The following is a 40,829-nucleotide window of genomic DNA, read 5'->3' as shown; positions in this document are numbered from 1 at the left end:
TCCGGCGGCGCAGGCTGTGGCTATGCGTCGGCCTTTCCTCACCCGATCAGCCCGGAACCGCAGTGCCGGCAGTGTCGCCGGTGCCATCGGCGCGGGCGCGGGCGGCGGCCAGCGTGTCGCGCAGCTCGGCCTCCATCTTCTTGAGCTCTTCCTCGGCGGCCGCGCGCTTGGCCTTGCCCTCGTCTGCGATCTGAAGGCTTTCCTGGATGGTTCCGATCAGGTCGGCATTGGCCTTTTTCACCGCTTCGATGTCGAACACTCCGCGCTCCATCTCTTGCCGGATCAGCTTGTTGCTTTCGCGCAGGTTGGCGGCGTTCGAGGTCAGAAGCTCGTTGGTCAGGTCGTTGGCGTCGCGCACGGCGGCGGCGGCCTCGGCGCTGCGCTGGATGGTGACCGCTTGCGCCAACTGAGTTTCCCAGAGCGGCACGGTATTGACCAGGGTCGAGTTGATCTTGGTCACCAGCGATTTGTCGTTTTCCTGCACCAGTCGGATCGAGGGCAGCGATTGCATCGTCACCTGGCGGGTCAGTTTCAGGTCATGCACCCGGCGTTCCAGATCGTCGCGGGCGGCGCGCAGGTCGCGCAGCTCCTGCGCCTTCATCACCTGTTCGCCTTCGGGGGCGGCATCGACAGCGGCGGCCAGTGCCGGGATGTCCTGGCTGTCCAATTCGGTCAGCTTTTCCTCGCCCGCCGCGATGTAAAGCGCCAGTTCGTCGTAGAACCGCAGCGTCTTTTCATAGAGCAGGTCGAGCGACTTGATATCCTTCAGCAGTGTGTGTTCGTGGCCCAGCAGGTTGTCGGTGATCTTGTCGATCTGGGCCTGCACCTCTTCGAACCGGGCGGTGAACTTGGCAAAGGGCGCGGCGCGGCCGATCAGCCTTTCCCACCAGCTGCGTTCGCGGCGCACGTCCAACTCGCTGACGGAAAAGCCGCGAATAGTGGTGACGATGCCGCGCAGGCTGTCGCCCGCCGGTCCCACATCCTTGTTGCGGACATCGGCCAGCATGGCCTGGCTGATCTCCTGCAACTCGGCCTGTGCGCCGGAGCCGAAACGCACGATCGAGTTTGTATCGCCCATGTCGATCTCGCCCATGCGGCGGCGGATCTCGGTGCCGACCGGTTCGTCGGCCTCGGCCAGCGGCACCACCTCGGCGCGGGGTTCGGGCAGGGTGACGGCGGTCACTTCCTCGACCAGGCCAACCGCCTCGGCCGCTTTCTTCTGTATGCTGTCGGACATCGGGGTTCCTTTCGGGTTGGGCCGGTCAGTCGAGCCGGACGCCTTCGCGCTGCAAGCGGTCGCGCAGCACGTCGATTTCAACGGTCAGATCGCTGCGGTCATCCAGCAGCATCTTGCGGGTGCGGGCGGTAAAGTTCTGCTCCAGATCGTCGAGCAGGGCCAGATAGTCGGCGCGCGCGCCGGCATCGCGGGTGCGGGCGTGGATATCGGCGAATTTCACCGTCGCATCGCGGGCACCGCGCAGGTAGACGGTGAGGTATTTGCGGGCGCCGGTCAGATCGCGTGGGTCCTCTTCTACGGTGCGAAAAAGTTCGCGCGCGGTGGCCTGAAACCTCTCGACCCGTGCGTCCAGTTGCCGATCACCGGCGCGACGGATCGCGTCGGACATCTCGCTCAGCATCCGCTCGGCCTCGCCCACGGCACGCGCGACCCGGTCCTGTTGAAAGGTGTCGACCCCCTCCATCCCCTTGTCGCGCATCGGATCGGCGCCAAAGGCCAGAAGATGCAACGCCGAGGCCGCGACCCCGAACAGCACACCTGCCAGGATCGACGCTTCGCCAGCCATCATCCCGGATTTGTAGACTGCAAGCGCGGTGCCGAGACCGGTCAGCGCGGTGGCGAACAGCTTGCGCGGGATCGCCGGGCGGCGTGCGACCCGGCGCGCGTGATAGGCGGCCTCGGCCCTCAGCCCCTCGCGCAAGAGCAGCGCCGCCCCGGTCCACAGACCGGCTGCGCCGAGCCCCAGAACCAGCCCGATGGCGCCATCGTTGAGCGAGGTAAAGACCAGCGGGATCGCGGGCACGAACAGCGCGTTGGCGCGGGCACCCGCCGGATCGACGCGGGCGCCGTCGAACTGGCCGCGCGGGGCCGGTTCGCTCGGTTGCTCTGCCTCGGGGCTGAATTTGCCGCCATAACGCTGCGCCATCGAGTCAGAGCCCTCCCAGCCAGCCGGTGCTCACACCAAAGAGCAGCACGAGAAGCGCGGCAAAGGCCAGTTTCTGGACACCGGTCTGTGACATTGTCTTCCCCTCTGAACTGCGGTTGCGGCGAATCTAGGCGATGCGGCGCGGGCTTGCTAGGGGGAAGGTTGCCTTCTGCGGCTCAGGAACGCGGTTTGCCGCCGCCGGGGCGCCTGGGCGGTTTGCCGCCGGGTTTTGCGGCAGGCCGGGCGTCGGGGCCCGCGTTGCGCCGTCCTGTGCCGGGTTTGGCCGCCCCGGTCGCGCGCGGTTTGCCTGTCCCGTCGCCGCGGGGCTTTGGGAGGCCACTCGCGCGACCCTTTGCCGAAGAGCCTCCGCGAGAAGGCGCTTGTGTTGACGCCCCCGGCTTGCGCTGGCGTTGAGGCCGGGCGGGGCGTTCGTCGGTCGGCTTGTCCTCGGCATCCAGCCCCAACTGGTCACGCAGCACGCGACGGCGCACCTCCTCGACCTTGCCGGGTGCAAGGGTGCCCAGCTGGAACGGACCATAGGAGACCCGGATCAGCCGGTTCACCACCAGCCCGATATCCTCCATCGCGCGGCGGATCTCGCGGTTCTTGCCTTCGCGCAGGCCAACGGTCAGCCAGGCATTTGCGCCCTGCTGACGGTCGAGCGTCACGATCATCGGCTGGAACCGCTCGCCCTCAATCACCAGGCCCTGGCGCAGCGGCGCGAAATCCTCGTCCTTGGGCGTACCCTTGATCCGCACCCGGTATTTGCGCAGCCATCCGGTCGAGGGCAGTTCGAGCTGCCGCTTGATGGCGCCGTCATTGGTCAGCAGCAACAGCCCCTCGGAATTGAGGTCGAGACGGCCTACGCTCATCACCCGCGGCATCTCCTCGGGCAGGTCGTCGAAAATGGTTTTGCGTCCCTTTTCGTCACGCGCCGTGGTCACCAGCCCTGTGGGCTTGTGATAGAGCCACAGTCGCGCCGGTTCGGCGGCGGCCAGCGGCGCGCCATCGACCGTCACGCGGTCGCGCTCGGTCACGTTCAGCGCCGGGCTGGCGATCACCTTGCCGTTGACCGCGACGCGGCCGGCCTCGATCATGCGTTCGGCCTCGCGGCGCGAGGCGACGCCCGCGCGCGACAGGATCTTGGCGATGCGCTCGCCGGGGGGAGGGGTGTTGCTCATCCCCGCGCAATAGACCATTTGCCGCGCTTGCGGAAGATGGATGATCGGGGCAGGGTCGGGCATGGTTTTCAGATCGCATATGGATCAGGCGCTGGCAGAGGCGCGCGCGGCCGCCGCGCGTGGCGAGGTGCCGGTGGGCGCGGTGATCGTGGCCCCCGACGGGCGCGTGGTGGCCGCAGCCGGCAATCGCACGCGCGAGACCTGCGATCCCACCGCGCATGCCGAGATCGTGGCCCTGCGCGCGGCCTGCGCCGCCGCCGGGTCCGAGCGGTTGGTGGGGCATGACCTCTATGTGACGCTGGAGCCGTGTGCCATGTGCGCGGCGGCGCTGGCTGCGGCGCGCATCCGGCGGGTGTATTATGGCGCGGCGGATCCGAAATCGGGCGGGGTGGCGCATGGGGCGCGGGTGTTTTCGCACCCCCAGGCCCATCACGCGCCCGAGGTCTATGACGGTATCGGCGGAGAGGAAGCGGCGGAGCTGTTGCGCGGGTTTTTCGCCGAACGGCGGGACAAGGGAGCGGAGTGAGATGGAATTCAGGTTTCGCGAGGGCGAAGAGGTAACGGAACTGCCCGAGGCCACCGATGCGGGCGTCTATTTCATCGGCCGCATCCGTACCCCCTGGACCGACCGCAAGGACTGTCCCCGGCAAGGGCGCGAGGACGGGCCGGAATGCCGGATCGAGCTGGATGCGCGCTGGGCGCCCGCGCTGCGCGGGATCGACGTGTATGAACGCCTCGACGTGCTCTACTGGCTAGACAAGAGCCGCCGCGACCTGGTCACCCAGAACCCCAAGAGCGATGGCAAGCTGTTTGGCACATTCGCCCTGCGCTCGCCGCAGCGGCCCAACCCGATCGGCCTGTCGCGGGTGCGGCTGGAACGGGTGGAGGGCACCACGCTGGTGGTGCGCGGCCTCGATTGCCTGGACGGCACGCCGCTGATCGACATCAAGCCCAACCGCTGTGAGTTCACGCCCAAGGCGGCGCCGAAAGAAACCGTACAGGGCTGAGCGCGCCGTCGTCAGCACATCTGTGGGCATCAAAGCTTGGTGAAATCCACATCTGACGCTAATCAAGATCAGGGCATGCGAAAGGCGACACGATGCACAGAAGAGATATCCTGCGGGCAGGGGGCGCGTTTGGGCTGATGGGGATGGCGGGACAGGCAGGGGCGGCGGGGGCCGGGTTTCATGTGCCCCCCGAAGAGGCGCGTCATGACCGCACCTTCATGCAGTGGCCGGTCAATCGCCGGGTGCATCCCGATCCGGTCTTTCTGGACATGGCGCAGCAGACCATTGCCGATATCGCCAATGCGATTGTGGCGTTCGAACCGGTCGTGATGCTGGCCGCCGCCGAGGATCACGCGGGCGCCCGCAGAAAGCTGTCGGACAAGGTCGCGCTCTGGGACATCCCGACCGAGGATCTGTGGTGCCGCGATGCCGGGCCGCTCTTTGCGCTGGACGGGCGGGGCGGGCTGGCGGTCAGTCATATCCAGTTCAACGGCTGGGGCCGCAAGCAGGTGCATCGCCGCGACGCGCGCATCGCCGAGCAGGTGGCGCAACGCCTGGGCCTGCCGCTGCTGCCCGCCGGATTGCGGGGCGAGGCGGGCGGGGTCGAGCAGGACGGCCATGGCCTTCTCCTGGCGCATGAAAGCTCGTGGGTGAACGACAACCGCAATCCCGGCCTGTCGCGGGCCGAGATCGAGGCGCGGCTGTTGCGCGCCTATGGGGCGCAGCGGATGATCTGGGCGCCGGGCGTCTTGGGCGAGGATATCACCGATTACCATATCGACAGCCTGGCCCGGTTCACCGGGCCGGGGCGGGTGCTGATCAACCTGCCCGACGATCCTGACATGGACGACCCGTTCCACCGGGCGGCGCTCGATACCCATGACGCGCTGGTGGCGGCAGGCCTGAAGGTCGAGGTCATTCCCGAACCGCACCGGCGGCGGGTCAAGAGCATCGACTTTGTCGCCTCTTACGCCAACTACTACGTCTGCAACGGCGCCGTGATCGCGGCCGAGTTCGGCGATGCCGAGACCGACCGCATCGCCGCACGGGCGCTGGCGCGGCACTATCCCGGGCGCGAGGTCGTCACGCTGAACGTCGATCCGCTGGGCGAGATGGGCGGCGGCATCCATTGCGCCACCCAGCAGATGCCCGCCACATGAGCTGGCTTTCGCGACATGCGGCCTCGATCGAGGCATTGGCGGCCATGGCCACCGCCGCACTGGCGTTGGCGGCGCTGATCGGGGTCAAGATCCAGCTTGACGAGGCCGACCGCCTGCAACGCCAGCAATCCGCGCGCGAGGCGTTTCGTGCCCATCTGGCACTGGCTGCGACGCTGCCCGATTTTGCTGCGCCCGCAGACGAGTGCGCGTTGCTCCACTCGGACCGGGGTGGCGCCTATTCCGCCTTTGTCGACCATCTTCTTTACTCTGCCGAACAGATGCTGGGTGTCAGCGAGGGATGGGAAACGTCGTTCATGGCCCTCTTCGAACCACACCGGACCTATCTCTGCTCTGACGAGTCGCAGGGGGGCGAAACCGAGGAAACCGCCGCCCTGCTGGCACGATTCCGGGCCTCGACCTGCGCCGAAATACCTGCCTGCGACTGAGCCGGGTCAGCCCCTGACCACGATCCCGCGCGGGATATCGGCCAGGCATTTGCCGCCCTCGGGCGTGATGACAAAGCTTTCCGTGATCGCTACGCCCCAGTCCGGGGTCCAGAGGCCGGGCATCAGGTGAAAGGTCATGTTCTCGGCCAGCGGCGTGGAATCGCCGGGCCGCAGGCTCATGGTGCGCTCGCCCCAGTCGGGCGGATAGGAAAGGCCGATGGGATAGCCGGTGCGGTTGCCTTTGACGTATCCAGCCCGCGCAAAGCTGTCGTAGACGCAGGCCGCCACCTCCTCGCAGGTCACGCCGGGGCGCGCACGGGTCATGGTGTCGTCGATGGCGGTCAGGATCGCCTCTTCTGCACGGCGGATATCGGCGGGCACCTCGCCCAGATAAAGCGTGCGGCTGGCCGGGCAGTGATAGCGGTGATAACAGCCCGAGATCTCGAAATAGGTGGCCTCACCCCGGGTCAGAGGACGGTCGTTCCAGGTGATGTGCGAGGCCGAGGCCTCCAGCCCCGAAGGGGCAATGGGGGCAATCGCGGGATAGTCGCCTGCCAGCCCATCGGGGCCTGCGACGCCCGCCGCCTGCACCTCGGCCACCAGCTCGTGTTTCGGGCGGCCCTCGCGGAACCCGTCGCGCAGGACCGAATGCATATGCGCGGTCAGCACACCTGCCTTGCGCATCAGGACCAGTTCGGCGGAGCTCTTGACCGCACGTTGCCAGTTCACCAGCCCGGTCGCATCCGCCAGCGCATCGCGGCCAAAGGCGGCTTCGAGCACCGCGTGGGACTTGGCCGAGTAATAGTAATTGTCCATCTCGACCCCCAGCGCCCGGGTCCAGCCGCGCTCGCGCAGCAGGGTCACCAAGGCATCGACGGGATGGTGGTCGGGATGCTGGACGTGTTCCTCGGGCCAGTCGAACAGGTCTTCGGGTCCGAGCCAGGTGGTCTGCGCCGCCCCCGGCTTGTCCTGCGTCCGCCCCCACCAGAGAGGGTTGCCGCTGGCATGCAGGATGACCAGCTGCGGCACGTAAAAGCTCCAGCCGTCATACCCGGTAAGCCAGGCCATGTTCGACGGGTCGGCGACCAGAAGGGTCTCGACCCCAGCCGCCGCCATTGCGGCGCGGGTGCGGGACAGGCGGTCGGCGTATTCAGTGGTGGAGAAATCGCTGGCTGGCATTGGCAGGGTCCTTCTTACAGAGGTTCCGGGCGCCCGGTCAGGTGATAGAGGACATGATCGCCCTCGAGCCCCTTGAGCGGGGTAGCGATGGAATCGGAATAGTCGAAATCATGCTGCGACCCGACCATGTTGCGCGTTGCCTCAGACAACAGGATATCGCCCGCTCCGGCAAAAGAGGCGATGCGGGCGGCTTTGTTCACCACGGTGCCAAAGAAATCGCCCCTGTTTTCGACCACTTCGCCGGTATGCAGGCCGATGCGCAGGGCAAGGCGCGAGCCTTGCGTCCCGGCCCGAATGGCCGAGGCCGCGCGGACTGCGCCGGTCGCGGATTGAAAGGATGACATTGTGCCGTCGCCCAGCGATTTGACCAACGTACCGCCATGCTCGGTCACGATTGCCTCGACCCGGCGGAAATGAGCGTCGATCAGGCGCACCCATTCCGCATCGCCCATGGCTGCGGCCAGGGCCGAACTGTCGACGATATCGGTGAACATGATGGTGGCGAGCCCGCCGGTGCCGAACCGGTGCGATCCGGCCTGGGCCGCCGCGATCAGGCGTTGAAAGGCGGTGTGTTCGATCCCCAGCTTGTCGCGGTTCGAGTCGGCCTGCGAGATATGGTGCTGCACCATCTTCCAACTGCCGCGTTCCAGCACAAAGACAAAGGTCACCCGGTGGGTGCCCCGGCTGCCGGTGCTGGAAAAGGTGTAATGGCTCTGATAACTGGCCCAGCCGGTTTCGCCATGCTCATAGGCCTCGATCTCGATGTCCTCTTCGATGAAATCGGGGACCTCGGCCAGATGGTCGGCGATGCCGTCGCGCACCAGCTGCCCACGCCAAAGCTCGCCAGCGGCGCTGCCGATATAGACCAGCGCGTCGGATTGCGACAGGTAATGCGGCAGGTCGGCCACCTTGTGGCTGCGGATCAGGGTGGTCCAGCGGCGCACGATGGCCTCGATCTCTGGCGAGCGCTGGATCATGACCGCCACTCCAGCCGGTGGACCCGGTGCAGGCCGTCGAAACCTTTGAGCGGGATGTCCGCCGGCGGGAGAATGACCACGCCCTCCACCGCGCCGGTCAAGTCGCGGGTATCGCCGGAAATCACGATCTCGCCCGGTGCCGCGGCGGCGGCGATGCGGGCGGCCTTGTTGACCACGGTGCCAAAGAAATCCTCGCGGGTCTGGATCACCTCGCCGGTATGAATGCCGATCCGCAGGGCAATGGCGGGGCCGTCCGAGGCCTCGGTCGCGCGCAATATGGCCTGCGCCGCGCGCAACCCCTGTTCGGGTGAGGGAAAGCTCGACATGGTGCCATCGCCCAGCGATTTGACGAACTGTCCGCCCCGCGCCTCGATGATCTCGCGCAGCGTGTTGAAGTGGCGGGCCACCTCGGACGACCACAGCCGGTCGCCCATGGCCGAGGCGAGGCGCGAGGAATTGACGATGTCGGTGAACATGACCGAGGCGAAGCCCTCGCGCTGATCCAGCGAGAACCCCTGTTTCGCGGCGGCGACCAGATCGGCGATGGCCGTCTGTGCGGCACCGGTGAACTCCATGTTCGGGATCGGGACCGATCCATGGCGATGCACGATCTTCCACGCGCCGTCCTCGAGCGTGAAGATCAGGGTTGAACGGATCTGGAACACCCGGTCGGGCTGAGGGGCAAAAACCAGTTCATGACTCATGCAGGCCCAGCCGGTGCCGTTGTGTTCGTAAGCTTCGGCAAAGGTCTCGTCATGTCTGATCAGATCGGGAATGTCGCCAAAGAAATCTCCGATCCCCTCGCGTACCGATGGGCCGGCCCAGATCTCGTTCTCTCCGGTTCCGACAAAGCGCAGGTATTCGCGTTCGGTCAGCAGGTTGCGCAGATCGTTTGGCCGCCTGTTGGGAATCGCGTCGATCCAGCGCCGTGCAATCGCCAGCAACTCGGGAGAGACGACAACGCGGCTCATTTCCGCCACTCCAGCCGGTGGATGACATGTTCGCCCGCGAGCCCCTTGAGCGGCGTGGTGACCGGGTCGGCAAAGCGAAATTCGCGGCCGCCGACCAGGATGCGGGTCGCGTCCGACAGCCGGATGTCGCCGGGTTGCGCGAGGCCTGCGATCCGCGCGGCCTTGTTCACCACCAAGCCGAAGAAATCGCCGCTGGCCTCGGTGACCTGTCCGCTGTGCACTCCGATACGCACGTGGAGGGGAGGTTCCGTTTCGCGCTCGGCCATCCGCTCCTGGATCGCCTGAGCCGCCATCAGCGCGGGACTGGCACCGTGAAAGGCCGACATGGTACCGTCCCCAAGTGTCTTGACGAGCTCGCCCTTATGCCGGGTTACGATTGTCTTGATCTCATGCACATGGTTCTGAACCAGATCGCTCCACGCCGCATCGCCGATGGTTTCCGTGATCACTGTGCTGTCGGCGATGTCGGTGAACATGACCGTGGCCAGCCCGGCTTGTCCGAGGTTTGGCCGGTCGCGCGCGGCGGCCTTTGCGATCTCGTCGAAGTTGCCCGGATCGTACCCCAGCGAGGTGGCGTTTGGGACCGGGTTCGAGTTGTGGATATGAACGATTTTCCACTGGGCCTCTTCGAGGCCGAAAACGATGGTGCCCCGGAATTGGATTTTTGTGCCCGTATCCGGCGTGACCATTGTTGCGCTCCAGACCGACCAGCCCATGACATCCCGCTCGAATGCATGGATGTCGATATCCTCGTAGCGGAAGACGGCAAGCTCTTCGCGGGTTCCGGAAAAGAACCTGCGCAGCATGTCTCCGGTGAACAACTCGCCTTCGGCGGATCCAAGGTAGAGCAGCGCGCTGCTTTGTGAGAATAGTCCGCTGGTAGATCCGTCGCGCCGGGCCGTGCACTGAAGAAACCGCCTGGTAATGGCGGCGAGTTCTGGCGAATTCTGGTAGCGGTCGGGCATGCAGAGCCTCCGGCCGGCGGAAAAAGGGACAACTGTTTTCTTTCTAAGGCCTCCGGCGGCTTTCCCGCAATCTCTTGAATGCGTGCTGGGCAGCCCGGGTGCCGGGTTCGGGCCGACGGGAAACATGCAAGGGGCAGGAAACATTCATGTAGTTTTCACCATCGAAGTCTTTCAGCCTGCGCAGCAGTCCTCGGGGTGAAGAAGGCAGGTTGGAAGAACTGTTCGGTTAGTCTCGCCACTCCAGCAGATGGGTCAGGTGGTCTCCCTCAAGCCCGCGCAGGGCCACGGCGGCGGGATTGACAAAGACAAAACCGCCACTATCGCCGACCATCAGACGGGTGGCATCCGAGACCCGGATTTCCCCCGGCCCGGCAAGGGCGGCGATGCGGGCGGCCTTGTTGACCACGGTGCCGAAAACGTCACTGTCGCCGGCGATCAGGTCTCCGGTATGCAGGCCGATGCGGATACGCAGCCGGGGTTCGCTCTCGGCCGCGTCCATTGCCGTTTGGGCGGCTGTGGCGGCCGACAGCGCGGCGCGGGCCGAGGGAAAGCTGGACATGGTGCCGTCGCCAAGTGACTTGATCAATGTCCCGCCCAGACCCTCGACCAGCTGCCTCATCTTGCCGATATGGGCCTTGACCGCTTTCGACCACGGCGCGTCGCCCAGGGCGACCGCGATGGCAGTGCTGTCGGCGATATCGGTGAACATGATCGTTGCCAGCCCGGTTCGGTCCGGTGTCTCGGTCCCGGACAGGGCGGCGTTCAACAGGTCGTCGAAGCGCGCAAGCTCTCGCCCCAGACCTTCGGTATTGGTTCGCGGGATCGAGTTATGGACATGCGCGATGCGCCACTGGCCCTGTTGCAGGTGAAAGATCAGGGTTGTGCGCACCTCGGCGGCGGTCCCATCGGGTGCCTCGGCCTCGTGCACCGTGATCGACCAGCCCGCCGGGCCACAGGCAAAACCGTCGATCGAAGTGAAGCGCAGGCGCATCGGGGGATGCGCCTCGACGAACCGGCCAAAGGCATGCCGGAACTCTGGCCCCCGGCCGATTTCTTCGGGGGCGGTGCCGACGTAATACAAAAGCGCGTCGTCCGTCAGCAGGTTAACCATCGTGGCGCTGTCACCGCCGGCATAGGCTTCGTGCCAGCGCCGTGCGATGGCGGCAATCTCGGGGCTGGGCTGGATCGACACGCTCACTCCCGCCACTCCAGCCTGTGGGTCACATGCCGCCCGTCCAGTCCCTTCAGGGCGACTTCGACAGGCGGCGAGAACCGGAACCTCCGGGCGCCACCGACCATGATGCGGGTGGCGTCCGACAGACAGATTTCTCCGGGTGCGGTCAGTGCGGCGACCCGTGCGGCCTTGTTGACGACGGTTCCGAACATGTCGCCGTCCTGTTCGACCAGATCGCCCGTGTGCAGGCCGACCCGGATGCACAACTGCGGCTCGTCCTCGCTGGCGGAGATGGTCCGTTGCAGCTCTGCGGCCGCCGTCAGCGCGCCCGAGGCCGAGGCGAAGGCCGACATGGTGCCGTCACCCAGCGTCTTGACCAATGTGCCACCATGATCTGTCACGATGACTTCGACCTGTTTCAGGTGCCTGCTGACCGCGACCGACCAGCTGGTGTCGCCCAGGGTTTCGGCCAGCACCGAACTGTCCGCGATGTCGGTGAACATGATCGTTGCAAGGCCTGTGCGCGTGAACTCGGCGGGGGTGGCAAGTGCGGCTTCGAGCAGGTCCTCGAAGCCGCGCGATTCGTATCCCAGCGCCTCCATGTTCGAGACCGGGTTCGAGTTGTGCACATGCACGATCCGCCAGACGCCCTGTTCCAGGTGCAGCACAAAGGTGGAGCGAAAGGTGATCTCCTTGCCGGTATCCAGCGACACCCTTTCACCGAACCATTCGACCCAGCCCAGTTCACCGCATTCAAAACCGCGAAACTCGTCCCGGTCCCAGGCAAAGCTGGGGATGTCCTGCATATAGCGTGCCATGCCCCGGCGCAGTGTGTCGCCGCGCCAGATCTCCCCATGGGACGAACCAATGTAACCCAGCGCCGGATCGTCCGAGAACAGGTTGGTCACGGTCACGTTGTCCCCCGACGCATAGGACCGCAGCCACCGGCGGACGATGGCACCAAGCTCGGGCGAGGGGGTGATGGCGGCCATGGTGTCAGACGTCGATGGATTGCATCACCTGTGGCTCGATTACGTCGACACCGGGCAGACCGTCGATCAGGGCCTGGGCCGACTGTTCCAGGATCGGGAAGGTGCGGTAGTGGCAGGGGATCACCGTCTTGAAGTCGAAATAGCGCTTGGCGGCATAGGCCGCGCCCTGCATGTCCATGGTGAAATGGCCCCCGGCACTGAGAATGCCGATATCGGGTTTGTAATAATCCCCCATCCAGTCCATGTCGGCCATGATGCCGGTATCGCCCGACAGATAGACCACATGCCCCTCGGCGGCGATCATGTAACCCACCTCGGACCCGCCGCTGCGCAGCCCCTCCGGCGTGGTGAAGGTCGAGCTGTGCGAGGCCGGCACCATCGATACCCGCACCCCGTTCAGGGTCACCGTGCCACCCTTGTTGAATCCCACGGTCTCGATCTCTTCGGCCTCGCTCCAATAGCCCATCAGATCGTATTGCCCCACCACCGGCACCTTGAGCAGACGCGCCAGCGGCAGCACATCGACCACATGGTCGAAATGGGTATGGGTCAGCAGGATATGGGTGGCGCCCATGACGGCTGCGTCATGCTGATCCTCGGGCAGGGAAGGGTTGCCATTGAGCCAGGGATCGACCAGCAGCACGGCATCGCCGCTCTCGATCCGGAAACTGCCATGTCCCAGCCAGATGATCTTCATGTGTCTTTCTCCCTGATATGTCTTGGTTTCACCCTAGCACCCACTAGATGAAAATCCATGGATTGGTTGCGCGAAATCGACGGCTATTGCGAAAGGCTGGGGCCGGGATACTGGGCCGAGCCGGTGAACGCTGTGACCAACCTTGCCTTTGTGCTGGCGGCCGTCCTGATGTGGTGGCGCACGCGGGGCGCGCGTGACCGGATCGAGACGGCACTGATCGCTGTACTGGCGCTGATCGGGCTGGGCAGTTTCCTGTTCCACACTTATGCGCAGGTCTGGGCCGCACTGGCCGATACGCTGCCCATCGTGGCCTATGTGCTGATCTATATCTATGCGATCAACCGCGCCGGATGGGGCCTGCGCATGCCGCAGGCGCTGCTGCTGACGGGGGGCTTCTTTCCGTATGCCGCTGCCACGGTGCCGCTGTTCGGGTTGTTTCCGGGCCTCGGCGGGTCGGCGGCCTATGCGCCGATCCCGTTTCTGATCCTGGTCTATGCCGCCCTGTTGCACCGCCGGGCGCCCGCGCTGGCCCGCGGTCTGGCGCTGGGCGCGGGGATTCTTGTTCTTTCGATCACGTTTCGGGCGCTGGACGATCCGCTGTGTGGGGGCTGGCCTCTGGGTACCCATTTCCTCTGGCATCTGTTGAACGCGCTCATGCTGGGCTGGATGATCGAGGTCTATCATCGTCATCGGCGCGGGATCCGAGCCTGAGTTTCCGGGATTGACGGAACCGGTTTGGACCGCCGATATGGGCCGCTGAAACGGGGAGAGGCGGATATGGGCGATCTGACGGCAGATGTTCTGGTGGTCGGCGGCGGCACCGCGGGCTTTGGTGCGGCGGTGACAGCGGGACGGCTGGGGCTCGATGTGGTGCTGCTCGAGGCCGGGACCAAGGTGGGCGGGGTCATGGCGTTCTGTCCCGGCATGCCCTGGGGCGCGGCCTATCCGCAGGATGAGAGCATCGGCGGGCTGATGCAGGAGCTGGAGGGCCGGCTGATGGCGATGGACCCGCCGATGGCCGAGAAGCGGCCCTGCACGCTGGAAAACTTCGGCCCCGAGATCCAGTACGATCACGACGCCGCCACCACGATGATGTTCGAGATGCTGGAAGAGGCCGGCGTGCGGGTGTTCCTGGGCGCGGTGGCCATTGCCCCGGTGATGGAGGGGGACCGCATCGCCGCAGTCGAGTTCTTCGACCGGCGCGGACCGCAGCGGATTGCGGCGCGGATCGTGATCGACTGTTCCGGCGATGGCGACATCTCGGCCAAGGCGGGGGTGCCCTTCACGCTGGGCGACGGGCAGGGCAACATGATGGCGGTGACCCTGTCCTTTTTCATGGAGGGCGCCGATTGGGACCGGGTATTTGCCGAGAACGATCCCTATTTCCGCCGCTACGCAGCCAAGGGGATTGCCGAGGGGCGGCTGCATCCACATCTGGCGCAGCTCTACCTGATGAAGGGGTTCCATCGCGGCACGGTCTTCTGCAACTCGGTCGCCATTCGCGGGGTGGATGGCACCGATCCCGCCGATGTGACCCGCGCGACGCAAGAGGGGCGGCGGCGTTGCCTGCAACTGGCCCAGTTCCTGCGTTCGGATGTGCCGGGCTTCGAGGCCGCGCATATGTCGCAGCTGGGTCCGACCGTGGGTGTGCGCGAAACGCGCAAGCTGGAAGGGGTGTACAAGGTCACCGGCGCCGATCTGGCAGCGGGTACCAAGTTTGCCGACGGGATCGTTGCCTGTGACAATCCGATCGACGATGTGATGCGCACCTCGGATCAGATGACCCATGATGCCATGGTCGAGCGCGGCGGCTATTACACAATCCCTTTCCGGTCGCTGTTGCCGAAAGCGGTTGCGAACCTGATGTTCGCGGGGCGCATCCTGTCGGCCGATCTGGTGGCCTTTGCCTCGGTCCGGGGGATGCCGCAATGCATGGCGATGGGACAGGCGACCGGAACGGCGGCGCATCTGGCGATCCGCGATGGCATTCCGGTTCAGCAGGTGGATCGTGCCGAGCTGGTGGCAATGCTGATCCGGCAAGGGGTTTCGCGCCTTGGGTGACCGGCTGAAATCAATAAGTGTTCAGATTCATTCCAATATCCGTATTTTCCATCTTTGATTGATCAAAATGCTTTGCCATTCGTTCAGTTGTTTGAACGATCAGTCATGGTGATTGAACGGGTGAACATTCACGCCGGGCGCGTTGTGATGCAGTTTCCTGACACACCCGCCAACCAAGTGGCCGGGCGTTATCAGTCAACCGAAAGGAAACCAAACGATGTCTCGCATGATCACCTTTACCGCAGCCGCCCTGTCGGCCCTGCTCGCCTTTGGCCCGGCCATGGCCGCCGACGAAATCAACGTGGTGCCCGGCCTGACCGCCGCTGGCGCGCCGCTGGGCCTGCATGGGTCGGACCCGGTCGCGCTGCTCGACAAGGGCAAGAACCGCGAAGGCAGCGCCGCGCATACCGCCGTGCATGACGGCGTGGCCTATTATTTTGCCTCCGAGAAGAACCTCAAGGCGTTCCAGGCCAACCCCGATCACTACTCCGTGCAGAACGGCGGCTTCTGCACCTTTGGCGTCTCGGTGGGCAAGAAGTTCGACGGCGACCCGAACTATGCCGCCGTGGTCGACGGCAAGCTCTATGTCTTTCTGAACGAGGAAATCTACAAGATGTTCGAGCAGGACAAGGCTGGCACCATCGCCAAGGCGGCGGCCAACTGGACCAAGATCGAGCACAAGGCGGCCAAGGATCTCTGATCCCGCCCGCACCCCGGACCGGCCCGCGCGACCTCTCGCGCGGGCCGTTTCGTGTTCGGTCGCTTGACCTTTGCTGTGCGCGCCGGTCATCTGCGCGGACGCATTGGGAGTGAGCGATGACGGCGGCGGTTATGACCGACAAGGCGCGGCGCGCCGGGATCGCGGGCGCGATAGCCTGCACCACCATCTTTGCACTGACCGTTGGCCTCAGCTTTCCGCTCTTGTCGCTGGTGCTGGAGGATCAGGGTACCAGCGAGGCCGCCATCGGGGTCAACGCGGCGATGACGCCGCTGGGGATCATGATCGCCTCGCCCTTTTACCCGCGCCTGATCGAGCGATTCGGAAGCTGGCAGGTGGCCGTCGGCTCGCTGCTGCTGTCGGCGCTCTTGATCGTGGCGCTGGGGCTGACCCGGTCCTTTGGCGCCTTTCTGGTGCTGCGGCTTATGCTTGGCATGGCCGATGTGGGCATCTTCATCGTGTCGGAGACCTGGATCAACCAGCTCGCCCGCCCCGAGACGCGCGGCCGGGTGGTGGGCATCTATGCCACCGCTCTGTCTGTGGGCTTTGGTGCGGGGCCGTTCACGCTGGCGCTGATCGGATTCCAGGGGTTTGCGCCCTTTGCCGTCGGCGCGGCGTGTTGTGTCCTGGCCATCGGCGTGGTGCTGGCGGTGCGCGCCCATGCGCCGGATGTCTCGGACGAGGCGCCGGTGTCCCCGCTGGGGTTCCTGCGCTGGGCGCCGACCCTGCTGGCGGCGATCTGCGTCTATGCCTTCTGGGAGGGCGCGATGCTGTCGCTGTTTCCGGTCTTTGGACTGGCGGCGGGGCTGACGGTGGTGGTAGCAACCTCGGCCCTGTCGGTGGCGTTCCTGGGCAACACGGTGTTGCAGATCCCCATCGGATGGCTGTCGGACCGGACCTCGCGTCGGCAGGTGATGGTGCTGTGCGCGCTGATCACCACGCTGGGCGCGCTCTTGTTGCCGGGGTTGCCGGACCAGTTGCCGCTGTTTCTGGGTGTTCTCTTCGTCTTTGGCGCCACGGCGGGCGGCATCTATACCATGGCGATGTCGGAACTGGGTGACCGGTTCAGTGGCAGTGACCTGGTGGCGGGGAATGCCGCCTTTGCCATCGCCTTTGGTATGGGCGGCATGATCGGCGGGCCGATTACCGGCGCTGCGATGCAATTGACCGGCAATGGCGGTTTTGCCGGGGTTCTGGCGCTGATTTTCGCGGCAATGGCGGCGCTGGCCTATCTGCGCAGGCAGCGCGGCTGACCATCGCCATTCCGTTGCCCTTGCGACCGCGCCCATGGGGCGGTAAATGCGGGCCTGACGCAGATGAGGGAAACCGATGTCGATTGACCAAAGCACCGCCGCCAAAGTGGCCAAGCTGGCCCGGATCAAGGTGGACGAAGACGCGCTGCCGGCGCTGGCCGCCGAATTCAACACCATCCTCGGGTTCATCGAGCAGCTGAACGAGGTGGATGTCGAAGGCGTCGAGCCGATGGTCTCGGTCACGCCGATGCGGCTGAAGCGCCGCGCCGACGGGGTGACCGACGGCAACCAGCAGGCCAAGGTCCTGTCCAACGCGCCCGACGCGCGCGAGGGGTTTTTCGCGGTTCCCAAGGTGGTGGAGTAAGACATGAGCGATCTGAACACGCTGACGCTGGCCCAGGCGCGCGATGCGCTGCGCAAGGGCGAGACCACCTCGGTCGCGCTGACCGAAGCCTGCCTTGCCGCCATCGAGGGGGCAGGGGCGCTGAACGCCTTTGTCCACAAGACCCCCGAGATCGCGCTGGAGCGTGCACATGCCGCTGACGTGCGGTTGCAATCGGGCGATGCGCCCAAGATGTGCGGCCTGCCGATCGGCATCAAGGACCTGTTCTGCACCAAGGGCGTGCCGTCTCAGGCGGCCAGCCGTATCCTTGAAGGGTTCAAGCCGGAATACGAATCCACCGTCAGCCAGCAACTGGCCGATGCGGGCGCCGTCATGCTGGGCAAGCTCAACATGGACGAATTCGCCATGGGCTCGTCCAACGAGACCTCGTGCTATGGTAATGCGGTCAACCCCTGGCGGCGCGGCAATGACGACGCGGCGCTGACGCCGGGCGGCTCTTCGGGTGGCTCCGCCGCCGCCGTGGCCGCCGATCTGTGCCTGGCCGCGACCGGAACCGATACCGGCGGCTCGATCCGCCAGCCCGCCGCTTTTGTCGGCATCACCGGCATCAAGCCGACCTATGGCCGTTGCTCGCGCTGGGGCATCGTCGCCTTTGCCAGCTCGCTGGATCAGGCCGGGCCGATGACCAAGGACGTGCGCGACGCCGCCATCATGCTTGAGGCGATGTGCGGCCACGACCCCAAGGATTCGACCAGCGCCGATCTGGCGGTGCCCGATTTCGAGGCGATGCTGACCGGCGATATCCGGGGCAAGGTGATCGGCATCCCGCGCGAATACCGCATGGACGGCATGCCCGAAGAGATCGAGGCGCTGTGGCAGCAAGGCACCGAGATGCTGCGCGCCGCCGGGGCCGAGATCCGCGACATCTCGCTGCCGCATACCAAATACGCGCTGCCCACCTATTACGTGATTGCGCCCGCCGAGGCGTCGTCGAACCTCGCCCGTTATGACGGTGTGCGCTATGGCCACCGCGCCAAGCTGGCACAGGGTGACGGCATCACCGAGATGTACGAGAAAACCCGCGCCGAAGGGTTCGGACACGAGGTGCAGCGCCGGGTCATGGTCGGCACCTATGTGCTGTCGGCGGGCTTTTACGACGCCTACTACAACCGCGCCCGCAAGGTGCGCAGCCTGATCAAGAAGGACTTCGAGGATGTGTTCGCTGCCGGGGTCGATGCGATCCTGACACCCGCCACCCCCTCGGCGGCCTTTGGTCTGGGCGAGATGGCGGATGCCGATCCGGTGCAGATGTATCTCAACGACGTGTTCACCGTCACCGTGAACCTCGCTGGCCTGCCCGGCGTGTCGGTACCTGCCGGGCTTGACAAGCAGGGGCTGCCCTTGGGCCTGCAACTGATCGGCCGTCCGTGGGAGGAAGGCGATTTGCTGAATACGGCCTATGCCCTGGAACAGGCGGCGGGCTTTGTGGCCAAGCCCGGAAAATGGTGGTAAACCTGTCACCAAAGCAAAAGAGCAGGACGGCAACAATGCGCGTATTCTATCTTGTCCCCGTGATCGGGGTGCTTGCGGCCTGTGATCCGGCGATCCCGGATTCGGCGGCCGGGGTCGGTTTCAACACACCCGAATACCAGGCCCAGCGCGACGCGGTACTTCAGGGCCAGACGGTGACCGGTGATCCGCTGATCCCGCCCTCGGCGGTGTCCAGCGAAGGTTTGCCGCCCGCCGGATCCCCGACGGTCGACCCAGCCACCGCGGTCCCGGTTCAGACCACCGCCCAGACCGCAGCCTATGTACCGCAATCTGGTGACACAGCGGACGATATCGCCCGTGAAACTGCGGCGGCGCTGGCCGCCGCGAATGGCAATTCCGGCGTCGCCCCGGTCGAGGCCAGCCCCTCGAACCCGGCGCCCGCACTGGTCAGCAATCCCGGTATCTCCGACGAGCAGGATTTCCAGGCCGTTGCCAGCCGCGAGTCAATTCAAAGCGATGCCGAACGCATCGCCCAGAATCGCGCCTCGTATCAGGTGGTCGCTCCCACGGCGCTGCCTCAGCGCGACGCGGATGGGACCCCAAATGTGGTGCAATACGCGCTGTCGACCAGCCACCCCAAAGGCACCCAGGTCTATAGCCGCGCCGGGTTCAACCTCGCCGCCAAGGCCGAGCGCAATTGCGCCGCCTTCCCCTCACCTGACCAGGCCCAGATCGAGTTCCTGTCCAACGGTGGCCCGCAGCGCGACCGCAAGGGGCTGGACCCGGATGGCGATGGTTATGCCTGTGGCTGGGATCCGGCGCCGTTCCGCCGCGCGGTACAGAACTAGGGCGGCGTGACCCCGCACTGGCACCCCTCTCCCAATTTCGGTCCCCGCCGCGACGGGCTGACCCCGTCGCTGGTGGTACTGCATTATACCGCCATGGACAGCGCCGAGGCGGCGCTGGACCGGCTCTGCGATCCGGAGGCCGAGGTTTCGGCCCATTACCTGATCGGCGCCGATGGCACCCTCTGGCAGATGGTGAACGAGGCCGACCGCGCCTGGCATGCAGGCGTAGGGGAATGGCGGGGGCTGGATGACATCAATTCCCGCTCCATCGGCATCGAGCTCGACAATCGCGGTGACCACCCGTTTTCCGCGCCGCTGATGGACAGGCTGGAAATCCTGCTGGCGGATATCCTGCACCGCTGGGCGATTCCGCCCGCAGGTGTGATCGGTCACTCCGACATGGCGCCCGGGCGCAAATGCGATCCCGGCCCGCGATTCGACTGGGCCCGCCTCGCCCGGCTTGGTCTCGCCGAGAGGTCGGGAAGCGAGACATGCTCAGACGACCCCACACCCGAGCAGCTGCGCGCCGCTGCCTGTGCGGTAGGTTTCACCGCGCCTGCCGATGACGAGACGTTGCTGGCGGCCCTGCGCCTGCGCTACCGTCCCTGGGGCCGCGGACCGCTCTGCGCCGCCGATCTGGCCGCCTTGCCCCTTCATTCCGCTGAAAGTACTCCGGGGTGAATTGGCCGCAGGCCAAGAGGGGCAGCGCCCCTTTTCCGCCCGCCTCTTGACCTCTCCTCCGCCAGCGCCTAACTGCGGAACCGCGCGGAGGGCCGGATGGCCGCGTGGGGGGCGACCCCCGCGAGGAAAGTCCGGACTCCATGAAGCAGCGGTGCCGGGTAACGCCCGGGCGGGGAAACCCGACGGAAAGCGCCACAGAGAACAGTCCGCCGCGCAGGTCGCGGCAAGGGTGAAACGGTGGGGTAAGAGCCCACCGCGCCCCTGGCAACAGGGGCGGCACGGCAAGCCCCACCGGGAGCAATGCCAAATAGGACCCCCGCGCGGGACGCGTCGGTTTCGGCCGATACCTCCGCTAGGCCGCTTCAGCCGAGAGGGGTCGGGTTGGCAGCTAGAGGCGCCTGGCAACAGGCGCACCAGAGGAATGGTCATCGAAGGGGGCAACCCCGGAACAGAATCCGGCTTACAGGCCCTCCGCGCGCATTTTCCCGGGCTCGCCCTATTGACTCGGCCCACACGCCGGGTAAAAGCGCAGCCTCAGGACAGAATTCAACCGAAAGGCCCCTGCCTTTTCGGACGCAGGAGATAACCATGGCGAAGCCGACGACCATCAAGATCCGTCTGAACTCGACCGCGGGCACGGGCCACTTCTACGTGACCAAGAAGAACGCGCGTACGATGACCGAAAAAATGACCGTGCGTAAGTACGATCCGGTTGTGCGTAAGCATGTCGAGTACAAGGAAGGCAAGATCAAGTAAACTTGAGCCTTCGAAAAGCCGATGAGGGCCACTCTTTTAGGGTGGCCTTTTTCGTTTTGGCCGAATGGGGGGCTCTGGCCGCTTGCTTTTGCGACCCCGGCAAGGCTAGGCTTGCCGTGTCTGCCACCAAGCTCATGACGGTTATGAAGAAAATCCTGCTGCCCGCCCTTGCTCTGATGTCTCTGTCCGCCTGTGCCAGCCTGTGGCACCGCGAAGGGGTGGGGTTCACCGGTATCGACGGTGAGCCCAAGACCATTACCGAGAAGAGGGGGAGCGCCGATTACGTGGCGCGCCGTCTGAGCGTGCCGGCGGAACTTGCGGGCAAGCCTGTCCAGCGCCTGCAAAGCGAGAAAGGCGATATCGCCAGCCTGGCCGGGGTCGCCATCGGTGCTGGTGGCCGCAACCCGCAGACTGCGGTCGAGGTAGGGAGCGGTACCCTCGATTTGTATCTGAGCACGGTCGAAGTGAACGGAGTTCTTTTTGCGGTGCTGCGTACACCTGAGGACGGGATCGACCGGCTGGCAGAGGATGCAGGCGCCTCTTTTGCCCAATCGGTGCCACGCCTGACCGGCTGTTTGACCGGTGGCCAGGTTTTTCGTTCCGGGCAGTCGAAGCGGTCCACCGGACTTGCGGTTCCCCTCGACTGTCGCTGAAGGCGACAGCGGGGCGCAACGGAACAGCGGGGCGCAACGGAAAAGGGCGGGGAATTCCCCGCCCTTCATTCGTTCTGTCAGTTGCTGACTTATTCGCGGTTGCCGAGGAATTGCAGCAGGAACATGAACAGGTTGATGAAGTCCAGATAGAGGCTCAGCGCACCCATGATGGCAGCCTTACCCAGCCATTCCTGATCGCCGGAATGGGCCATTTGCAGATAGGTGTTCTTGATGTTCTGGGTATCATAGGCGGTCAGGCCGGCGAAAATCAGAACGCCGATCGCCGAGATCGCAAAGGCCATGGCCGAAGACGCCAAGAAGATGTTGACTACCGAGGCGACGATCAGGCCGATCAGACCCATCACCAGGAAGGTGCCCATGGCGCTCAGGTCCTTCTTGGTCGTGTAGCCGTAAAGCGACAGACCGGCAAAGGCGATGGCGGTGATCAGGAACACCTGAATGATCGACTGGCCGGTAAAGACCAGGAAGATCGAGCTGATCGACAGACCCATCACAAAGGCGAAGGTGTAGAAGATCAGCTGTGCGGCGGCGGCCGACAGGCGGTTGATGGCGGCGCTGAACCCAAAGACAAAGGCCAGCGGCGCGAACATGATCACCCATTTCAGCGGCGAGGCGTAAAGCGAATAGCCGATCTGGGTCAGGTATTTGTCGGCGCTCAGCTGGGCCACGGCCGCACTAGGATCGGTGGTCACCGCCAGACCCGAGATCGCCCAGGCCGCGGCAAAGGTGATCAGCATGCCCACGGACATGGTGCCGTAGACTTTGTTCATATGGGCGCGCAGGCCCTCGTCGATCTGGGCAGCGCGCGAACCGGCAGTAGTGGACCGGATCGTGTCGAATTGAGCCATTTGAGTCTCCCTGAAATCAAACTCGGGCCGCAAGGGCTACCCTGCGGCATTCCCGTCAAATATCGGAGAGCGAACCCGTGAATTCAAGTATTTCCGAGTCGGATTTAGGCTCAATCCACCCGAAAAAATGGCCCGCGCGGGGCGGGCCAAGGCAGGGGAAGAGCTGAAGCTGCTGTTCCGGCTTATTTCAGCCAGTGATGCGGGGCATCCCAGAACGGCCTCGCGGCCTCGGTCCGGGCCTCGGCGCGGGTGATCCCCATGTCTTCGAGCGCCCGGTCGTCGAGGTGCCGCAACTCCTGACGTTGGCGGCGCAGCGCCAGAAGGTCGTAGAATACGGCAAGCCGGGATCGGGGTGCGGGTCGGCAGGGGTGCGAGGCGGTGACAAAGGCCATGACGTGTCCTTTCTGATTTCGTGATGTGAGTTCGGGTGACAATCAATTTCCTTGATAGATATGGTGGGATGTGCTTCATTATGGAAACGAATGTTTTTGAACTCGTCCATCAAGGTTTGGAATGATACGCAATCTCGACATCACAACCCTGCGCAGTTTCGTGGCCGTGGCCGACAGTGGCGGTGTCACCCGGGCCGCAGGGTTCCTGCACCTGACCCAATCGGCGGTTTCCATGCAGATAAAGCGGCTGGAGGAACTCTTGGATCTGCAACTGCTGGACCGCAGCGGGCGCGGCATTGCGCTGACCGCCTCGGGTGAGCAACTGCTGGCCTATGCCCGCCGTATGGTGGCGATGAATGACGAGGTGATCGCACGGCTGACCGATCAGGCATTCGAGGGCGAGGTGGTGCTGGGCGTGCCGCACGATATCGTTTATCCGGCGATCCCGCGCGTGCTCCAGCAGTTCAACGCCGCTTATCCGCGGGTGCGGGTGCAACTCTTGTCCTGCTATACCTCCTGGCTGAAAGAGCAGTACGAACGTGGCGAATGCGACGTGATCCTGACCACCGAACCGGGGGGGGGCGATCATTGCGAGACGATTGCGGAACTGCCCCTGCGCTGGATCGGCGCGGCGGGGGGCTCGGCCTGGCGGCAACGGCCGCTGAAACTGGCGCTGGGACGGCGCTGTCTGTTCCGTGCCAGTGTGATCGCGGCGCTGGATGCGGCGAATATCCCCTGGGAGCTCTCGGTCGAGACCGAGAACGACCGCACCATCGAGGCGACCGTGTCGGCCGATCTCGCGGTGCATGCGATGCTGGAAGGCACTGCCGCGCCGCATCTGGCGCAGATCGAGTCCGATGCGCTGCCGGTGCTGCCCTCGCACAAGATCAATCTTTACGGCGGCAAGGACGGCAAGGGACAGATCGTCGATGCCCTGGTGGACCTGGTTCGCCAGAACTTTGCCAAGATGGGTAACGGCCATCTGCGCGCGGTGAGCTGAGCGAGCGCTGCCAAGCGGTGCGCCTGCGGCGCAAGACGATATCTCGTCGTCGTGCCTCCTCCTCGGCGCGTGTCGCACCGCGACATGCCACCGCCAAGACAGTGTATGTGGCGGCGGTAGACGCCTCCGGCGGGAGTATTTGCGACCAGAAAGAAGCGGCTGTCAGGGGGTGATGACGACCTTGCCGGTGGCGGTTCGGCTGCGCAGAAGCTCCAGCCCTTCGGCGGCGCGTTCGAGGGGCAGGACATGGCTGACATGCGGGTGCAGGCGCCCCTGCTGGTACCAGTCGAGCAGGGTCTGGAAACTGTCGCGGATCACCTCGGGGCGGAACTTCAGATAACCGCCGATGTAGAACCCGATCACGGTGAGATTCTTGACCAGCAGGTGATTGGCGGGGATTTGCGGCACCTCGCCGCCGGCAAAGCCGATGGGCAGCAGCCGCGCCTCGGGATTGGCGGCGCGGAAAGCGGCCTTGAAAACATCTCCCCCGATTGCGTCATAGACGACATCGACGCCGCCCAGGTCCAGCAGGCGGGCGCGCAGATCCTCATCGGCGTCGATCAGGATATCGGCTCCGGACTGGCGGGCGATCTCGAGCTTGTCTGCGCCACGGGCCTGCGCGATCACCCGCGCACCCATGAGTTTGCCGATCTCGACCGCAGTCAGGCCAACGCCGCCGGCGGCACCGGTGACCAGCAGCGTCTCGCCCGGTTGCAGGCGGGCGCGGTGATCGAGCGCCATATGGCTGGTGCCATAGGCAATCTGGAAGGCGGCGGCGTGTTCGAAACTCATGGCGTCAGGCAGGGGCAGGGCACGGTCCGCGTCGAAGACACCCTGTTCGGCAAGCCCACCCTGACCGGTGTAAAGGGCGATTCGGTCTCCGATTTTCAAATGCGAAACACCGGCGCCGAGGGCGTTGACTGTGCCTGCAACCTCCATCCCAAGTGTGAAAGGCGCGGTCGGTGTGTCCTGGTAAGTGCCCTTCTGCATCAGCAGGTCCGCGAAGTTCAGGCCACAAGCACGAATGTCGATCCGAACCTGGCCTGGGCCTGGTTCGGCTACCTGCTGATTGATCAGTTGCGCTGGGCTGCCGGCTCTTAGCACGGAGAATGAGCGCATCGGTTTTTCCTCTTGATTTACCGCCATAAAGACCGAGCTGGTGTGCTGAGTCAAACTGTGGCTCGGACGGCGAACATTGACTGCGTCACAGCGGCTCCTCTTTTGTCCTTGCAGTACCTTTCTGGGGTTGTATCGGTGGATTTCCGCCGCAACTTATGGTGCAGTTGAGCTGCACAGGATTCAACCAACTTGAATTCAATTGCGATTTTCGGCATATTCATAGGCGGTGCGGTTCGGGTCGCTCAACGATATTAGGGAATACTTAATTGGCCGTGTCAGATGGTTGGGGCAGGCCGCGCCCTTTATGCCGATGCCCGGGCGGTTGTCAGTGTAACAGAGGAGAATTCGCATGACCCATCCTGTAGACGTTCACGTGGGGAAGCGTGTACGGCACCGTCGCTGGCTGATTGGTATGACTCAGCAACAGCTGGCCGAACAGGTCGGTATTAAGTTTCAGCAGATCCAGAAATACGAAACTGGAGCAAATCGCGTGAGCGCGTCCCGCCTTTGGGATATCGCAGAGGCACTCGACGTTCCCGTGAGCTTTTTCTTCGAAGGACTTGAAGAATCGGAGAAGGTTGCTGCCGAGAAATCGAGCGTACCCGCAGACCTGATGGGGGACAAGGAAGCGCTGGATCTGGTGAGGTCCTACTATGCCATTCCCGAAAATCAGCGTCGCCGCCTGTTCGAATTGGCACGCGTGCTGAGCGACGTGGCCTGATCCGAGCCTGCATATTGCAAATTGGTCTGACGGGTGGCAATGCATCGGCATGAAACCTGCTGACTATACCGATCTAGAGATCGCCGAAAAACTGGCCGATGCCGCCCGCGCGGCGATTCTTCCTTATTTCAGACGGCTGGATCTTGGGGCCGAAAACAAGCTTGACAGCGGCTTTGACCCGGTGACCGAGGCCGACCGAGCCGCTGAAATGGCAATGCGCGAAATCCTCGCTGAGCTGCGTCCCCAGGACGGTATTCATGGCGAGGAGTTTGATGAGGTTGAGGGGCGTTCTGGTCGCGTTTGGGTATTGGATCCAATCGACGGCACCCGGGGCTTTATCTCGGGCACACCGACATGGGGTGTGTTGATTGCCTTGTCGGATACCCATGGCCCTTTCCTTGGCGTGGTGGACCAGCCTTACATCGGCGAGCGCTTTGTCGGTACATCCGAGGGCGCATATGTGACTGGACCGCTTGGGCTGCAGGTACTGGCAACGCGGAAGGATACTGATCTGTCCGATGCGGTCCTCTTTACCACCTTCCCAGAACTTGGCAGTGCTGAGGAAGAGGCGGCATTCCGTGCCGTGTCGAGCCGGGTCAAGCTGACCCGCTATGGAATGGATTGCTATGCCTACGCCCTGCTGGCAGCGGGGCTGGTCGATCTGGTGATCGAAGCTGGGTTGAAGGCAGTCGACATCCAGGCGCCCATCGCGTTGATCGAAGCGGCGGGCGGCATCGTTACAGATTGGACAGGCGGCCCCGCGCATGGGGGTGGGCGCGCCTTGGCGGCAGCCAATCCGCAAATACACAGCGCGGCGCTGGAACTCCTTCGTGGGGTGTGACCGCCTTGCAACCTGCCTCGGCTGGGCGTAACCTCTATTCAGCCGGTTCTTGAGCCCGTTTTCCGCCGGCCTGACACACTTCCTATGAAGCGGGCCCGACAGGGGAAGTGTGCACCATGACCGAACATCTGATTCGAAATGCCGATACCATTCTGACCATGGATGCGGACCGCAGTGAGCTGGTCGGCGCTGATATCCTGATCCGTGACGGGATCGTGGTCGCGATTGGCCCGAACCTCGCAACGATGGGCGAGGTGCATGAGGCGCGCGGCTGCGTGGTCACGCCGGGCCTCGTGAATACCCACCACCATCTGTATCAGAGCCTCACACGCGCCGTGCCGGGCGGGCAGGACGCGCTGCTGTTTGGCTGGCTCAAGACGCTCTATCCGATCTGGGCGCGCTTCGGCCCCGAGGAAATGTTCGTTTCGGCCCAGATCGGGCTGGCCGAGCTGGCGCTTTCAGGCTGCACGCTCAGTTCCGATCACCTCTACCTTTACCCCAATGGCGCGCGGCTGGACGATACCATCGCCGCCGCGGCCGAGCTGGGCCTGCGCTTTCACCCCACAAGGGGTGCCATGAGCATCGGCGAAAGCGCGGGCGGCCTGCCGCCCGATAGGCTGGTCGAGGGCGAGGCCGCGATCCTGGACGACATGATCCGGGTGGTCGATGCCTTTCACGATGCGGGCGAGGGCAGCATGTGCCGCGTGGGTCTTGCCCCCTGTTCGCCCTTTTCGGTCAGCCGCGACCTGATGCGCGACGCCGCCCTGCTGGCGCGGGACAAGGGCGTGATGCTGCACACCCATCTGGCCGAAAATGACGAGGACATCGCCTATAGCCTGGCGCAATTCGGTTGCCGCCCCGGCCAATATGCCGAGGATCTGGGCTGGACCGGGCCGGATGTCTGGCACGCTCATTGCGTCAAGCTCGACGGGCGAGAGATCGACCTTTTCGCTCGCACGCGTACCGGCGTCGCTCATTGCCCCTGTTCCAACTGTCGGCTGGGCAGCGGCATCGCCCAGGTCCGTGCGATGCGCGACGCGGGTGTTCCGGTGGGGCTGGGGGTCGATGGCTCGGCCAGCAACGACAGCGGCAACCTGATGGGTGAGGCGCGGCAGGTGATGCTGCTGCAACGGGTGGCGCGCGGCGCCGATGCCATGTCTGCCCGCGAGGCGCTCGAGATCGCCACCCGCGGCGGCGCCGATGTGCTGGGCCGCCCCGATTGCGGCCGGCTGGAGCTGGGCAAACGCGCCGATATCGCGGTCTGGGATGTCTCGGGCATCGACAGTGCCGGCAGCTGGGACCCCGCCGCGCTGCTGCTGGCCGGGCCGACCCAGGTCAGGCACCTGTTTGTCGAAGGCCGCCAGATCGTGCGCGACGGTCAGATCACCACTATCGACCTGCCGCGCATGGTCGAACGGCAAAACCGCCTTGCCCGCGCGCTGATGGGCTGAACTTCTTCATTTCGCAAAAAATACTCCCGCCGGAGGCAAAGATTTTTCGTCGAAAAATCTTTCGCCCGCCGAGAGGGCGGTCAGACCCGCCTGCCGCCGATCCAGACCTCGGCGATGGCACGGTCGTCGCCCATCATGATGGTCGGGAACAGCGCTTCCCACAGGTCGTCCGCCACGGCGCTGCGCTGGGCGATGGCGGGGGTCGAGGCGAGGTCTAGCACCACCAGATCGGCCTCCATCCCCGCCGCGATATTGCCGATCTGGTGATCCATCCGCAGCGCCCGGGCCGAGCCCTGGGTGGCCAGCCAGATCAGTTGCGCAGCATGGAGCGGCACGCCGCGCAACTGGCCGATCTCATAGGCCGCCGCCATGGTGCGCAGCATCGAAAAGCTGGACCCGCCACCGGTATCGGTGGCCAGCCCGATCCGCTGTCCGTCGGCCATCAGCCCGGCCATGTCGAAAAGGCCCGAGCCGATGAACGTGTTCGAGGTCGGGCAATGGATCAGCCCGGCGCCATGTTCGCGCAGCCGGTCACGCTCGCGTTTTTCCAGGTGGATGGCATGGCCATAGAGCCCGCGCCCCCCCAGAAGCCCGTGTTGCTCGTACGTGTCCAGATAGTCGCGCGCCTCGGGGTAGAGGCCCTTGACCCATTCTATTTCGTCGGTCTGCTCGCTCAGATGGGTCTGCATCAGGCAGTCGGGGTGCTCGGCCCAGAGTGCACCCATCGCGTCGAGCTGTTCCGGTGTGGAAGTGGGCGAAAACCGGGGCGTGATCGCATAGGAGATCCGGTCGACCCCGTGCCACTTCTGCAACAGAGCCTTGGACTGGTCATAGGCGCTTTGTGCCGTGTCGCGCAGGAATTCGGGCGCGTTGCGGTCCATGCAGGTCTTGCCCGCGACCACCCTCTGCCCGCGCGCCTGCGCCTCGGTAAAGAAGGCCTCCACGCTCTCGGGATGGATGGTGCAGAAACTGCACATGGTGGTGGTGCCATGCGCCGCCGTCAGGTCCAGATAGCGCGCGGCGATCTCGGAGGCATAGGCCGGATCGGCGAACTTGTGCTCCTCGGGAAAGGTATAGGTGTTCAGCCAGTCGATCAGGCGCTTGCCCCAACTCGCGATCATCGCGGTCTGGGGATAATGCACATGCGCATCCACGAATCCGGCCAGGACGACACGCGACCCGTGGTCGATCTCACGCGCCCCCGGTGCCGCTCTGCGCATCGCCTCCAGTGTGCCGAAGGACGCGATATGCGAGCCGTCGATCAGAACCGCCTCGTCAACCCGCACCGCATCCGCGGGCGTGTCTTCGAACGGGGAGCGGGCAAAGGACAGGACTTGTCCCCTGAGGATCGTCTTGCCGGTCATGGTCCGCATCTCCTTCGCTCGGTACAAAACGGACGCTACCCTAGAACATTCGCGCCGCGGCGGTAAATTGTGGCATTGTCATTGTTTTCTGATAGCTGCTTCTTCAAATTTGCTGCCAATTGGCATAGGGCGTAGCCATGACACCAGGTATCGACACACCCGATCTTGAAAAGCCCCGTGAAGAGGATGCTTATGAGATCGACCTCGATCTCGTGGCCGAGATTCTCGATGCGGTCGAAGAAGAAAATCGAGATCGCCTGATCGAGTTGATGGAGCCGCTGCATGCGGCTGACATCGCCGACCTGCTCGAGCAGATCAATAGCTTCGATCGGGCTCAGCTGATCCGGCTCTACGACCGCGAGTTCGATGGCGAGATCCTGTCGGAACTCGACGAGGGCATCCGCGAAGAAGTGGTTCGCCTGCTCAACCCCGATGTTCTGGCCGAGGCAGTGCGTGAGCTTGACAGCGACGATGTGGTCGACCTGCTCGAAGACCTCGAAGAAAGCGACCATGAAACCATCCTCGACGCGCTCGAGGATGCCGACCGGGTCGCGGTTGAACAGGCGCTGGCCTATCCCGAGGGCTCTGCCGGGCGTCTGATGCAGCGCGAGGTGGTGATGGCCCCCGAACATTGGTCGGTAGGCGAGGTCATCGACTTCATGCGGGGTTCGGACGACTTGCCAGACCAGTTCTATCACGTGGTCCTGGTCGACCCGCGCCTGCACCCGGTGGGCAATGTGACGCTGGGCCGGATCATGTCGGCCCGGCGCGAGGTGCCGCTGAGCACGTTGGCCGAAGAGACCTTCCAGATCATCCCCGCCGATCAGGACGAAGAGGATGTGGCCTATGCGTTCAACCAGTATCACCTGATCTCGGCCCCGGTGGTGGATGCCGAGGGGCGGTTGGTAGGGGTGATCACCATCGATGACGCCATGATCGTGCTGGACGAAGAGCACGAAGAGGACATCCTGCGCCTGGCCGGTGTCGGCGAAAGCAGCCTGTCGGATACCGTGCTGGAAACCACCAGACAGCGCCTGCCCTGGCTGGCGGTGAACCTGGCGACAGCCATCCTGGCCTCGCTGGTGATCTCGATCTTCGAAAGCACGATCGCCAACGTGGTGGCGCTGGCGGTGCTGATGCCGATCGTCGCCTCGATGGGTGGCAATGCCGGCACCCAGAGCCTGACGGTGGCGGTGCGCGCGCTGGCCACCCGTGACCTGACCGGGTCCAACCTGGGCCGGGTGCTGCGGCGCGAGGTTTTGGTGGGGCTGGTCAATGGCGCGGTCTTTGCGGTGGTAATGGGGATCGTGGGCCATGTCTGGTTCGGCCTGCCACTGCTGGGCCCGGTGATCGCTGCCGCAATGGTGGTCAATCTGGTCGTGGCCGGGCTTGCCGGGGCCGGGATTCCGGTGCTTCTTGAAAAGGTCGGGATCGACCCGGCGCTGGCCTCGGGCACCTTCGTGACCACGGTGACGGATGTTGTCGGGTTCTTTGCCTTTCTGGGGCTGGCTTCCGTCTTTCTGCTCTAGGAGGGGTCATGGACGACCTGACCGCGATCAAGGCCACCGCGCGCAAGGCTGCCTTTGCCCGCCGCAAGGTGGCATTCGATACCCGACCGGCGGGGGCGGCCGGACGCCTGTCCGAGGTTCTGGCCGGCTATCGCGGCGTGCCTCTGTCGGGCTATATGCCGATCCGGACCGAGATCGATCCGCTGCCCGCCATGGCCGAGGCGGCGGCCCACGGTCCCGTGGGCGTTCCTGTCATTCAGGGCGCGGGCCTGCCCCTGCGCTTCTCCCGCTGGGATCCGGACGGTCTGCTGCGCGAGGGCCCGTTTGGCGCCATGGTGCCCGAAACGGATGACTGGATGGAGCCCGAAATCCTGATCGTGCCACTGGTCGCCTTTGACGCTCGGGGTGGGCGGCTGGGTTACGGCGGCGGCTTTTATGACCGTACGCTTGAGGGGCTGCGCGCCAAACGCGCCACGCTCGCCATCGGTTTCGCCTTCGACGCGCAAGAGGCCGAGGCGCTGCCGCTGGAACCCACAGACCAGCCGCTCGACATGGTGGTTACCGAAAGCCGGGTTCTGAGTTTCTGATCTTTTGCGAGGCTCTGCCTCGCGCTTCGGAGTATTTCGGACCAGAAAGAAGCCCGGTCCGCGCCGCTCTTCATTTCGCTGCAAATACTCCGGGGGAGACGCCGCAGGCGTCGGGGGCAGCGCCCCCTGCATTTTCCGGCTTGCCCTGAACCGCACCGCCTCATAGGACCGGGGACATGAAGATACTTTTTCTTGGCGATGTGATGGGCCGCGCGGGTCGCAAGGCCGTGTGCGAACACCTGCCGCGATTGCGGGCAGAGTGGAAGCTGGATTTCGTGGTGGTCAATGGCGAGAACGCCTCGAATGGCATGGGCTTGTCGGGCGAGCATGCCAAGGCGCTGCTGGATGCGGGCGCCGATTGCCTGACGCTGGGCGATCATGCCTTCGACCAGAAGGACATGCTGCAATATATCGAGACCGAACCGCGCATCATACGGCCGATCAACTATGCCAAGGGCGCGCCGGGGCGCGGTCATCGGCTGTTCACCGCGCCGGGCGGGTGCAAGGTGCTGGTGGCGCAGGTGCTGGGCCAGGTGTTCATGAAACGCCCCTATGACGATCCGTTCTCGGCCATCGAGCCGGTGCTGAAATCGCATCCGCGCGGCGGTCTGGCTGATGCGGTGATCGTCGACATGCATTGCGAGGCGACCTCGGAAAAGATGGCGATGGGCCATTATTGCGACGGGCGCGCCAGTCTGGTGGTGGGCACCCACACCCATGTGCCGACGGCTGATGCTATGGTGATGCCCGGTGGCACCGCCTATCTGAGCGATGCGGGCATGTGCGGCGATTATCATTCGGTGATCGGCATGGACAAGGCCGAACCTATGCGCCGGTTCATCACCGGTATGGCGAAGTCTCGGTTCACCCCGGCGCTGGGCGAGGCGACGGTCTCGGGTGTCTATGTCGAGACCGCACCGCAAGGGGGCGCCGCCACCCGCATCGCCATGGTCCGCGTCGGCGGGCAGTTGCAGCAATCGAGCCCGTGATCGTCCATCCACGGGGGTGTACGCGCGGGCTTGCCCAAGGCTTGCCGATACGGGAAGATGCCAGACGGCACTGTCGCCAGGCGCATTCGGGCAAGACTGACAAGAGATGCAATTCCTCCACCTGACCGATACCGCCGGCGCGCTGGTCACGCTGGCCATCGTGCTGACGATGTTCTTGCTGTTCCTGCGCGAGAGCTATCCGACCGAGGTCGTGGCCATTCTGGGGGTCTCGGCGATGCTGGTCACCGGCGTTCTGCCCTATGACGCGGCGCTGCCGGTGCTGGCCAACCCGGCCCCATGGACCATCGCGGCCATGTTCATCATCATGGGGGCGCTGGTCAGGACCGGCGCGTTGGATGCCTTTACCTCGATCGCACAGCGGCAGGCGCAGACCAATGCGCGCTTTGCCATCGGCATGTTGATGGCATTCGTGGTGATCGCCTCGGCCTTCGTGTCGAACACGCCGGTCGTGGTGGTGATGATCCCGGTCTTCGTGCAGATCGCGCGCACCCTGAATGTGGCGGCGTCGAAACTGCTCATTCCGCTCAGCTATGCGGCGATCCTGGGGGGCACGCTGACGCTGATCGGAACCTCGACCAACCTGCTGGTCGACGGGGTCGCGCGCGCCCAGGGCATGGCGGCGTTCAGCATCTTCGAAGTGACGCCGCTGGGCATCGCGGTGGTGGCCTGGGGCATGATCTATCTGCGTTTCGTCGCCCCCCGCCTGCTGCCCGAACGTGACAGCATGGCGACCCTGCTCAGCGACCGGTCGAAGATGAAGTTCTTTACCGAGGCGGTGATTCCGCCCGAAAGCAACCTGATCGGGCGCGAGGTGACCGGAGTGCAGCTGTTCAAGCGGCCTGGCGTGCGGCTCATTGACGTGATCCGGGGCGACCTGTCGCTGCGCCGCAACCTCAAGGGGGTCGAGTTGCAGGTGGGCGACCGGGTGGTGCTGCGCACCCAGATGACCGAACTTCTGAGCCTGCAACGCAACAAGGAGCTGAAGCGGGTCGATCAGGTTTCGGCGGTCGAGACATCAACGGTCGAGGTGCTGATCACCCCCGGCTGCCGCATGGTCGGCCGTTCACTGGGCGATCTGCGCTTGCGGCGGCGCTACGGGGTCTATGTGCTTGCCGTACATCGGCGCAACCAGAATATCGGCCGCCAATTGGATCAGCTGGTGGTGAAGGTCGGCGATACGCTGCTTTTGGAGGGGGCACCCGCCGATATTCAACGGCTGGCCGCCGATATGGAGATGGTCGATGTCTCGCACCCGTCGGTGCGGGCCTATCGGCGCGGCCATGCGCCCATCGCCGTTGCGGCGCTGGTGGGGATCGTGGCGCTGGCCGGTTTCGGGGTGGCACCGATTCTCATGTTGTCGGTGCTGGCCGTGGCTCTGGTGCTGGGCAGTCGTTGCATCGATGCGGATGAGGCGTTCTCTTTTGTCGATGGGCGGCTCTTGGCGCTGATCTTTGCCATGCTGGCCATTGGTGCCGCCTTGGAAAGCTCGGGCGCGGTGCGGCTGATTGTCGAGGCGATTGCGCCTGGGTTGAGCAGCCTGCCGCCGTTCCTGGTGATCTGGGCGATCTATCTGTTGACCTCGGTGCTGACAGAGCTGGTGTCGAACAATGCGGTGGCGGTGGTGGTGACCCCGATCGCCATCGGTCTTGCCCAGGCGATGGGGATCGACCCGCGCCCGTTGGTGGTGGCGGTTATGATCGCGGCCTCGGCCTCGTTTGCGACGCCCATTGGCTATCAGACCAACATGCTGGTCTATGGGCCGGGGGGCTACCGGTTCACCGATTTCATGCGGGTGGGCATTCCGCTGAACCTGACGATGGGGGTGTTGGTCTCAGCGTTGATCCCTCTGTTCTGGCCGTTGTAAGGGCCGCGGTGGCGGACCGGGGCGCTGCCCCGGACCCCGAGGTATTTTCAAACAGAAGAATGGCTGGTTGACAGCAGGGTCGGGGAGCTGTTGCCTTGGGGGATATTGGGGCATTTTGAAAGGTACGTGTAATGAGATCTGCTTTGGGTATCGCCGCGCTCTGCGCCGCTGGTGCGGTCGAGGCGGGGACGGTTTCGGGAAGCGCCGGTTATCGGGAGCGGATCGCATTGCCGCCCGGCGCGGTCTTGCAGGTGGAACTGCGCGATATCTCGCGCCAAGACGTGGCGGCACCGTTATTGTCGGCGCGGCGCTATGCGATGACGGGCGTGCCGATGGCGTTTGCGCTGGAATACGACGACGCGCTGATCGACCCGGCGATGCGCTATGCGGTCTCGGCCAGGATATTGCAGAATGAACGGCTGCTTTTCGTCACCGACACGGTGGTTCCGGTGTTGACCGGAGAGGCGGGGGATCGGGTTGACCTGATGTTGGTTCGGGTCGCCGAAGACTCCCCGGGGCTGGTGGGCCGCACCTGGTCACTGCGCGAGATCGGTGGGGCGCCGTTCGAGGGGCCGGGCACGCCCGGGATCGCTTTCGAAGCCAGCGGGCGGTTCTTTGGCCGGGGCGGTTGCAACAGCTTTCAGGGTGAGGCCGAGATCGAGGCGGGGCGGATCAGATTTCCCGACAATATCGGCATGACCATGATGGCCTGTTCCCAAGAGGCCGAGGCGCTGGACAGGCGCTTTCTTGAGGCGCTGACGCAGGTGACGGGATATGTGCTGGAGGGCGATGCGCTGAGCCTGAACGATGCAGCTGGCAATTCGGTTCTGGGTTTTGTCGCCCTGCCGTGACCGCTTGGCCTTGGTCGCGCGCTGCGGTTAAGGTGGCGCGCAGAGGGAGGCCGCATGACAAAGCAGGATATTCGCGTCGCGCTGACAGTTGTTGCGCTGGTCCTGGGGGTGGGCTGGGCCATTGGGTATGGGATCGGGCTGATGACGCGCCCGGCCTCGGTGGTGCCCGAGAACCCGCCAATCGAGACGCTGAAATCCCCCGCGCGCAAGGCGCCGCGCGGCGGGGCGGTGAGCGGAGGCATGCGCTATCCCGATTATGAAGATCTGTATGTCAATGACTATGCCGACCTGCTGGACCCCGCCGCCGAGGAGCGGGTGCGCGACAGGCTGATCGCGCTTTATGACCACAGCGGCGTCGAGATGACGGTGCTGACCATCGACAATATGGGCATGTACGGTCACGGCGGCGCCATCGAACCGTTTGCCACCGGCCTGTTCAACAGCTGGGGCATCGGTAGCGCCGAGCGCAACGATGGCGTCCTGGTGCTGATCGCGCGTTATGACCGCAAGATGCGGATCGAGATCGGTGCGGGCTATGACCGCTCCTGGGATAGCCGGATGCAACGGGTGATCGACGTTGGTTTTCTGCCCTATTTCCGCCGCGACGCGTATCCGCAGGGGATCGAGGCCGGGGTGGATGAGACCATTCGCGAACTGACCGGCGCCTATCCCGGTGACTGGGACATGGGCACCGCGCAGCGCGGCTGGAGCTGGCTGGCCCGCGCGGTGGACCGGGTGGGAGAATGGGTATTGTCGCTCTTGCTGGTGCCGCTGGGCGGCGTCGCGCTGTGGGGCAGGCGCTATCTGCGCAACCGGGACAGGCCCTGCGTCCAATGCCGCACGCCGATGCTGCGGGCGGGCGAAGAGGCGGATGACGAACATCTCGATGGCGGTCAGCGGCTGGAGGAATACCTGAAATCGGTCGATTACGATGTCTGGCACTGCCCGGATTGCGGCCATATCGACATCCACCGCTTCAAGAGCTGGTTTTCCGGCTATGGTGCCTGCCCGCAATGCAACTATCGCACCTTGTCCACCACCTCGACCGTGCTGAGTGCTGCGACCAAGAGCCGGTCCGGTCGCAAGCGCGTCGACTATGATTGTGCCCATTGCGGCCATCACGACAGCGAGATCCGCACCATTCCCAAGATCAGCGACAGCAATAGCAGCGGCTCGGGGCGGTCATCCTTTGGCGGCGGCTCGTCCTCGGGCGGGGGCGCCTCGGGCAGCTGGTAGGCGCTCTGGTCTCACCCCGGTGGCTCTGCTAACAGGGGCAGGAGTTTCAGCGTTGCAAAGGGCAGGACCATGGGTATCACACGCATTCATACCGGTGAGCGGATGAGCAAGATCGTCAAGCATAACGGCGTCGCCTATCTGTGCGGCCAGGTCGGCAGCGGCGATAGCGTGGCCGAGCAGACCCGCGATTGTCTGGCGCGCGTCGACGCGCTGCTGGCCGAGGCCGGGTCGGACAACACCCGCATCCTTCAGGCCATCGTCTGGCTGGCCGACATGGCCGATTTCGCCGAGATGAACGCGGTTTGGGATGCCTGGGTGCCCGCGGGTCACGCGCCTGCGCGCGCCTGCGGCGAGGCGCGTCTGGCGCGCGATACGCTCAAGGTCGAGATCATCGTGACCGCCGCCTGCGGCTGAGGCGCTCAGATCAGGTAGCGCTGTTTGCGGGTCTGGCTGGGCCCTTCGCCGAACCGGGCGGCATATTGGGCCGAGAACCGGCCCAGATGGCTGAACCCGGCCGCCCCCGCGATCGAGGCGATGGTGACCTGCGGCGGGCTTTCGCGCAGCAGATAGCGGGCATAGTTCAGCCGCAGCACCCTCAGATAGGCCAGCGGCGTCATCTCGAGCAGCTGGCTGAACCCCAGTTGCAGGTTGCGCGGAGAGGTGCCGGCGGCGGTGGCGATCTGGCTCAGGGTCAGCGGCTCGGCCAGATGTGCCTGCATGAAATCGCGTGCCCGGCGCACATGCGGGGACAGGGGCCCGGTTTCGGGCCGCTCCAGCAGCGGCGCGATGGACGAGGGCTGCGCCCTCAGGAACCCCGCGATCAATTCGTCCTCGACCAGGGCGCGGCTGAGCGCCTGTTCGGGATCGAGCAGCGCGCCATGATCCACCGCCGACACCGCCCGCCGGAACAGCGTAAGCCAGCGCTGCATCTCGGGGCGGGCACGGTCGATCTGCGGGTCGAACCGTACGGGGGATTGCAAGGCGGTGCCGGTCAGGGTTTCCGCGACGGCGGTCAGCCTGTTGCGGTCGATCTGTAGCAGCACCTGTTCGCAGCCGCCCAGCCAGCGCATCCGCGTATGGCGGTCGGGGTTCAGAACCGAGGCGGCGGCGCTGCCGCTCTCGACCTCGGTCCTGCCGTTACGGATCAGGGCCTGTCCCCGGATCGGCACCTGGATCAGGTAAAAGGATCCCAGCTCTCCGGGTTCGATTTCCACATCGGCGCCATAGCGGATATAGTTGTAGAAGAGCCCGTTGCCGCCCGCCCGATGCTGGCAGGCGTCAAAGGCATCCTCGCGCGCCTGCCGCTCCAGCCGGTGACCGCAGAAATTGCGTGCGACCAGTGCCCGCGCCTCGTCCAGATCCGGTGTTCGGAACTGGCGAAACCGCGACAGGGGGGTGGTATCGGGCTTGCTCTGCATGGGTTCAGCATGGCGCCCCTTGCCCCGATCACAAAGCAATTCCTGCACGTGGCGGCAAAGATGCGGCGAAAATTTCGCTTTTCGGATATTCGCGCCGCCCGCCCGTTTCTACGCTTGCGGGATAATAACCCAACAGGAGGAGGGAACAAAATGCAGATGGAAGCGGGAATCACCGCCACCGATGCCGGTCTCGAGGGGCTGGTCTGGAACGTGGTCGGACAGGTCTATACCCCGAAGCTGCACAGCGACAACGTGTTCATGTGGCATGCCGAAGTGCCGGCGGACACCTTTGTGCCGCCGCATGTGCACCCGACGCAGGATGAATGGATCCTGGTGCTGAGCGGCACTCTCGAGGTGGATTTCGGGTTCGAGACCGGTAACGTGACCGCCAACAAGGCAGGCCCCGGCGACATGGTCCGGATGCCCAAGGGGGTGGCGCATGCGGTGTTCAACCGCTCGGGTGCAGGTGCGACCTGTGTCTTTGGCGTGGCGCCCTCGCGCAAGCTGTTCGATCTGTTCAAGGCGCTTGATGGCGTCACCGACCCGGCCGAACTGGTGCGTATCTCGGCCCTGCACGAGGTCGATTTCCTGCCGCCCCCGGACGCCCAGTAAGGCGAGGGACATATCATGGTAAAACGCAAGAACGTCGCCGTCATCGGCGGCGGGGTGTCGGGTCTTGCCGCGGCAAAGGCCTTTGACGAGCGCGGGCACCGGGTCACCGGGTTCGAACGCAGCCACGATTTCGGCGGCGTGTGGGAGCTGTCGCGCTCGTACCCCGACGTGCAGACGCAAAGCCCCAAGGATCTGTATTGCTACACCGATCTGCCGATGCCCGACGACTATCCCGAATGGCCCAAGGGGCCGCAGGTGCATGCCTATCTGCATTCCTATGCCGACAAGCACAATCTGCCGCGGCTGTTTCAGCTCAACACAAATATCCTGTCGATGGATCGGCGCGCCGACGGGCAACCCGGCTGGACCCTGACGATCGAGGCGGCAGGCCGCGTGCGCAAGGAAGATTTCGATTTCGTGGCTATCTGCACCGGCCAGTTTTCCGACAAGAACATCCTGACCCATCCCGGGCAGGAGGCCTTTGTTGCCGGCGGCGGCGAGGTGATCCACTCGTCGGAATATACCGACAGCGCAATGGCGCGCGGCAAACATGTGGTGGTGCTGGGCGGTTCGAAATCGGCCACCGACATCGTGGTGAACGCGGCCCGCAACGGCGCGAAATCGGTCACCATGGTCTATCGCGAGAATGTCTGGCGGGTGCCTTATTTCGTGGGCGGCATCAACTTCAAGCGGCTGCTCTACATGCGCGCTCAGGAACAGCAGTTCAACCAATGGGGCAAATCCCCGTTGCAACGGGTGATCGCCGCGCTGCTGAAGCCACTGGTCTGGGCCAATTTCCGGGGGCTCGAAACCCTGCTCAAGGCGCAACTGGGCCTGAAGAAATGGAACATGGTGCCCGACACCCCGATCGAGAAGGAGGCCTCGTGCTCTCTGCCGATCGTGACGCCGGGCCTGTTCGAAAGCTTCCGGGACGGAACCGTCAAGCCGATCCAGGGCACCTATGACCGTTACGAGGATGGCCATGTGGTGCTGACCACCGGCGACCGGGTGCCCTGTGACCTCTCGGTGTTGGCGGTGGGCTGGAAATTGGGCATTCCCTATCTGGCGCAGGATTACCGCGACAAGCTGATCGAGGCGGATGGCCAGTACCGGGTGTACCGCCTGGCGGTGAACCCGGACCTGCCCGATATGGGCTTTGTCGGCTTCAACTCGTCCTTTTGCACCATCCTGTCGGCCGAGATGATCGCCAACTGGCTGGTCCGCTTTGCCGATGGGCAATTGGCCCACCAGCCGAGCGCGAAGGAGATGAACGCCAATATCGAGATGATGCTGAACTGGAGACGCAAGGAACGCCCCGCCGCCCAGGTCTATGGCGGGCTGTGCTCTGCGCCGTTCCACTTCAAGCATTTCGACGAATTGCTGGCCGATATGGGGGCAGGGGTGCGCAAGCGCGCCAACCCGCTGGCCGAGCAATTCTCTTATCCCGATGCGCGGGCCTATGGTCGCTTCCTGGCCTCGACCCCGCAGTATCAGGCGGGCTGAAAGCCTTGCGCGGGCGGTGAGAGGCCGCCCGCGGAAAATCGTGTCTTACACTTTCCGAAACACGCATGTTAGCCTGCGCGAAACGAAACAGGAGACACGCAAGATGGTTTTGACGGTCAAGGACATGATGGCGGCGGCAAATGCGGCGGTGCCGCGTATCGACGGCGCCCGCGCCCAGCAACTGGTGGCCGAGGGCGCGCTGCTGCTCGACCTGCGCGACACGCCCGAGCTGGAACGCGCAGGCCGTGCCAGCGGGGCCCATCACATCCCGCGCGGCATGCTGGAATTCCGCGCTGATCCGGACACGCCGTTTCACGACCCGGAACTGCGCAAGGATCGGGTGATCGTGTTGCATTGCGCCTCGGGCGGGCGCGCGGCGCTGGCGGGTAAACTGCTCAAGGACATGGGTTATGACGAGGTCTACAATCTCGGCGGTCTTGCGGACTGGACCGGCGAGCGGATCGAACCGGTCGATCCCGGCATGTGATCCAGGTCAAAGCCCAACACATTCCGATAATTTAATATCATGGTCGGACGCGCAGCCATATCAGGAGGTCCGGCCATGATGCGCCTTGCTTCGATTCTTTACAGTCTGATCTCGACCGCGCTGGCGGGCACTGCGGTGATTGCGGTGCTCACGGCGGGCTTGGTTTCACTCAAGGCAATTCTGGCGGCGGCGGTGACAGGTTTTATCGTCGCGGCGCCAGTCAGTTGGATTTTGGCGCGGCGGCTCTACGAAGAAGAAGCCTAGAGTCCTGCCGGTCGGCC

General features: G+C 64.6%; 44 protein-coding genes and 1 other RNA gene. 30 read left to right on the top strand and 15 right to left on the bottom strand.

The window, feature by feature from the left end:
* Positions 1-46 precede the first annotated feature (46 nt).
* From AC2FNY_RS20235 to AC2FNY_RS20225, 3 genes are all read right to left on the bottom strand, one after another.
* Positions 47-1,237, bottom strand: a complete 1,191-nt coding sequence (locus AC2FNY_RS20235) for a toxic anion resistance protein (RefSeq protein WP_234139699.1) — start codon at positions 1,235-1,237, stop codon at positions 47-49.
* A gap of 25 nt (positions 1,238-1,262) precedes the next feature.
* Positions 1,263-2,162 (bottom strand): 5-bromo-4-chloroindolyl phosphate hydrolysis family protein, encoded by a 900-nt coding sequence (locus tag AC2FNY_RS20230; protein WP_234139700.1) that lies wholly within the window; start codon positions 2,160-2,162, stop codon positions 1,263-1,265.
* Positions 2,163-2,338: 176 nt separating this feature from the next.
* Entirely contained in the window at positions 2,339-3,343 is a 1,005-nt protein-coding gene (locus AC2FNY_RS20225; protein WP_496803568.1) for a pseudouridine synthase, read from the bottom strand.
* Between the two features lie 61 nt (positions 3,344-3,404).
* On the opposite strand from AC2FNY_RS20225, the gene AC2FNY_RS20220 reads away from it, so the two are divergent.
* The 4 genes from AC2FNY_RS20220 (at position 3,405) to AC2FNY_RS20205 (ending at position 5,956) form a co-directional block, all read left to right on the top strand.
* Positions 3,405-3,869 carry a nucleoside deaminase gene (locus AC2FNY_RS20220; RefSeq protein ID WP_496803567.1) on the top strand — a complete coding sequence of 155 codons (465 nt, stop codon included), beginning with the start codon at positions 3,405-3,407 and terminating at the stop codon, positions 3,867-3,869.
* Between the two features lies 1 nt (position 3,870).
* Positions 3,871-4,350, top strand: a complete 480-nt coding sequence (gene tsaA / locus AC2FNY_RS20215) for a tRNA (N6-threonylcarbamoyladenosine(37)-N6)-methyltransferase TrmO (RefSeq protein ID WP_496803566.1) — start codon at positions 3,871-3,873, stop codon at positions 4,348-4,350.
* Positions 4,351-4,442: 92 nt separating this feature from the next.
* Positions 4,443-5,510, top strand: coding sequence for an agmatine deiminase family protein (locus AC2FNY_RS20210; protein ID WP_496803565.1), 1,068 nt, complete (start codon positions 4,443-4,445; stop codon positions 5,508-5,510).
* On the top strand, positions 5,507-5,956 hold the full coding sequence (locus tag AC2FNY_RS20205; protein WP_496803564.1) for a hypothetical protein: 450 nt from the start codon (positions 5,507-5,509) through the stop codon (positions 5,954-5,956). Before AC2FNY_RS20210 ends, AC2FNY_RS20205 begins: the two co-directional genes overlap by 4 nt.
* A gap of 6 nt (positions 5,957-5,962) precedes the next feature.
* Here the strand turns inward: AC2FNY_RS20205 and AC2FNY_RS20200 are convergent, their stop codons facing one another.
* The 7 genes from AC2FNY_RS20200 to AC2FNY_RS20170 form a co-directional block, all read right to left on the bottom strand.
* Entirely contained in the window at positions 5,963-7,135 is a 1,173-nt protein-coding gene (locus AC2FNY_RS20200) for a M24 family metallopeptidase (protein WP_496803563.1), read from the bottom strand.
* 14 nt (positions 7,136-7,149) lie between these two features.
* Complete coding sequence (locus tag AC2FNY_RS20195; RefSeq protein WP_496803562.1) at positions 7,150-8,112, bottom strand: nuclear transport factor 2 family protein; 963 nt, start codon at positions 8,110-8,112, stop codon at positions 7,150-7,152.
* Positions 8,109-9,083: an adenylate/guanylate cyclase domain-containing protein gene (locus tag AC2FNY_RS20190; protein ID WP_496803561.1), complete on the bottom strand. Its 975-nt coding sequence runs from the start codon at positions 9,081-9,083 to the stop codon at positions 8,109-8,111. The genes AC2FNY_RS20195 and AC2FNY_RS20190 overlap by 4 nt, the downstream gene beginning before the upstream one ends.
* Positions 9,080-10,048 carry an adenylate/guanylate cyclase domain-containing protein gene (locus AC2FNY_RS20185; protein ID WP_496803560.1) on the bottom strand — a complete coding sequence of 323 codons (969 nt, stop codon included), beginning with the start codon at positions 10,046-10,048 and terminating at the stop codon, positions 9,080-9,082. Before AC2FNY_RS20185 ends, AC2FNY_RS20190 begins: the two co-directional genes overlap by 4 nt.
* 226 nt (positions 10,049-10,274) lie before the next feature.
* Positions 10,275-11,246, bottom strand: a complete 972-nt coding sequence (locus AC2FNY_RS20180) for an adenylate/guanylate cyclase domain-containing protein (protein WP_496803559.1) — start codon at positions 11,244-11,246, stop codon at positions 10,275-10,277.
* Positions 11,243-12,214, bottom strand: a complete 972-nt coding sequence (locus AC2FNY_RS20175) for a nuclear transport factor 2 family protein (protein ID WP_496803558.1) — start codon at positions 12,212-12,214, stop codon at positions 11,243-11,245. Before AC2FNY_RS20175 ends, AC2FNY_RS20180 begins: the two co-directional genes overlap by 4 nt.
* 4 nt (positions 12,215-12,218) lie before the next feature.
* Positions 12,219-12,911, bottom strand: a complete 693-nt coding sequence (locus AC2FNY_RS20170) for a metal-dependent hydrolase (RefSeq protein ID WP_234139712.1) — start codon at positions 12,909-12,911, stop codon at positions 12,219-12,221.
* Positions 12,912-12,968: 57 nt separating this feature from the next.
* Here AC2FNY_RS20170 and AC2FNY_RS20165 point away from each other — a divergent pair, with 57 nt between their 5' ends.
* The 11 genes from AC2FNY_RS20165 (at position 12,969) to AC2FNY_RS20115 (ending at position 21,715) form a co-directional block, all read left to right on the top strand.
* Positions 12,969-13,622 carry a ceramidase domain-containing protein gene (locus tag AC2FNY_RS20165; RefSeq protein ID WP_496803557.1) on the top strand — a complete coding sequence of 218 codons (654 nt, stop codon included), beginning with the start codon at positions 12,969-12,971 and terminating at the stop codon, positions 13,620-13,622.
* A 66-nt stretch (positions 13,623-13,688) separates the two neighbouring features.
* Positions 13,689-14,972, top strand: coding sequence for an FAD-dependent oxidoreductase (locus AC2FNY_RS20160; RefSeq protein WP_496803556.1), 1,284 nt, complete (start codon positions 13,689-13,691; stop codon positions 14,970-14,972).
* A gap of 217 nt (positions 14,973-15,189) precedes the next feature.
* Complete coding sequence (locus AC2FNY_RS20155; protein ID WP_234171394.1) at positions 15,190-15,672, top strand: YHS domain-containing (seleno)protein; 483 nt, start codon at positions 15,190-15,192, stop codon at positions 15,670-15,672.
* Between the two features lie 116 nt (positions 15,673-15,788).
* A complete protein-coding gene (locus tag AC2FNY_RS20150; RefSeq protein ID WP_496803555.1) occupies positions 15,789-16,943 on the top strand; it encodes an MFS transporter in 1,155 nt (384 codons plus the stop codon).
* A gap of 76 nt (positions 16,944-17,019) precedes the next feature.
* A complete protein-coding gene (gene gatC / locus AC2FNY_RS20145; protein ID WP_234139717.1) occupies positions 17,020-17,307 on the top strand; it encodes an Asp-tRNA(Asn)/Glu-tRNA(Gln) amidotransferase subunit GatC in 288 nt (95 codons plus the stop codon).
* 3 nt (positions 17,308-17,310) lie between these two features.
* A complete protein-coding gene (gatA, locus tag AC2FNY_RS20140; protein WP_496803554.1) occupies positions 17,311-18,798 on the top strand; it encodes an Asp-tRNA(Asn)/Glu-tRNA(Gln) amidotransferase subunit GatA in 1,488 nt (495 codons plus the stop codon).
* 35 nt (positions 18,799-18,833) lie between these two features.
* On the top strand, positions 18,834-19,625 hold the full coding sequence (locus tag AC2FNY_RS20135) for a hypothetical protein (RefSeq protein ID WP_234144759.1): 792 nt from the start codon (positions 18,834-18,836) through the stop codon (positions 19,623-19,625).
* 6 nt (positions 19,626-19,631) lie between these two features.
* Entirely contained in the window at positions 19,632-20,306 is a 675-nt protein-coding gene (locus tag AC2FNY_RS20130) for an N-acetylmuramoyl-L-alanine amidase (protein WP_496803553.1), read from the top strand.
* 84 nt (positions 20,307-20,390) lie between these two features.
* Positions 20,391-20,785: RNase P RNA component class A (gene rnpB, locus AC2FNY_RS20125), an RNA gene on the top strand.
* Between the two features lie 109 nt (positions 20,786-20,894).
* Entirely contained in the window at positions 20,895-21,062 is a 168-nt protein-coding gene (gene rpmG, locus AC2FNY_RS20120) for a 50S ribosomal protein L33 (protein ID WP_007799108.1), read from the top strand.
* Between the two features lie 116 nt (positions 21,063-21,178).
* A complete protein-coding gene (locus AC2FNY_RS20115; protein WP_496803552.1) occupies positions 21,179-21,715 on the top strand; it encodes a hypothetical protein in 537 nt (178 codons plus the stop codon).
* Positions 21,716-21,804: 89 nt separating this feature from the next.
* Here AC2FNY_RS20115 and AC2FNY_RS20110 read toward each other — a convergent pair whose 3' ends face one another.
* Together AC2FNY_RS20110 and AC2FNY_RS20105 are read right to left on the bottom strand one after the other, a co-directional pair.
* The gene (locus tag AC2FNY_RS20110) at positions 21,805-22,584 is read right to left on the bottom strand and encodes a Bax inhibitor-1/YccA family protein (protein WP_234177748.1); all 780 of its coding nucleotides are present in this window, start codon (positions 22,582-22,584) and stop codon (positions 21,805-21,807) included.
* 182 nt (positions 22,585-22,766) lie between these two features.
* Complete coding sequence (locus tag AC2FNY_RS20105; RefSeq protein WP_234139723.1) at positions 22,767-22,976, bottom strand: DUF1127 domain-containing protein; 210 nt, start codon at positions 22,974-22,976, stop codon at positions 22,767-22,769.
* A gap of 121 nt (positions 22,977-23,097) precedes the next feature.
* Here AC2FNY_RS20105 and AC2FNY_RS20100 point away from each other — a divergent pair, with 121 nt between their 5' ends.
* A complete protein-coding gene (locus tag AC2FNY_RS20100) occupies positions 23,098-23,976 on the top strand; it encodes a LysR family transcriptional regulator (RefSeq protein WP_234139724.1) in 879 nt (292 codons plus the stop codon).
* Positions 23,977-24,138: 162 nt separating this feature from the next.
* Here the strand turns inward: AC2FNY_RS20100 and AC2FNY_RS20095 are convergent, their stop codons facing one another.
* Positions 24,139-25,095 carry an NADPH:quinone oxidoreductase family protein gene (locus tag AC2FNY_RS20095; protein ID WP_234177746.1) on the bottom strand — a complete coding sequence of 319 codons (957 nt, stop codon included), beginning with the start codon at positions 25,093-25,095 and terminating at the stop codon, positions 24,139-24,141.
* Between the two features lie 349 nt (positions 25,096-25,444).
* On the opposite strand from AC2FNY_RS20095, the gene AC2FNY_RS20090 reads away from it, so the two are divergent.
* From AC2FNY_RS20090 to AC2FNY_RS20080, 3 genes are all read left to right on the top strand, one after another.
* Entirely contained in the window at positions 25,445-25,816 is a 372-nt protein-coding gene (locus AC2FNY_RS20090; RefSeq protein WP_234139726.1) for a helix-turn-helix domain-containing protein, read from the top strand.
* Positions 25,817-25,865: 49 nt separating this feature from the next.
* Positions 25,866-26,657 carry a histidinol-phosphatase gene (hisN, locus tag AC2FNY_RS20085; protein WP_234139727.1) on the top strand — a complete coding sequence of 264 codons (792 nt, stop codon included), beginning with the start codon at positions 25,866-25,868 and terminating at the stop codon, positions 26,655-26,657.
* Positions 26,658-26,773: 116 nt separating this feature from the next.
* Positions 26,774-28,108, top strand: a complete 1,335-nt coding sequence (locus tag AC2FNY_RS20080) for an 8-oxoguanine deaminase (RefSeq protein ID WP_496803551.1) — start codon at positions 26,774-26,776, stop codon at positions 28,106-28,108.
* An 80-nt stretch (positions 28,109-28,188) separates the two neighbouring features.
* Here the strand turns inward: AC2FNY_RS20080 and guaD are convergent, their stop codons facing one another.
* Entirely contained in the window at positions 28,189-29,472 is a 1,284-nt protein-coding gene (guaD, locus tag AC2FNY_RS20075; protein ID WP_496803550.1) for a guanine deaminase, read from the bottom strand.
* A 137-nt stretch (positions 29,473-29,609) separates the two neighbouring features.
* On the opposite strand from guaD, the gene mgtE reads away from it, so the two are divergent.
* From mgtE to AC2FNY_RS20040, 7 genes are all read left to right on the top strand, one after another.
* Complete coding sequence (gene mgtE, locus AC2FNY_RS20070; RefSeq protein WP_234139730.1) at positions 29,610-31,001, top strand: magnesium transporter; 1,392 nt, start codon at positions 29,610-29,612, stop codon at positions 30,999-31,001.
* Between the two features lie 8 nt (positions 31,002-31,009).
* Complete coding sequence (locus tag AC2FNY_RS20065) at positions 31,010-31,567, top strand: 5-formyltetrahydrofolate cyclo-ligase (RefSeq protein ID WP_234139731.1); 558 nt, start codon at positions 31,010-31,012, stop codon at positions 31,565-31,567.
* Positions 31,568-31,743: 176 nt separating this feature from the next.
* On the top strand, positions 31,744-32,556 hold the full coding sequence (locus tag AC2FNY_RS20060) for a TIGR00282 family metallophosphoesterase (protein WP_496803549.1): 813 nt from the start codon (positions 31,744-31,746) through the stop codon (positions 32,554-32,556).
* A 106-nt stretch (positions 32,557-32,662) separates the two neighbouring features.
* Positions 32,663-34,441, top strand: coding sequence for an SLC13 family permease (locus tag AC2FNY_RS20055; RefSeq protein ID WP_234165976.1), 1,779 nt, complete (start codon positions 32,663-32,665; stop codon positions 34,439-34,441).
* A 131-nt stretch (positions 34,442-34,572) separates the two neighbouring features.
* A complete protein-coding gene (locus AC2FNY_RS20050) occupies positions 34,573-35,292 on the top strand; it encodes a YbaY family lipoprotein (protein WP_496803548.1) in 720 nt (239 codons plus the stop codon).
* A 54-nt stretch (positions 35,293-35,346) separates the two neighbouring features.
* Entirely contained in the window at positions 35,347-36,528 is a 1,182-nt protein-coding gene (locus AC2FNY_RS20045) for a TPM domain-containing protein (protein ID WP_496803547.1), read from the top strand.
* Between the two features lie 69 nt (positions 36,529-36,597).
* The gene (locus AC2FNY_RS20040; protein ID WP_496803546.1) at positions 36,598-36,942 is read left to right on the top strand and encodes a RidA family protein; all 345 of its coding nucleotides are present in this window, start codon (positions 36,598-36,600) and stop codon (positions 36,940-36,942) included.
* 5 nt (positions 36,943-36,947) lie between these two features.
* Here the strand turns inward: AC2FNY_RS20040 and AC2FNY_RS20035 are convergent, their stop codons facing one another.
* Positions 36,948-37,946 (bottom strand): AraC-like ligand-binding domain-containing protein, encoded by a 999-nt coding sequence (locus tag AC2FNY_RS20035; RefSeq protein WP_496803545.1) that lies wholly within the window; start codon positions 37,944-37,946, stop codon positions 36,948-36,950.
* Between the two features lie 150 nt (positions 37,947-38,096).
* Between AC2FNY_RS20035 and AC2FNY_RS20030 the strand changes: the two genes are divergently transcribed.
* The 4 genes from AC2FNY_RS20030 (at position 38,097) to AC2FNY_RS20015 (ending at position 40,812) form a co-directional block, all read left to right on the top strand.
* On the top strand, positions 38,097-38,558 hold the full coding sequence (locus AC2FNY_RS20030; RefSeq protein ID WP_496803544.1) for a cupin domain-containing protein: 462 nt from the start codon (positions 38,097-38,099) through the stop codon (positions 38,556-38,558).
* 15 nt (positions 38,559-38,573) lie between these two features.
* Entirely contained in the window at positions 38,574-40,061 is a 1,488-nt protein-coding gene (locus AC2FNY_RS20025; RefSeq protein WP_496803543.1) for a flavin-containing monooxygenase, read from the top strand.
* Between the two features lie 103 nt (positions 40,062-40,164).
* The gene (locus tag AC2FNY_RS20020; RefSeq protein WP_234139740.1) at positions 40,165-40,548 is read left to right on the top strand and encodes a rhodanese-like domain-containing protein; all 384 of its coding nucleotides are present in this window, start codon (positions 40,165-40,167) and stop codon (positions 40,546-40,548) included.
* A gap of 75 nt (positions 40,549-40,623) precedes the next feature.
* Positions 40,624-40,812 (top strand): hypothetical protein, encoded by a 189-nt coding sequence (locus tag AC2FNY_RS20015; RefSeq protein WP_234139741.1) that lies wholly within the window; start codon positions 40,624-40,626, stop codon positions 40,810-40,812.
* Positions 40,813-40,829: the final 17 nt, after the last annotated feature.

It is taken from the genome of Ruegeria sp. BHSC223, assembly GCF_059613025.1.
The sequence above is the reverse complement of the archived record's forward strand: the minus strand, read 5'-3'. Positions and strand labels throughout refer to the sequence as shown.

Excerpts from the sequence above, each read along its gene's own strand:
- AC2FNY_RS20035 (WP_496803545.1), bottom strand. The coding sequence starts at position 37,946 with ATGCAGAGCAAGCCCGATACCACCCCCCTGTCGCGGTTTCGCCAGTTC.
- AC2FNY_RS20210 (WP_496803565.1), top strand. The coding sequence starts at position 4,443 with ATGCACAGAAGAGATATCCTGCGGGCAGGGGGCGCGTTTGGGCTGATG.
- AC2FNY_RS20155 (WP_234171394.1), top strand. The coding sequence starts at position 15,190 with ATGTCTCGCATGATCACCTTTACCGCAGCCGCCCTGTCGGCCCTGCTC.
- mgtE (WP_234139730.1), top strand. The coding sequence starts at position 29,610 with ATGACACCAGGTATCGACACACCCGATCTTGAAAAGCCCCGTGAAGAG.
- tsaA (WP_496803566.1), top strand. The coding sequence starts at position 3,871 with ATGGAATTCAGGTTTCGCGAGGGCGAAGAGGTAACGGAACTGCCCGAG.
- AC2FNY_RS20030 (WP_496803544.1), top strand. The coding sequence starts at position 38,097 with ATGCAGATGGAAGCGGGAATCACCGCCACCGATGCCGGTCTCGAGGGG.
- AC2FNY_RS20050 (WP_496803548.1), top strand. The coding sequence starts at position 34,573 with ATGAGATCTGCTTTGGGTATCGCCGCGCTCTGCGCCGCTGGTGCGGTC.
- AC2FNY_RS20055 (WP_234165976.1), top strand. The coding sequence starts at position 32,663 with ATGCAATTCCTCCACCTGACCGATACCGCCGGCGCGCTGGTCACGCTG.
- guaD (WP_496803550.1), bottom strand. The coding sequence starts at position 29,472 with ATGACCGGCAAGACGATCCTCAGGGGACAAGTCCTGTCCTTTGCCCGC.
- AC2FNY_RS20110 (WP_234177748.1), bottom strand. The coding sequence starts at position 22,584 with ATGGCTCAATTCGACACGATCCGGTCCACTACTGCCGGTTCGCGCGCT.
- AC2FNY_RS20045 (WP_496803547.1), top strand. The coding sequence starts at position 35,347 with ATGACAAAGCAGGATATTCGCGTCGCGCTGACAGTTGTTGCGCTGGTC.
- AC2FNY_RS20235 (WP_234139699.1), bottom strand. The coding sequence starts at position 1,237 with ATGTCCGACAGCATACAGAAGAAAGCGGCCGAGGCGGTTGGCCTGGTC.
- AC2FNY_RS20185 (WP_496803560.1), bottom strand. The coding sequence starts at position 10,048 with ATGCCCGACCGCTACCAGAATTCGCCAGAACTCGCCGCCATTACCAGG.
- AC2FNY_RS20170 (WP_234139712.1), bottom strand. The coding sequence starts at position 12,911 with ATGAAGATCATCTGGCTGGGACATGGCAGTTTCCGGATCGAGAGCGGC.
- AC2FNY_RS20195 (WP_496803562.1), bottom strand. The coding sequence starts at position 8,112 with ATGATCCAGCGCTCGCCAGAGATCGAGGCCATCGTGCGCCGCTGGACC.
- rpmG (WP_007799108.1), top strand. The coding sequence starts at position 20,895 with ATGGCGAAGCCGACGACCATCAAGATCCGTCTGAACTCGACCGCGGGC.
- gatA (WP_496803554.1), top strand. The coding sequence starts at position 17,311 with ATGAGCGATCTGAACACGCTGACGCTGGCCCAGGCGCGCGATGCGCTG.
- AC2FNY_RS20205 (WP_496803564.1), top strand. The coding sequence starts at position 5,507 with ATGAGCTGGCTTTCGCGACATGCGGCCTCGATCGAGGCATTGGCGGCC.
- AC2FNY_RS20090 (WP_234139726.1), top strand. The coding sequence starts at position 25,445 with ATGACCCATCCTGTAGACGTTCACGTGGGGAAGCGTGTACGGCACCGT.
- AC2FNY_RS20200 (WP_496803563.1), bottom strand. The coding sequence starts at position 7,135 with ATGCCAGCCAGCGATTTCTCCACCACTGAATACGCCGACCGCCTGTCC.
- gatC (WP_234139717.1), top strand. The coding sequence starts at position 17,020 with ATGTCGATTGACCAAAGCACCGCCGCCAAAGTGGCCAAGCTGGCCCGG.
- AC2FNY_RS20165 (WP_496803557.1), top strand. The coding sequence starts at position 12,969 with ATGGATTGGTTGCGCGAAATCGACGGCTATTGCGAAAGGCTGGGGCCG.
- AC2FNY_RS20225 (WP_496803568.1), bottom strand. The coding sequence starts at position 3,343 with ATGAGCAACACCCCTCCCCCCGGCGAGCGCATCGCCAAGATCCTGTCG.
- AC2FNY_RS20175 (WP_496803558.1), bottom strand. The coding sequence starts at position 12,214 with ATGGCCGCCATCACCCCCTCGCCCGAGCTTGGTGCCATCGTCCGCCGG.
- AC2FNY_RS20220 (WP_496803567.1), top strand. The coding sequence starts at position 3,405 with ATGGTTTTCAGATCGCATATGGATCAGGCGCTGGCAGAGGCGCGCGCG.
- AC2FNY_RS20105 (WP_234139723.1), bottom strand. The coding sequence starts at position 22,976 with ATGGCCTTTGTCACCGCCTCGCACCCCTGCCGACCCGCACCCCGATCC.
- AC2FNY_RS20230 (WP_234139700.1), bottom strand. The coding sequence starts at position 2,162 with ATGGCGCAGCGTTATGGCGGCAAATTCAGCCCCGAGGCAGAGCAACCG.
- AC2FNY_RS20015 (WP_234139741.1), top strand. The coding sequence starts at position 40,624 with ATGATGCGCCTTGCTTCGATTCTTTACAGTCTGATCTCGACCGCGCTG.
- AC2FNY_RS20020 (WP_234139740.1), top strand. The coding sequence starts at position 40,165 with ATGGTTTTGACGGTCAAGGACATGATGGCGGCGGCAAATGCGGCGGTG.
- AC2FNY_RS20065 (WP_234139731.1), top strand. The coding sequence starts at position 31,010 with ATGGACGACCTGACCGCGATCAAGGCCACCGCGCGCAAGGCTGCCTTT.
- AC2FNY_RS20150 (WP_496803555.1), top strand. The coding sequence starts at position 15,789 with ATGACGGCGGCGGTTATGACCGACAAGGCGCGGCGCGCCGGGATCGCG.
- AC2FNY_RS20190 (WP_496803561.1), bottom strand. The coding sequence starts at position 9,083 with ATGAGCCGCGTTGTCGTCTCTCCCGAGTTGCTGGCGATTGCACGGCGC.
- AC2FNY_RS20025 (WP_496803543.1), top strand. The coding sequence starts at position 38,574 with ATGGTAAAACGCAAGAACGTCGCCGTCATCGGCGGCGGGGTGTCGGGT.
- hisN (WP_234139727.1), top strand. The coding sequence starts at position 25,866 with ATGAAACCTGCTGACTATACCGATCTAGAGATCGCCGAAAAACTGGCC.
- AC2FNY_RS20040 (WP_496803546.1), top strand. The coding sequence starts at position 36,598 with ATGGGTATCACACGCATTCATACCGGTGAGCGGATGAGCAAGATCGTC.
- AC2FNY_RS20060 (WP_496803549.1), top strand. The coding sequence starts at position 31,744 with ATGAAGATACTTTTTCTTGGCGATGTGATGGGCCGCGCGGGTCGCAAG.
- AC2FNY_RS20100 (WP_234139724.1), top strand. The coding sequence starts at position 23,098 with ATGATACGCAATCTCGACATCACAACCCTGCGCAGTTTCGTGGCCGTG.
- AC2FNY_RS20095 (WP_234177746.1), bottom strand. The coding sequence starts at position 25,095 with ATGCGCTCATTCTCCGTGCTAAGAGCCGGCAGCCCAGCGCAACTGATC.
- AC2FNY_RS20080 (WP_496803551.1), top strand. The coding sequence starts at position 26,774 with ATGACCGAACATCTGATTCGAAATGCCGATACCATTCTGACCATGGAT.
- AC2FNY_RS20160 (WP_496803556.1), top strand. The coding sequence starts at position 13,689 with ATGGGCGATCTGACGGCAGATGTTCTGGTGGTCGGCGGCGGCACCGCG.
- AC2FNY_RS20135 (WP_234144759.1), top strand. The coding sequence starts at position 18,834 with ATGCGCGTATTCTATCTTGTCCCCGTGATCGGGGTGCTTGCGGCCTGT.